Source organism: Martelella sp. FOR1707 (genome assembly GCF_053484265.1).
This window is the reverse complement of sequence record NZ_JBAKFP010000011.1, coordinates 1-48217: the sequence shown is the minus strand read 5'-3', so window position 1 is coordinate 48217 and position 48217 is coordinate 1. Positions and strand designations below refer to the sequence as shown.

Sequence of the window (48217 nt, the reverse complement as noted above, 5' to 3'; positions counted from 1 at the left end):
AACGATAAAAACGCATAACCGATATTTTTAAAATTATTGTGGGGTGGGTTTTTTTTTTTTTTTATGTGACTGGGACAAATGGGGGTAATTTTGGGGCGTTTGGGTTTTTGCGGGAACGGGCGGGGGGTTATCCGCCGCGCCGACGGAGCTTAGCTCCAGGGGATCACGGTCATCAGGTCATCGTCGTCCTGGCCGGGAAACTTGCCGAGGTTTGCACGGAAGGCCCGGCTCGGGGTCGCAGCAGTCAGCTGCAGATACTCTTCGCCGTTCTGGTTCGTCTGACGCCAGATGCCGCCAACCTCGATCTTCCGGCCCCGCGGGGATACGCCATACAAGCGGTAGACAGGTGCTTTCGGGTTCGTGCTGTTGAGCTCTTCACCGGTGATGTCGAAGTCAAAGTCCAGTGCGGCGATGTTGCCTTCCAGAGTGCCGTTGTCGTTGAAGCGGATGAAGTTGATCAGGTCTGCCATTGGTATGTCTCCGTTGTTTGATCGAATTGACGGGGACGCCAACAAGGACCGGGAAAAGGATGGCTGCACCCGTCAGGGCCGTAGCGAAGCGAAGGGCGGCGGAGAACACAAAAAGACGGAGGGTTTGCCGAAGGCGGAGACCGTCTTTTTTGGGCGGAGACGTTGCTGACAGACACCGGGCCTTACAGTCCCATCGTCAATTGATCCCGACAACAACGGCAAGACATTCCTCCGCCATGGCAGGTTGCATCAGCTTTGCGCAAAAAGGCGCCGCAACCGGAAAGAAAACAGTCCGGATGGACGACGAAGCACGCGGCGTGTCTATCAAAGCACAATCGAAAGCACTCTCTCAATGTGAGTTTCGCAGTGATCATCGAAAGTCGCGCGGCTTCACCTTGATCTCATCGATATGCCCATAGGGGTCGAACATATCACGTGGCTTCGGCATTCCGCGCGGATCAGGCGCCGGCGACCCATGATGAAACTCATCGCCCCGCCCATGCGGAAGCGGAAAGCCCGTATCCCGACTGCCCACACTTGAGAGCTCCGCCGACAGATCGATCAGCTCACGCGCCACGATATGGACGACCTCGCCCTCCCGCTGGACCCGTCCTTTGATGCCAAGCATGCCTGACCCGAGAACGGTGCGGCGGTACTTCTCGAACACCTTCGCCCAGACCACGAGATTGGCCACGGCAGTTTCGTCCTCAAGCGTGATGAACATGACACCTTTGGCCGAGCCTGGGCGCTGGCGCACGAAAACGAGGCCCGCGAGGTTGACCCAGCGGCCGTCGCGCAGTGAGATGGCTTCGGCGCAGGACCTGAACCGCTGTCGGGTGAGTTCCGACCGCAGAAACGAAACCGGATGCTTCCTGAGGGTTAGACCCAGATGGCCGTAATCTTCGACCACTTCCCGACCGGCCTCCATGGGTTTCAGGAGGGGCTCCGGTTCGGCCTGTTCTGGCACAATGCCGACCTCGCGTCTTGCAGCCGCGGCGAAGAGCGGTAGCGGTTCGTCCCGCAGGGCCTTGATTGCCCAGAGCGCCTCGCGGCGGGCAAGCCCGAGTGAGGGCCTGAACGCATCGGCCTCGGCGAGTTCCACCAGTGCGGCGGCAGGAATACCGGCGCGACGCCAGAGATCGTCGACCGAAGCAAAGGGCATGTCTTCGCGACAGGAGACCAGCCGGGCGGCCTCGGCGTTGGCCAACCCCTTCACTAGCCGGAGCCCAAGGCGGACGGCCAAACGCCCGTCGTCGCGATCGGTGGGTTCCAGCGTGCAATCCCATCGGCTTGCATTGACGCAGACCGGACGAACCTCGACGCCGTGGTCGCGGGCATCGCGCACGATCTGGGCCGGCGCATAGAACCCCATCGGCTGGGCATTGAGCAATGCGCAGCAAAAGGCATCCGGGTGCCAGCATTTCATCCAGGATGAGGCATAGGCGATCAGCGCGAAACTCGCCGCATGACTCTCCGGAAAACCATAGGAGCCGAAGCCTTCCAATTGCCTAAAGGTACGCTCCGCGAATTCACGCTCATAGCCATTGGCGACCATGCCATCGATCAGTTTGGCGCCGAACTTTGATACCCCGCCGGTGTGCTTGAAGGTTGCCATGGCGCGACGCAGCTGATCGGCCTCCCCGGCGGTGAAACCCGCACAGTCGATGGCAACCCGCATGGCCTGCTCCTGAAACAGCGGCACGCCCAGCGTCTTGCCGAGAACCGCTTCAAGCTCGGGCTTCGGATAGGTCACCTCTTCCTTGCCCTCGCGCCGACGCAGATAGGGATGGACCATGTCGCCCTGGATCGGCCCGGGCCGGACGATCGCGACCTCGATGACAAGATCATAGAAGGTCCGCGGCTTGATGCGCGGCAACATCGCCATCTGCGCGCGGCTTTCGATCTGGAACGTGCCGAGCGTGTCGGCCTTGCGGATCATTGCATAGGTGCGCGGATCCTCGGCCGGTATAGTGGCGAGATCCAGACGGATATCCTTGTGCTCTGCAAGAAGATCAAAGGCGCGGCGCATGCAGGAGAGCATACCGAGCGCCAGCACATCGACCTTCATGAATTTGAGAACGTCGATATCATCCTTGTCCCATTCGATGACCTGCCGGTCTTCCATGGCCGCCGGCTCGATCGGCACCAGTTCGTCGAGCCGGTCGCGGGTCAGGACAAAGCCGCCCGGATGCTGGGAGAGATGGCGTGGCGTGGCGACCAGTTGCCGGGCAAGCTCCAGAGCAAGCCGAAGCCGCCTGTCGCTCATATTAAGGTTCAGTTCCTGCGCGTGCTTCTCCTCGACACCCTCGGACCAGCCCCAGACCTGCGACGACAGCGTCCTGGTCAGGTCTTCGGTCAGCCCGAGCGCCTTGCCGACGTCACGGAGCGCGCCTTTGGCGCGGTAGCGGATGACGGTGGAACAGAGCGCAGATCGATCGCGGCCATAGGCCTGGTAGACCCATTGGATGACTTCCTCCCGCCGTTCGTGCTCGAAATCGACATCGATGTCCGGCGGCTCGCGCCGTTCTTCCGAAACGAAGCGCTCGAACAGGAGATCATTGCGATCCGGATCGACGGAGGTCACGCCGAGGACATAACAGACGGACGAATTGGCAGCGGATCCCCGACCCTGACAAAGAATGTCCCTCGAACGGGCAAAACGAACAATCGCATTCACCGTCAGGAAGTAGGGCGCATAGTCCAGCTTCTCGATCAGCGCCAGCTCATGGTTGAGATTGGAGCGCACCTTCTCTGGCAGACCCTCGGGATAGCGCTCGGCGGCACCTTCCCAGGTGAGCTTTTCCAGTGCCTGCTGCGGCGTCAGATGCGGAAAGAGCTTCTCCTCCGGATACTGATAGGCGAGTTCCGTGAGCGAGAACCTGCACCGGTCCATGATCTCGATCGTGCGGGCAAGCGCTTCCGGATAGCGGTCGAACAGCCGGTGCATCTCTTCTGGCGGCTTCAGATACCGATCGGCAAAACGCTCACGGCGATGACCGAGTTCGTCGATGGTGACATTGTGCCGGATCGCGGTGACGAGATCCTGCATCATCTGCCGGCCGACCGCGTGGAAGAGAACTTCATTCGTGACAGTAGTCGGGACCCGCGTTGCGGCGGCGAGGTTCGACAGCTGCCAGAGGCGGAACTGATCGTTCGGCCGCCGCCGTAACGTCAGCGCCAGATAGGCGCGATCCCCGAAAGCCTCCCGCAGCCGTCGCAGATGCATGGCGCAGTCATCATCGGCGCGATCCGGAACCAGGACGGCAATCAGCCCCTCGCCATAAGCCACGAGATCGGTCCATTCGAGATGGCACTTGCCTTTGCCGGCACGCTTCTTGCCGAGCGACAGCAGGCGGCAAAGCCGCGCATAGGCCGCCCGGTCGGTTGGATAGACGAGGACCGGCTGGCTGTCGGCAAGGTCGAGGCGGCAGCCGACAACCAGCCGGACGCCGGTCTGCCGTGAAGCTTCGTATGCCCGCACGACGCCAGCCAGCGAATTCCGGTCAACGACACCGAGGGCCTCGATGCCGAGGTCTGCGGCGCGAGCGAACAGTTCGTCGCAACTGCTCGCCCCGCGCAGAAACGAGAAATGGGTGGTGACCTGCAGTTCGGCGTAGCGCGGCCCGGTCATCCGAAGATCCCATGGATAAACCAGCGGTGCGAGCCGCTTTCCTCATGCTCGCCGTCGCCGGAGCGAAACAGCCAATAGCGCTCGCCGGTGTCGTCCTCTACCCGGAAATAATCCCGGACGGCGGTGAGTTCGGCATCCCGCTTCCACCATTCGCCGCGAACCCGCTCCGGTCCATCGGCATGACGGATGCGTCGACGTACACCGCGCCAGGTGAACCAGACAGGTGGATGATCCGGGAGAAGCGCCATGGTCTCGACCGGCTCCGGGCGGGGTAAAAGCCGCGGTGGTCGCGGCCAGTCGCCGTCCCATGTGAGGCCTGTTTCCGGTGCCAGCGGGGCAATACGGGCGACCGAGCGTTCAGGCACATCGCTTTGAACGGGCACGAAACGACAGAGCCGGTGATCGCCGACGCGATTGGCAAGGACATCGACCAGATCGGAGACATCGGCTTCGGGTTCCTCGATCAGGGAGGAAATCGTCTGCTTCTCCCGCAAAGGTTCGGCATGGATGGCGACCAGCTCCATGATCTCTATCCCGAAGCCTGGATCGACGGTCTCCAGCCTGTCGCGGAACAAGCGGACAAGGCGTCTGGGATCGCGTACCGGCTGCGCTGTGCCGACGCGGATGAACTGCATGGTGCTATCGACGCGGTGGAACAGAAGATCCAGCCGCCGGGCGCCAAGGCCGCGCTTTTCGAGTTCAAGACAGAGGGCGTCTGCGAGTTTCCCGATATAGCGGGCGATGGTTTCAGGCGCGCCGATCGGTTCGGCGAAGGCCTTGAGCACCTCGACCAGCTCCGGCGAGCGGATCGGATCGACCGGTTCGGCGATCCGGCCAAGCGCCTGGTCTAGCCGCCGGACGACTTCCGGGCCGAAGCGCAGGGTCAGCGGCGCGCGCGGCTGATCCAGCAGCTCGCCGATAGTCTCGAAACCGAGTGTGTGCAGGTCGGACACCGTACCGGGATCGAGCCTGAGTGCTGAAAGCGGCAAGGTTCGCAGCATCGCCTCGGTTTCTCCCGGTGGAATGACGATCGCGGGTCGTGCCAGAAACCGGGCAGCAGCATGCGCGGCGCCCCAAGTGTCTGCGACCGCAGCGCGCGCCTCGACGGCTGCCGCTGCGAAACGCCTGATCATGTCGGCAAGCATGGCGTCTTCTCCGCCATGCAGGTGGTCGGCGCCGGTCGTATCGATGACCAGGCCATCCGGCGGATCGGCCATCACCACCGGCGAAACCCGCTGAAGCGCCCAGAGCGCCAGCTTGTTCAATCCGTCGGTTTCGGCCCTGGGATCGGAATCGGCAATCACAAGCCCCGGCACAAGGGCTTGCGCCTTGGTGACGGCCATGCCGATACGCACGCCAAGCCGTTCGGCATTGGCATCGAGGGCCGTGATCAGCCGGCGGCGACCGATGCGGCCGGCCATGACGAGCGGCGCATCAGCGGGTGGCGATGCGTCGCCCGACTTCCTTCTGAGGCGATCCGTCGGCCACCTCGGAAGGAAGAGCGAGACGACCCGTGTCATCACATGCCTCCAGTTCAAAATCGGCACTTTCGCCGGCACGACATCGGATGAGTTCGACCAGCCAGCGTGCACGGCCAAGGCCGGGAACGGGCAGGGGCCGCGAGGGCAGAACGGAGACCCGCCAGCGGGTGACGCTCGCCGTCGGCTGCCCGAAGTCGCCGGCCTCGGTCTGCCGTCGCCAGCGGCGCAGCGCCAGGCCGATGGTGTTGGAGTTCTCGGCCGCCAGCTGAAGACGGCGGGAGGCCGTCATCGAGAGACGCGCGGTCTCTCCAATAACCGCACCGAGCCCGCCATGGCGAAGCCCTTCCTCGAAACAGGCAAGCAGCGCCTTCTCGTCGCCGGCCTCGACATGAATCACGCGATCGGGCAAAAGCCCGGCCTGGGCGATGGCTGGTGCAAAGAGATCGGGACGTGTGACCACCCACAACACCTTGCCTCGTGTGCGTGCGGCAATGCCCGCCACGAACAACGCAGCTGCCGCTCCATCGACCGCGCCATTGCCGCCGCCGGCTACCTCATGCAGACAGCCGAGCGCCAGTCCGCCGCCCGGCAGCCGGCGATCGATCTCCTTCAGACCGAAGGGCAGGACCGAGCGCGAACGTCCGCCCGGACCTTCAAGATGCGCGATGCGCTCACGAAGCTCTGCGATGGCTGGACTGGCGGCATTGTTCGGCATGATGTCGGACGGTCTCCTTCAGGACTTTGCAACGGCGGAATTCTCCGATATGTTCCTTATTTGTTCTTTCTCGGGTTTTGAGTCAATCGGCCTCATGGACGGGCCCTGTGGACGGCGACCGGGGAAGAACACCGATGCGCATGGCGTGCATCGTTGAATCACAAGGGGTTTAGGGCAGGGCGATATGAGCGCGGCGCATCTCGAAAAATTGAACGACAACCAGCGGGCCGCGGTTCTGCATGGCACGAATTTGCCCGATGGCGCCATCGCGGGACCGCTGCTGATCATTGCGGGCGCGGGATCCGGCAAGACCAACACGCTTGCCCATCGCGTGGCTCAGCTCGTTATCACCGGAGCCGATCCGCGCCGGATCCTGCTGATGACCTTTTCCCGGCGCGCCGCCGCCGAAATGGGAAAGCGTGTCGAGCGGATCTGCGCGAAGGCGCTTGGAGACAGGGCCGGGATCATGGCCGACGGGCTTGCCTGGTCCGGCACCTTTCACGGGATCGGCGCCCGGCTCTTGAGGGAATATGCAATCGAGCTTGGTCTCGATCCACAGTTCACCATCCATGACCGCGAGGATTCGGCCGATCTGATGAACCTCGCCCGCCATGAGCTCGGCTTCTCCAAGACCGAGAACCGGTTTCCGGCCAAGGGCACCTGCCTTTCGATCTATTCGCGCACCGTCAATGCCGAGGCGCCGCTCTCGGAAATCCTGAGGGCGAACTTTCCTTGGTGTGCCGCCTGGGAAAAGGAACTGAAGGAATTGTTCGCGGCCTATGTCGAGGCCAAGCAGGTCCAGAACGTCCTCGATTATGATGATCTTCTGCTCTATTGGGCGCAGACCATGGGCGATCCGGCGCTTTCCGCCGAGATCGGCGGGCGCTGGGATCATGTTCTCGTCGACGAATATCAGGACACCAATCGCCTGCAGTCCTCGATCCTGATGGCGCTCAAACTTGGCGGGCGCGGGCTGACGGTTGTCGGTGACGATGCGCAGTCAATCTATTCGTTCCGGGCGGCCACGGTTCGCAACATCCTCGACTTTCCGAATGAATTCTCGCCGAAGGCCGACGTGATCACGCTCGACCGCAATTACCGGTCGACGCAGCCGATCCTCGCCGCGGCCAATGGTGTCATCGGCCTAGCCCAGGAGCGCTACACAAAGGATCTCTGGACCGACCGCGTCTCAACCGAAAAGCCGCGGCTGATGACGGTTCTCGACGAGGGCGATCAGGCCCGGTTCATTGCCGACGAGGTGCTCGACAATCGCGAGGGTGGCATGCGGCTGAAGGATCAGGCCGTGCTGTTTCGGGCAAGCCATCACAGCGGCCCGCTGGAGGTGGAACTCACCCGCCGCAACATTCCCTTCGTGAAGTTCGGTGGCCTGAAATTCCTCGATTCCGCCCATGTGAAAGACATGCTCGCAGCACTCCGGTTTGCCCAGAACATGCGCGATCGCGTGGCGGGCTTCCGGCTGATGCAACTCTTGCCAGGTGTGGGGCCGGCCTCGGCGCAAACTGCGCTGGATGCGATTGCGGAAACCGCCGATCCGATAGAGACACTGGCGGCCCTTCCTGCGCCGGCACGAGCAGTAGCCGACTGGCCGGGTCTTGTGTCCTTGGTAACGGACCTCCGCCAGTCAAACATGGGCTGGCCCGCCGAACTCGGCCGGATCCGGGCATGGTATGAGCCGTATCTGGAGCGCATCCATGAAGACTTCGAGATGCGCCGTGCCGATCTGCTCCAGCTTGAAGACATTGCCGCTGGTTATCCGTCGCGGGAACGGTTCCTGACCGAGTTGACGCTCGACCCACCGGACGCCACCTCCGGCCAGGCCGGTGTGCCGCTGCTCGATGAGGACTATCTGATCCTCTCGACCATCCATTCGGCCAAAGGGCAGGAGTGGCGCTCGGTCTTTGTTCTCAATGCCGTCGACGGTTGCATTCCCTCCGATCTCGGCGTCGGCACGACCGACGATATCGAGGAAGAGCGGCGCCTGCTTTACGTGGCCATGACGCGGGCACGGGACAGCCTGAACCTTGTCGTTCCCCAGCGCTTCTTTACCCATGGACAGTCCTCGACCGGCGACAGGCATGTCTATGCCTCGCGAACCCGGTTCATTCCCGCTATGTTGTTGCAGCATTTTGAGAACAGGACATGGCCGGTAGCGAAACCGGGCCAACAGAACAACCCGGGTTCGCGCCAGGTGCGTCTCGATGTCGGCGCTCGCATGCGTGGGATGTGGCGCTGAGGGAGGACAAGGACTTGTGCAATCTCTATAATCTGACGACGACACGGGATGCCGTCGTCGAGTTTACGAAGGCGATGAGCGACAAGGCCGGATGGAACGAGCCGTCGCTCAATGTCTATCCCAACACGCTGGCGCCGATCGTTCGCGTCGATGGCGGTGGCAATCGGGAAATTGTCAGTGCCACCTGGGGCATGCCGACGCCGCCGGCCTTCGTCAAAGGCAAGGCCGATCGCGGGGTCACCAATATCCGCAATGTCGGCTCTCCGCATTGGCGGCGCTGGCTTGGGCCGACAAGCCGCTGTGTCGTGCCGTTCACCTCGTTTGCTGAACCTGACCCTGCGAGCAAGGTGGAGGGCCGACGCGTGCCGAATGCCTGGTTTGCTCAGGACCCGGACCGACCCCTGATGTTCTTCGCCGGTTTCTGGACGCCGTGGAAGGGCGTGCGGAAGGTCCGGGATGGTGAACAGGAATATGAACTGTTCGGATTCCTGACGACAACGCCGAACGAGATCGTCAAACCTATTCATGAGAAAGCAATGCCGGCGATCCTGACGACACCGGAGGAGGTCGATCTCTGGCTCACCGGGGAATGGGCCGATGTGAAACACCTTCAGCGGCCGCTGCCCGGCAACATGCTGGTCGTGGTCGCCCCTCCTGAAAACCCCGAAGACGATTGACGTCGTCACCGATCACACTCTTGAGATGGTCATGGCCGCGCCGGATGAACTGACAGCTTTGGAAAGAGACCACGAGGTCGAAACGGATGGCGCCGCCCCGGTCATCCGCAAGATCATCCATGTCGACATGGACGCCTTCTATGCCTCAGTCGAACAGCGCGACAATCCCGAACTGCGCGGCAAGCCGGTTGCCGTCGGCGGGTCGGCGGCCAGAGGTGTGGTGGCTGCTGCCAGCTATGAGGCGCGGGCGTTTGGCGTGCGATCGGCCTTGCCGTCGGTGACCGCGAAACGGCGGTGTCCCGATCTGGTCTTCGTGAAGCCGCGGTTTGATATCTACCGGACGGTCTCGGCGCAAATCCATCAGATATTTGCCGAGCATACAGACCTGATCGAGCCGCTTTCGCTCGATGAGGCCTATCTTGATGTGACCGAAAACAAGCAGGGTATCGCGTTTGCAACCGAGATCGCGACGATCGTCCGCGCCCGCATCAAGGAGGTGACCGGACTCAATGCGTCTGCCGGGATCTCCTACTGCAAGTTCCTCGCAAAGATAGCGAGCGACCTGAACAAACCGAACGGCCAGGCCGTGATCACACCGAAGATGGGACCGGCATTTGTTGCTGATCTCGCCGTCAAGAAATTCCACGGCGTCGGGCCAGCGACGGCCGAGAAGATGCAACGGCTCGGGATTGCGACCGGCTCCGACTTGCGCGAGAAATCGCTTGCCTTCCTGCGTGATAATTTCGGCAAGTCGGGGGGATGGTACTACCGGATCTCCCGCGGGATCGATGAGCGGCCGGTTCAGCCCGATCGGCCGCGCAAATCGATTGGTGCGGAAGACACATATGCTGCCGATATTTTCGAGCTGGAGGCTGCGAAAGCGGAGTTGATCCCACTTGCCGAGAAGGTCTGGCGCCATGCTGAGAACAAGTGGATCAGCGGGCGGACGGTGACGCTGAAGGTGAAGTACGCGGACTTCCAGCAGATTACGCGGAGCCGCACACTTGGGCAGAATATGCGAAGTGCAAGCGAGATTGGCGAGATTGCCGGCGTGATGCTGACCGAGTTGTTTCCAGTTCAGAAGGGTATCCGCCTGCTCGGGATTACCCTTTCCTCATTGGGAGAGAGCTCTAATGGGGTACGAGAGCCTCAGATGAGTCTGCTGTGATCCCCACGCCGATGGGAAAGACATATACTCGGCAGATCGACAGAAGTTGGAGAACACTTGGGACGATGTGAGCGGCAGTAAAGGGGCCGAAAGCCGAATGGCGGATTTGATATCAGATCATGAGCTAAGCGGAAATTCACGCCTCATGGTCTAGCAACCTTTTGGGCATTTGGCACTGTCGGGACGACGCCGGCGAGTTGCTAGGCACGCGCTACGACCGATGCCTGATCGCTTCCAAAAACTTAGCAAAGGCAGGCGATGCCAGCCGTCGGTGGGGGTAATAGAGGTGGTAACCTTGAATACTCGGACACCAATCGCTCAAGACTACTTGCAATCGACCTGCATAGATATAGGGCTGCGCGATGTCTTCTGGGACGTAGGCCAATCCTGTCCCATCGACAGCGGCATGAAGAATTGGAAAGATGCTGTCGAAAATGGCTTGTCCTGTGACACGCACTTCGATCTCGTGCCCGTTCTTTTCGAATTCCCAGGCATAAAGGCCACCCGCCGATGCCAGACGCAAGTTTATGCATTGGTGATTGGTCAAATCGCTGGGATGTTCTGGCGGCGACCTACGCGCGAAATATTCAGGCGTTCCAACGACTACAAAACGCCAATCCGGGCCAATACGGACTGCAATCATATCCTTGCTGATCGATTCACCCAGCCTGACGCCTGCGTCGAAATGTTCGCCGACTATGTCGATGAACCCGTCATTGATGGAAACTTCGACATGGATGTCAGGAAATTCAGATAGAAACTTTGCCAGTTTAGGCCGCAAAAGCATTTCCGTGGCATGGATTGCGGAACTGATTCGTATCATACCGGATGGCTTGTCGCGCAACTCGCTCAACGCTTCGATTTCAAATCTGATTTGATCGAAATGTCCCGCCACGGACTGATACAATCGGTCACCCGCCTCAGTTGTCGAAACGCTCCGTGTCGTGCGCGTGAGAAGCCGAAGGCCAAGTCTGTCTTCCAACCCGCGGATTGTGTGGCTGAGTGCGGACGGAGAGACGCCGAGCTTGGCGGCAGCCTTGGTGAAGCTGCTGTCCTTAGCAACTGCTATGAACGCTCTCAGTTCAGCGAACTCATCGCGCGCCATTATTGAATCTCACTCAATAGTTCATGCCATTTATAGCACCTAATCGAATAGCGCGTTCTTGCTTATCTTGCCAGCACACAAAGCAGTGAAGAAAGGACGCATCCAATGGAAATCATTCGTGCAAAGACCCGCACGACCGGTCCCGGCCCGAGCGATTGGTTCACTGGCTCGGTTCAGGTCGAAATGCTCTTCAACCCATACGACAAGGAACGTGTTCAAGGCGCAAGGGTGGCGTTTCAGCCTGGCGCGCGCACAGCCTGGCATACGCATCCGCTCGGACAGACGCTCATCGTGACCTCAGGCGTTGGCCGCGTTCAACGCTGGGGCGGACCGATCGAGGAAATCCAGGTTGGCGATGTGGTCTGGTTTGCGCCGGGCGAGAAGCACTGGCATGGCGCAGCGCCGGACACCGCTATGACCCACACGGCCATCCAGGAGGTTCAAAACGGCAAAGTCGTCGACTGGATGGAAAAGGTTACGGACGAGCAATACGCCGTCTGATCACAAAATGCATAAGAGAAAGAACTGACCATGATCAAAGGTAAAGTCGTCATTATCACCGGCGCGTCGTCCGGCATTGGAGAAGCCACCGCAAAGCTGGTCGCCAGCCGAGGCGCGAAGGTCGTCCTGGGCGCGCGGCGCGAAGACAAGCTTAAAGTCATTGCCGAAGAAATCGTCAAGGCTGGCGGTGAGGCCGTCTATCAGGCACTGGACGTGACCAGCGAAGCGGACAACGGCGCAATCGTCAAGCTGGCCAAGGATACGTTTGGCCGTGTCGACGCCATATTTCTGAATGCTGGCCTGATGCCGAGCAGTCCTGTTTCGGCACTGAAGACCGGTGAATGGAACCAGATGGTCGACGTGAATATCAAGGGAGTGCTAAACGGCGTAGCCGCCGTCATGCCGACCTTCCTCGAGCAGAAGGCAGGCCATGTGCTGGCCACCTCCTCAGTTGCCGGGCTAAAATCATATCCCGGAAGCGCGGTCTATGGCGGCACCAAGTGGTTCGTGCGTGACTTCATGGAAGTCTTGCGCATGGAATCTGCCATGGAAGGCACAAACATCCGGACCGCCACGATCTACCCAGCCGCCATTAATACCGAGCTTCTGGGCACGATCACCGACGAAAAGACAGCCGAAGGCATGAAGGGTCTTTATGCTGCCTTCGGAATATCGCCGGCCCGCATCGCCGAAGTCGTCGCCTTCGCGCTCGACATGTCCGAAGACACCACGGTCAACGAATTCACCGTGGGGCCGGCAAAGCAGCCTTGGTAAGCACCAGCCTGTCCGGCAGCTCTGCTACCGGACGGACCAAGCTTCGAAGCACGTTCAAAGGAATAAGGACATGCCGCATGTCATCGTCAAGCTCTGGCCCGGCAAAACAAAAGCTCAAAAGCACGAACTCGCCGACGCCATCACAAAGGACGTGATGGCGGTTCTCAACTACGGAGAAGCGTCCGTATCCGTCTCTTTCGAAGAGGTCGAGGCCTCACGCTGGCGGGAAGATGTCTATGAAAAGGACATCATCACCCATCCTGAAAGGCTTATTAAGAAGCCGGGCTATGCGATGTGAAGGTTATATGGCGGATCTTAAGCGAGAGGTTCAGCATGATCATTTGAAATGGCACAAATGAACGGTTTCGCCCCTTTCCTGCCATTCGTTCGCCCCGATAGACGGCGGCTTTTGGAATGCTCTGTCGGCGGATCGACCGGCAGAAATGGGGGCGCAAAGCTGCCGTCCGAACCTTCGGCCGAGTATGGGCGCGACACGGCCCGTGCTGATGGACAGCATCAAGTCTTGAAAGGATATGAACCACCGCGGTCATTTGACATGACATCTAAGAGAGTCATCCCAGCGCAGTTGAGGCTTTTCTTCAGGATATCCGGTAGTGTTTTTTCGGTTGCAGGGGTGTGATCAAATGTTCGATCTCCGTGAGTTCCTGAAGCAATTTTGTCGGTGATTTGCAGCTTGTCACCACGCGGACTAAAGAAGCTCGCCCAAGTCTAATGAAGATGTTCGCCGAATGTGGCGCGACGTTTATCTCTCTTGCCGCGACACGCCAACGATCCCGGTCTACAGCGACCTGACCTATTTCCCGATCGAAAATTCGCGCTTTTCCTATGAGATTTTTATGTCTTGGCCTCTCCCCCTCTCTCGAACCCTTATGCGGTTCCGCGCCATATTCTTGCCATCATCGGTAATCGGCCGGAATGCGACTGGCGCTAGCCCCTGGTTCGCCTAGCGCCTCCGATCTTGTGGCGATGACCTGCATTGCAAATGCGTGGCGCAAATAAAGGTCCCGCATAGGAGAAGAGGTGAGAAATGATCGTCGAGTATGCTCTGAGCGGGGCGGTAACGCTGTTCGTCGCTGCCTATCTGATTTACGCGCTGCTTCGGCCGGAACGCTTCTGAGTTCCCGAAGGTCCAGTCCGGTGAAATCGGCACGGACCATAGGAACGCCGCTTCGCCAGATCCGCAAGACCCTCGATCCGAAGCAGCCCCCAAGGCAGGAAAGCCGCTGCGGGCATCGGACATCATCCTCGCCTTGACCGTGGCGACGGTGCTGATCGCGCTTATCGCCCGGCTTGCCGCCGCGCTTTTCGGGTGCGGCTGAACGGACCGAACCGTCATTCATTAACATGCTGGAGTCACATATGAGCCAGTCGCAATCCGCGAGCCTGTTTGATGCTCGCATTCTTATTCCCGCGCTTTTTGGCGCGTTCCGCAAACTCGATCCGCGCACGCTGTCAAAGAACCCAGTGATGTTCGTCGTCGGGGTTGTTTCTGTCCTGACGACGGTCCTGTTTATCAAGGACGTCGCGACCGGCGCGGGCGACCTCGGTTTCTCCTTCCAGATCATCCTCTGGCTCTGGTTCACGATCCTGTTCGCGAACTTCGCCGAGGCGGTCGCGGAGGGGCGCGGCAAGGCGCAGGCCGACTCACTTCGTCGTTCGCGCACCGAGACCCAGGCCAGGCTCCTCGCAAATCCGGACAGCAACGAGACCAAGCTCGTGCCCGGCACAAGCCTGAAGGCGGGCGACATCGTCCTGGTCGAGGCTGGCGACATCATTCCGTCCGATGGCGAGATCGTCGAGGGAATCGCCTCGGTCAACGAGGCGGCGATCACGGGCGAGTCCGCGCCGGTCATCCGTGAATCCGGCGGCGACCGTTCGGCGGTGACCGGCGGCACGCAAGTGCTGTCGGACTGGATCAAGGTCAGGATCACCGCCGAGGCGGGATCGACCTTCATCGACCGCATGATCGCCCTGGTCGAAGGCGCCGAGCGCCAGAAGACGCCGAACGAGATCGCCCTGAACGTGATGCTCGCCGGCCTGACGCTGATCTTCGTCATGGCGACGGCGACGATCCCCGCCTTCGCCGCCTATGCCGGCGGTTCCATTCCGATCATCGTGCTGGTGGCGCTGTTCGTGACCCTGATCCCGACCACGATCGGCGCGCTGCTTTCGGCCATCGGCATCGCCGGCATGGACCGCCTGGTGCGCTTCAACGTTCTCGCCATGTCCGGCCGCGCCGTCGAGGCGGCCGGCGACGTCGACACGCTGCTGCTCGACAAGACCGGAACGATCACGCTCGGCAACCGTCAGGCGACCGAGTTCCGGCCCGTCAAGGGTGTCGCCGCGCAGGAACTAGCCGATGCCGCTCAATTGGGCTCGCTCGCCGACGAGACGCCGGAAGGCCGCTCCATCGTCGTGCTCGCCAAGGAGAAATACGGCATTCGCGGGCGGGACATGCAATCACTTCACACGACCTTCGTGCCGTTCACGGCGCAGAGCCGCATGTCGGGCGTCGACTTCGATGGGTCATCGATCCGCAAGGGCGCCGTCGATGCCATTCTCAAATACCTCGATCAGGCATCGGTTACGGCTGGAGCGGTGCGCGCCAGCGCCGAGAGCAAACGTGAACTCGAGACGATCGCAAACGACATCGCCAAGACAGGCGGCACACCGCTTGCCGTGGTCCAGGACGGCAAACTGCTCGGCGTCGTCCATCTCAAGGATATCGTGAAGGGCGGCATTCGCGAGCGTTTTAACGAACTGCGCCACATGGGCATCCGCACGGTGATGATCACCGGCGACAATCCGATGACGGCGGCGGCGATCGCGGCGGAAGCCGGCGTCGACGACTTCCTCGCCGAGGCCACGCCGGAAAACAAGCTGACGCTGATCCGCGAGGAACAGGCCAAGGGCAAGCTCGTTGCCATGTGCGGCGACGGCACCAACGACGCTCCTGCCCTTGCCCAGGCCGATGTCGGCGTCGCCATGAACACCGGCACTGTCGCAGCCCGCGAGGCGGGCAACATGGTGGATCTGGATTCCGATCCGACCAAGCTGATCGAGATCGTCGAGATCGGCAAGCAGCTGCTGATGACGCGCGGGGCGCTGACGTCGTTCTCGATAGCCAACGACGTCGCGAAGTATTTCGCGATTGTGCCGGCCATGTTCATCGCGCTCTATCCGCAACTCGGCGTGCTCAACATCATGGAGCTCGCAACGCCGCAAAGCGCGATCCTGTCGGCGATCATCTTCAACGCGCTGATCATCATCGCCCTCATCCCGCTTTCGCTCAAAGGCGTTGCCTACAAGGCCATCGGCGCGGACGGGCTCCTGAGGCGCAATCTTCTCATCTACGGGCTTGGCGGCCTGATCGTGCCGTTTATCGGCATCAAGGCGATCGACCTCGTCATCACCGCGATCGGCCTCGCCTGACCACAAGGAGTTCGACACATGACCATCCTCTATCTCGTTCTCGGACTGGCGGTCTTCGGGCTTCTGCTCGTCATGACCGACGCCGTCGACCGCGCCTGATCTTCCAACGAAGTCGGAGACTTCTCGATGTTCATTCAATCCATAATCTTCGTCGTCCTCGTCGTTGGCGGCACGGCGCTCATCTCCTGGCCGCTCGGCCGCTACATGAAATGGGCCATGGACCCGAACAGGGGCGAGGCCGGCGGCTTCACCCGCCTGTTCCAGTCGATCGGCGGCGCCACATGCATGCAGGACCAGAACTGGAAGCGCTACATGGTCGCCATGCTGGCCTTCAACATCGTCATGTTCGTGGTCACCTTCGGGTTTCTCGCCCTGCAACAGGCCCTGCCGCTCAATCCCGACGGCAAGGGCGCATTGGAGGGCAGCCTGATCTTCAACACGGCTGCCTCGTTCACCTCCAACACCAATCTGCAGCATTATTCGGGTGAGGTATCGCTCAGCTACCTGTCGCAGCTCGGCGGGCTGATGTGGTTGCAGTTCGTGTCTGCGGCCACAGGGATCGCGGCGCTTGCCGCGCTCGCCCGCGGTCTTGCCGGCAAGCCGCTCGGCAATTTCTTCGTTGACCTGCAGCGCGCGTCCTTTCTCGTCCTGCTGCCGGTTGCTGTCGTATTCGCCATCCTGCTCGTTCTCGGCGGCGTGCCGATGACGTTCGATGGGGCGGCGATCGCGACCACGCTGGAAGGCGTGCAGCAAACCATCGCGCGCGGTCCGGTCGCAGCCTTCGTGTCGATCAAGCAGCTCGGGACCAATGGCGGCGGTTTCTTCGGTCCCAACGCGACCCATCCGCTGGAGAACCCGAATTTCTGGACCAATATCATCGAGATGGTCGCCATCATCCTGATCCCGATGGCCTGCGTATGGATGTTCGGCCGGATCATCGAGCGCAAGCGCCACGCCATGGTGATCTTCGCGGTGATGCTGGGCTTCATCGCGGTCAAGATCGCAGGCGCGGTCTATTTCGAATCCGCGCCGACAGAAGCCTTCGCCAACCTGCCGATCGAGCAGACCGTCGGCAATCTCGAGGGCAAGGAACTGCGCTTCGGCGCGACCGGCGGCCCGCTCTGGTCGGTGCTGACGACCTCGACCTCGAACGGTTCGGTCGGGGCCATGCATGACAGCCTCAACCCGATGACAGGCCTGATGCCAATGGTCGGCATGTGGCTCAATTCCACCTTCGGCGGCGTCGGCGTCGGCATGATCAACATGTTCCTCTATATCGTCGTCGGGGTCTTCATTGCCGGGATGATGATCGGCAGGACCCCGGAATATCTCGGCTGGCGCGTGGAAGCGCGGGAGGTGAAGTTCGCGCTGTTCGCCCTGCTGGCGCATGGCCTCTTCATCCTGGGCGGGACGGCGGTCTTCGCGGCAACGCCATGGGGCGCTGACACGCTCAACAATGTCGGACCGCACGGCTTTTCCGAAATGCTCTACGAGTTTACGTCGGCCAGCGCCAACAACGGGTCCGGCTTCGAGGGGCTCGGCGATGGCACCGTTCCGTGGAACGTCGCGACCGGGATCGTGATGCTGCTCGCGCGGTTCATTCCGATCATCCTGCCGCTCGCGATCGTCGGTTCGCTGTCGGCCAAACGTCGGAGTGTCGAATCGAGCGGAACGCTCAGCGTCGAAAGCGGCGTCTTCGCGACCATGCTCGCCTCGACGATCTTCGTCATCGGCGCGCTCACCTTCTTCCCGGCGGCGACGCTCGGCCCGATTGCCGAACACGTCATGTTCATGAACTGATCCGGAGAACCGAAACATGCAACTTTTTCTCTCGAGTATTCGCATTGCCGCGGCGACCATGGTGATATGCGTCGCGGGTTATACAACAGCCGTCTGGGCCGTGGCCCAGGCGATCGCCCCCGACACGGCCAATGGTTCGCTGATCATCGGCGAAAGCGGCGCGGTCATCGGCAGCCGCCAGGTGGCGCAGGCCTTCACCGAACCCCGCTACTTCTGGCCGCGGCCCTCAGCCGTCGATTATAACGGCGCGGGCGCCGGCGGCAGCAACAAGTCGCCGACAAGCACCGATGTCGCCGACCGTGGCCGCGAACTGGCGGAACTTTACGGCGCGACCCCGGACAACCCGCTGCCCGCCGATCTCGCAGCCGCATCCGGAGCGGGTCTCGATCCGCACATCTCCGAGGACGGCGCGCTCTATCAGGCCGGACGCGTAGCTACCGCGCGTGGACTGGAGAGGGCACGGATCGAGGAACTCGTCCGCCAGGCGGCGTTCTCGCCCGGCGGCTTCCTCAGCACGGACCGGATCGTCAACGTCCTTGAACTCAACATCGCGCTCGATGCGATGAACTGAGAGTGATTGTCCGCAGACCAAAAGCGCCATACCTATGCGATGGCATGTCCATCGAAGCCGTCTCCGGGATCGACGGTTTGCAGAGCCGGAGGCGGCATCATCGAAAGTGGAACGGCGGCCGGCTCGACAAGCGACCGCACGATCGTGTGGTTGCATTTGATGGCCTCAACGTGGCGGGAATAACAAGATGGGATCGGAAGAGTCAGCGCGCGAAACACGGCCTTCTCCTGACGCGCTGCTGGAAAAGGCGGAGCAGGAAACACGCGGTCGCCTGAAGATCTTTCTGGGCGCCGCGCCCGGCGTCGGCAAGACCTACGAAATGTTGCTCTCCGGCCGGGCCCGCAAGTCCGATGGCGACGATGTCGTCATCGGCGTGGTCGAAACCCATGGCCGGAAGGAAACGGAAGCCCTGATTCGCGGTTTCGAGATCGTTCCAAGGACAAAGATCGAATACAAGGGCCGGGTCCTTGAAGAAATGGATCTGGATGCGGTGCTGGAACGCGGTCCGGCGCTGGTGCTTGTCGATGAACTGGCCCACACGAACGCGCCGGGCAGCCGTCATCCCAAGCGGTATCTCGATGTTCTCGAACTCCTCGATCATGGCATCGACGTCTATACGACGCTCAATATCCAGCATCTGGAGAGCCTGAATGACGTGGTCGCGCAGATCACGCGCATTCGGGTCCGAGAGACGCTTCCCGATTCCATTCTCCAAAAGGCCGATGACGTCGAGATCATCGACATAACGCCCGACGACCTGATCAAGCGGCTGAATGAAGGCAAGGTCTATGTTCCGAGGACGGCCAAGCGCGCGATCGAGAACTATTTCTCGCCGCGGAACCTGACGGCGCTGCGCGAACTGGCCTTGCGCCAGACGGCCCAGCGCGTCGACCAGCAGCTCCTATCGCAGATGCGCCAGAGCGCGATCGAAGGGCCATGGCCAGCCGGCGAGCGGATCCTCGTTTGCGTCAACGAGGACCCATGTTCGTCAGGACTTGTGCGTTACGCCAAAAGGCTCGCGGACCGACTGCACGCGCCATGGGTCGCACTCCATGTCGAGGGGCGGCGCACGCAGAGCCTGGACGATGATGGTCGGGATCGGATCGCCGCGGCGCTGCGTCTGGCCCAGAGCCTCGAAGGTGATGCGGTGACCGTTCCCGGCGGAGGCGGTCGTGTCGCTGCCGATATCATCGCCTATGCGCGCGCCAACAACATCACCCATATCGTCATCGGCAAGAGCGAGCGGTCTCGATGGTTCGAGATCCTGCACGGTTCCGTCGTTCACGAACTTGTCCGTCATGCCGGCGACATCAGCGTCGACGTGGTGGCCGGAAGCAAGCCTGGCGGCGCGCCGGCGTCCAGAGCCTCCGTCGCGGTCGCGGAACCACGTTCGCGGCCGGACTGGAAGGCCTATCTGAAAGCGACGATGGTCGTTGCGATGGCAGTCGGCTTCGGCCTGGCGCTCTGGCCCTGGCTCGGCGTCGAACACATCGCGCTGATATTCCTGACCGGCGTGGTCACCGTCGCCGTCTGGTTCGGCCTGTTGCCATCGCTTTACGCCAGCGTGTTGTCGGCCGCCTGCTACAATTTCTTCTTCACCAATCCCTATCATACATTCCTGATTTCGCGGCCGCGCGAAATCATATCCGTCGTGTTCTTCACGATCGTGGCCGTGATCGTGTCGAATGTCGCCGCGCGCGCCAGAGCGCAGACGATCGCCGCCAAGGCGCGGGCCCGAACGACGGAAGCGCTCTATTCGTTCAGCCGGAAACTGGCCGGAGCAAGTACGCTGGATGACGTGCTGTGGGCATCGGCCCATCAGATGGCTTCCATGCTCAAGGCGCGCATCATCATCCTTCTGCCGGAAAACGGCACTGTGGCGGTCAGGGCGGGCGTGCCTCCGGACGATACGCTTGTCGATGCCGACATCGCGGCGGCGCGCTGGGCGTTGGAACATAACCGACCGGCCGGACGGGGGGCGGACACCTTGCCGGGCGCCGCCCGCCTCTATGTCCCCCTTACCACAGGCGAGACGCCGGTGGGCGTTGTCGGCCTGGACAGTGACAGGCAAGGACCGCTGCTCACGCCTGAAGAACAGCGGCTGCTGGATGCGCTGGCCGACCAGGCAGCGGTTGCCATCGAGCGCATCCAGTTGGTCGCGGACGTCGACAAGGCAAGGCTGGCCGCGGAAGCCGACAAACTGCGCTCCGCATTGCTGGCATCGATATCCCACGACCTCAAGACCCCGCTGGCGGCCATTCTGGGTGCTGCCGGAAACCTCCGCGACTATTCGGCGGCACTGAGCGAACACGATCGCAATGACATGCTTTCCACGATCGTCGACGAGTCGGAACGGTTGAACAGGTTCATTGCCAATCTCCTCGACATGTCGCGGATCGAAACCGGCGCGATGGAGCCGAACGCCTCGCTGCAATATCTTGACGACATGGTGGGATCGGCGCTCCGCCGGGCGCAAAAGATGCTGTCGCGGCATTATGTCCGCACCGAGCTGCCGGCGGATCTTCCCATGCTCAAGGTTGATCCCGTCCTGTTCGAGCAGGTGATCTTCAATCTTCTGGACAATGCGGCGAAATACGCGCCACCGCAGACCACGATCCGGATGCGAGCGTGGAAGGACGGAAAGTGGGTGATGATCCAGATACTGGACGAGGGACCGGGTATTCCGCCGGCCGACCTGGAAAGGGTCTTCGACAGCTTCCACCGCGCGCGCAAGCGCGACCACGTTCTCGCCGGCACGGGCCTCGGTCTCTCGATATGCAGAGGATTTGTCGAGGCGATGGGGGGCACGATCACATCCGCAAACAGGACGGATCGCAGCGGCGCCGTCTTCACGATCCGGATGCCGACGCCGACGAACCCGCCGAGATTGGGAGATGCATCATGACCAATCCAACCATCCGGATACTGATTGTCGACGATGAAGTGCCGATCCGCAAACTGCTGCGCGTCGGTCTGTCGGTCGAAGGCTACAAGGTCGTCGAAGCGATGAATGCCAGGGAGGCGATGGAGAGCGTCGCGACAGACGCGCCCGACCTGATCATCCTGGACCTCGGCCTTCCCGACATGCCCGGTCATGACCTCCTGGCCAGGTGGCGCAGCGAAGGCGTCGAACTGCCGATCATCATTCTATCGAGCCGGACGGACGAAGCCGGCATCGTCAGGGCGCTGGAGCTCGGCGCCGACGACTATGTCACCAAGCCCTTCGGCACCAAGGAACTGGCGGCGCGCATCCGCGTCGCCTTGCGTCACAAGCTCCAGCAACAGGGCGAGCGTCCGGTCTTCCAAACCGGCGCGCTCTCCGTCGATCTCGTCAAGCGGATCGTCAGGGTCGGCGACAAGGAGGTTAAACTGTCGCCCAAGGAATACGACATCCTGCGCGTTCTCGTGCAACACGCCGGCAAGGTCATCACCCATCGGCACTTGCTCGAGGCGGTCTGGGGCGGTTCCGCCGACGTCCAGTATCTCCGCGTCTATGTCCGGCAGCTTCGCCAGAAGATCGAGCTGAGCCCGGACGAGCCGCAATACATCACGACGGAAACAGGCGTCGGTTACCGGCTGCGCGAAGCAGACTGATATCGACTTGGAAGCGCCCGCGAGCGCAGCTCACGGGTCAAGCACTGGAAGTGAGTAGCATATGAAAATCTCCGAAGTCATGCGGCCGGACGATGTCCTGATCGATGTATCTGCCGCCTCCAAAGCCAACCTGCTGCAGCTGATGTCCAATCGGGCGGCGCAGGTCCTGGGCGTCGATCGATCGGACATTGTTGGCGCGTTGGAGCATCGCGAGAAGCTGGGATAAACAGGCTTCGGCGCAGGGATCGCCATTCCTCACGCGCAGGTTGAAGGCGTGGTCGCGCCGTTTGCGCTCCTGATCCGGCTTGCGAGTCCGATCGCGTTTGAGGCGATCGACGATCGACCCGTGGATGTTATTTGTCTGCTCCTCACGCCGCCCGGCGACCAGGCAGAGCACCTGAGGCTTCTATCCGCGATATCCCGCAAATTGCGGTCTTCCGAAACACTCAAGACCATCAGATCCGCCACCGACCCCGGGCAGATCTACGCCACGATCACGATGTGCGAAAACTGAAAGATGTCGCTCGACTTGCCGGAGCAATTGATCTTGCCATTGCTCGATCTGTTTGGCGTGGTGGTTGAACCGTCAAGAAGGCCCGGCGATCGTCTTCCTGCCGCTGATCGCGGCCGCGAAAATGCCGCGGAAGTCTCCAGAACTAAACCATCCAGCTTTCAGGGCAGAGCACTCCCTTTCGGGTCTTTGCCCGGATATTGGAATGAGATAGCCCTTAGCGACGGACAGCATCAAGGTCTTGATGGGATTTGAACCCGCGACCCCGTCGTTTAGCAGTTGCAGCGCCCTTAAATGACTAGTTTCTGCGACAAGTTTTCCATGGAATGGGTCGGACGCGGCATGACTGTCATTCGGCGTAGCACCGGGACGCCACATACTTGTAATTTTCCAAAGACCTATCGCCGATTGGCATCGCACGCCTATGCCGACCTACACTTCAGGTGCTCTCACCTGCATGCAGTTGCAGATCCAGACATTCTGCCAGAGCCGCCTTACCATTGCCATTGGAAAGCCGCTCTATGATCAGCGCTGCAGAGCGCGTGCCAAGTTTCTCGACGTCGAAGCAAATCGCCGAAAGGCGGGGACTAAGCTCTTCCGCTAGATCGTTGTGACCAAACGTGAGAATGGCGAGCTCCTCGGGAATTCTGATGCGGCGCTGACGCGCCTCAAGCAGTACGCCGGCGCCGAGCAGATCATTGGCGCAGAAAACGGCATCGAATTTTCGTGGCGCATCGAAAATTCGATGGCAGGCCTGCCGCCCGGCATGGAGCGTGGTGATGTCGTCGATCAGGAATGTATCAACAATCTCTACGCCGAGCTCCGCTGCACGGGCTTGAAATCCCTTGAGGCGCAAAGAACCGCGTCCACCGCTGCGTCCAAGATAGGCGAGTTGGCGATACCCCCTTTCAACGAGGTGCTCAGCCGCCAGACGGCCGGCATCCGTATTGGAAATCCCGACAAGCATGTCGATGGGATCGCGCGGATAGGCCCAGCTCTCCACAACCGGAATGTCGAGTTCTTTCAGTTGCCTGCGGTGCTCTTCAAGCTCGATCACCCCTGTAAAGAAGACGGCCGCAGGCCTAAGGGCAATCAGCGAGTTGATGGCCGTGCGTTCCTGGGCATAGGAATAGGACGTCTGGCCGACCATGAGCTGATAGCCATGCTCTTCCAGCCGACGTGCGCAGGCGCGTACCGCCTGGCTATATTGTTGGCTCAGCAGATTCGAGACAAACGCCGCAACGATCGTCGAACGCCCCGATCGCAATGCAACCGCATGCGGATTCGATGCGTATCCGGTATCTCGAACAACCTGGAGGATGCGCTCGCGGGTCTTGGCGGAGACAATATCCGGTTGCCTGAGCGCGCGTGAAACCGTTACCGGGGAAACACCGGCAAGCCGGGCGACCTCCTTGATATCAGGAGGACGCCCGTTTTTTGCGCCTGAATATGCGGTGACAGCTTCGGTCTGAACCCGAACGACTTGATCGAAACTATGTTTATTCAGGTCCGTCTGATCCATCTAGTCCGCTCCCGCGAGCCCAAAAGGCTGTCATGCATTCAGTGCGACCTGGATCAGGCAATCCCCGGCCTGACTGTCGGTGTGAAGCCGGCGCGATAGAACCACGCCGGTTTCCTGGAAGTACAGGGGTTCTTCCGGCTGTTCAAGGCGCTCGAAATCGTGATACCAGCCGGCAAGGTCGCCCGCCTGAACATTATCCCCAAGCGCGACTGCCGGTTCATACCAGCCGCGCCGCGTGGCGTAGATTGCCTGACGGTGGGTCTTCAGTGCCAGCAGTTTCGTCGGTTCGGCGTCGGGCAGGCTTTCGTTCAGGACCGGTTTCTCGATAATACCCAGTTTGAGAAGAATACGGTCGATCGCGAGCGACGTCATCTTGATGGAGGTCACGGTGGCCGTCGCGCAGCCGCCGAATTCGCCGGAAATACCGATGGCCCCCGCCCGCGCGGCGGCGGCCATGGATGTCGGTGCGTCCGCGCCGTTTTCGGCGACGAATCCGTAAGGCAACCCCATCGTCGTCATCAGTTCCAGCGCATGCGCGTGACGGGCGGGATCGGCGATGTGCTCGATCAGGGCGCATCCCAGATGTTCCATCGAGGTGCCGCCCGCGTGGATGTCGAAAACGACATCGTGTGCCGGAAACAGCGTGTGCTCGAGGACATGGGCAATCCGCTGCGTCGGTGTGCCGGCGTTGTCGCCGGGAAAGGCCCGGTTGAGATTGCCGCCGTCCAGCGGCGAGCAGCGCCTGGCGGCCATGACGGCGGGTGCATTGGCAAAGGGGATAATGGTGACCGATCCGCGGATCATGTCCGGTTCCAGCAGACGCGACAGACGCGACAGCGTAATTTCACCCTCATATTCGTCGCCGTGGTTTCCGGCCATCAGCAGGAGGCTAGGGCCATCGCCGTTGCGCAGCCTGACGATCGGCACCTTGACCTGGAAATAGGGCGAGCGGTCGACCGACATCGGGACCGAAATGTAGGAGACCGATTTTCCCTCGGCCCGGAAGTCGAGATCGTGAAAGACACCAGTATGCATTTTGTGATTGTTCCTGAATTGGCCCGCCGCGATCAAAGGGCCGCGATCGCGGTCATCTCGACACGTAGGTCAGGGTCGGCGAGACGCGCCTCGTAGCAGGCGCGGGCCGGCGGGTTTTCCGGGTCGATCCAGGCATCGTAGACAGCGTTCAGGACATCGAAATCGGAGATATGCGGCAGCAGAACGGTGACGGAGACGAGTTTCGACTTGTCCGTTCCGGCGTCGGCCATCAGCTTGTCGAGCTTGGCCAGCACTTCGCGGGTCTGCTGCTCGAGCGGGGCTTTGCGATTGTCCGGGACCTGTCCGGCGATGTGAACATGCCCGCCCGAAACAACGGCCTGGCTCATGCGGGAACCGGCGTCAAAGCGCTTGATCATGGATTCATTCCTTTGCTGATTTGTCTCGAATGGGTGGAGCCGCCCTGAAACCGGGCGGCTCCGGTCACGACCTCACATCCACGGCAGGGCCGTCGCTTCGTTGAACCACTTGCTCTGAAGCGCCTGCAACTTGCCGTTCATGCGGTTGTAGAAAAGATCGGTGTTGAGCCACTGCAGCAGGTCGTGCTCGCCCTGGGCGACGGCGGCGTGGGCGGGCGACTGGCGGATCAGAAACTTCAGCGCGACGTCGCGGCCATCGGCAGCGCCGAGCGCGATTGCGCTGTTTTCGGCGAAGAAGTCGGCCTGGCCGGCAAAATAAGCCGCCATGGCGGCGGCAGTGTCGTCGAAACGGACAATGTTCGCCTCGGGTGCGTTGTCGGTCAGCCAGACATCGAGCGTGGAACCGCGCGCGACGGAAATCGACTGGCCCGCCAGGTCCTCCGCCGTCTCGAATGCAGGTGCGTCGGCCTTGCCATAGACGCCGAGCTTAACGGCGACATAGGGTGTCGTGAACATGACCTGCTGCGCGCGCTCCGGGGTGGCGCCGGCAGCGGCGATCAGAATGTCGATCTGGTCGGAAAGAAGGCTCGGAATACGGGCCGGGCCGGTGACCTCGACGAGATCGAGGTCGACGCCGAGATCGGCGGCAACCTGCTTGGCAAGTTCGATATCGAAGCCGGCCAGGTCGCCGTTCTCATCGTGGAAACCCCACGGCGCGGCATCGCCGAGAACGCCGATACGGACTTCGCCGCTGTCGAGAATGTCGTCAAGTTTGCCGGCAAATGCGCTGGTCGCCGTGGTCAGCGAGGCCGCGGCAATGGCCGCTGCGGCCATGATAGTCTTGAAATGCTTCATTATGTTCCCCTTTTTCGGGTTTGGTTGGAATGCTCAGCGGACCGAGCTGATAAAGTTCGCCAATTCCGGGGTTTGCGGATTGGCGAACAATTCTGAAGGCCGGCCCTGCTCGTGGACGCGACCGGCATGCATGAAGATGAGCTTCGAGGCGACGTTGCGCGCAAAGTTCATTTCATGGGTAACGAGGATCATGGTCATGCCCTGACTGGCCAGGTCTTCCATGACCTTCAGGACCTCGCCGACCAGCTCGGGATCGAGCGCCGAGGTCACCTCGTCGAAGAGCATCAGGTAGGGCGACATGGCCAGGCAGCGGGCAATCGCCACGCGCTGCTGCTGCCCGCCGGAAAGCTGTCCCGGATAGGCGTCGATCTTCTGTTCGAGCCCCACCTGCGCGAGCACCTTTTCCGCCAGGGCACGCGCTTCAGCCCCCTTCGCGATTTTCTTCGTCAAAATAGGAGCCAGCGTGATGTTGCGTTCCACGGTCATATGCGGAAACAGATTGAACTGCTGGAAGACGATGCCGACGTGCTCGCGCATCTTGCGCAGATCGGTCTTGTTGTGATGGACCTGCTCGCCGCCGATCCGGATGTCACCCTGGTTGATGGTCTCCAGACCGTTAATGCAACGCAGCAGTGTGGACTTCCCGGATCCTGAACGTCCGATAATGGTGACGATCTCACCCTTCTCGATGGAAAGGTCGATCCCCTTGAGGACCTCGACGTGACCGAAATTCTTGTGAACATTGGAAATGTCAACGAGCGCCATTGAGCTTGACCTCCAGAGAGCGGGACCACTGCGTGAGCGGGAAACAGACGATGAAATAGATGGCCGCGACCAGGGCGTAGCAGAGCAGCGGTTTGAAGGTGGCCGCGCTGGCGAGCTGGCCGGTGCGCGATAGTTCAACGAAGCCGACGATCGAGGCGAGCGAAGTGTTCTTGATCAGCTGCACGACGAAGCCGATCGTTGCCGGAAGCGATGTGCGAAAGGCCTGCGGGGCGACGACATGGCGGAACGTCTGCCAGCCGGTGAGGCCGAGACAGGCGCCCGCCTCGCTTTGCGCGACATGCACGGACTGGATGCCGCCGCGCCAGATCTCGCCGAGAAAGGCCGCGGTAAAAATCGTGTAGGCGACGCCGACCGATACGAGGGCCGGTACCTTGATGCCGAGAAAGACCGGCATGCCAAAATAAAAGAACACCAGAAGTCCCAGAACCGGCACGCCCTGAACGACCTGAAGCAGGCCGGTCGCGGCCAGCCGCGCGAAAGGGTTTCGGCTGGTGCACATGCGGGCGATGACCAGCGCCAGCGGCGCGCCGAAGAACAGGGCGACGGCAACCAGGATCGCGGTCCATTGCAGGCCGGACAGCATGGTATAGAAGTCGGAGATGGTAAATCCGCGCATGGGGCTCTCCTATCGTCCGTTCGGCCAGCGGAAGGCCAGGCGGCCTATCACGGCGAAAATGATGCGGAAGACGATGACCAGTGCGAAATAGATGCCGCACATCACCAGATAGGTCTCGAACGACCGGTAAGTGCGGCTGTCGACGAAGGAGGCGACGTGGAACAGCTCGGGAGCTGAAACCTGAGACGCAACGGAGGTCCCGAGAAACAAAAGCACGATCTGGCTGGTGAGCGAAGGATAGATGTTGCGCAACGCCGGCGGCAGGATGACATGGTAGAAAACCTGCCATCCGGTGAGGCCGAGACATTGACCTGCCTCACGCTGGCTTTTCGGGATCGATGCCAGCCCACCGCGGATAATCTCGGTGGAATAGGCTCCCATGTTGAGCGACAGCGCAATGCTGGCCGCGTAAAAGGGTGGAAACTTCAGACCCGCATAGGGCAGAACGAAGAAGATCAGAAACAGCTGGATAAGAACCGGCGTGTTGCGGATGGCTTCGACGTAGGATCGCACCACCAAGCGAACCGCAGTGTGCCGGTTGGACGAGAGCACGGCACAGACAAGGCCGATGATGAGTCCCGCGGCAACTGCGACAAGGGTCAAAAGCAGGGTGACCTGGACGCCACGGATGAAATCATCCTCATATCGCCACAGCTGACGGAAATTCAAGTTGGGCATAGGTTCACTCGGTTATCCGAAATAGGTCGGGTAGACGGAGGAGAGCACGCCGTCCGCCCGGTGGCCGAAAACCAGCCTCCAGCGATCAAAACAGGTGCAAGGGTGAGAAATGCCGAAGGCGACGATGTCGCCAACATCGAGTTTGCTATGCGGATCGAGTGTCACGAAAGCGTGCTGATCGTTGAGCTTCGTCACCCGCATATCTTGCGGAGCGATATAAAGGCTCTGGTCATTCCGCCAGACCGAAAGCGGTACGGGCAGGTCCTGATCATAGGAGACATCTCTCATGCCCATACCGCAGATGGCAAGGCCAGGTTCGGGTCGCGAGAGAACTTCGGCCCAGACCGTCAATGCCGGCGAAAAGCTCTCGCCTGCGGGCTTGCCGGTGACGCGGGCAAAGCCGCCGCGCTCGTCGAGTGCCTTCAAGGCTCGCTGATAGACGCCGTGATCGTGGAAGTAGATCGCGCCGGAGCGAAGCAGAATTCGCGCATTGCCGTCGCGATCGGCGGCGGGCTTCAGGGCATCGACCACCATGTCAAAATAGGACGAACCACCGGCGGAAAGGATAAGCGGTTGATCGGGAAGCGCTTCGCGCAGGCGGACAAAAGCAGCAAGCGCAAGCTCAAATAGAGAAGCGAAGGATGCTCGCGTTTCGGCGACGGTCGCCTTCGCGGCAGCGCCTTCATAGGTCGCGATGCCGACAATGGAGACCGACGGTAACCCAATTGCTGCCAAGAGAATCGAATTGACGGCTTCCATATCGCGGGCCCCTGCACGCGCCGACCCTACTTCAATCAGGATCTCAACGGGCCGCGCCTGCGCCTTGCCGACCTCGGAGACAGCCTCAAGGCTCGCGACGGAATCGACAAAAAAGCAGAACTCAGTTTGCGGATATTCACCGGCCAAGGCTGCAAAACGCTTGCCAGCCGCCAGCCCTCCGATTTCATTGGCGACCAGAATGCGCCTGACGCCATGGGCGGCAAGGACGGCTGCCTGCTGGTAACTTGCAACCGAAAGGCCCCAAGCGCCCAGGGAAACCAAGCGTCGGGCGAGATCCGGTGACATCGGAGTTTTTGCGTGGGGAGCCAGAAGCACGTCCGCCTTGTCGGCATAGTCGAACATTGCCCTGCAATTGCCGTCGAAGGCATCTTCATCGAGGGTCATTGTTGGCAAAGGCATGGTGCCGGATTGGGGGCGAAGACGGGGAGCTTCAATGGCGTCCTGTCTCACGGAGACAGGGGCGGCAAGGCCCCTGAAATAACTGATAGACATCGCTGTTCCTTGTTTATGACAACGTTTTCATAAAGGATTACATCCGATGAAAACGTTGTCAATGGTGTTTGGTTGAGCATTAAGAGTTTCCATGCCACGAAGCCTGGGGCCCTTCAAAGGGCCCTTGGGCATTTTGCTACCGAGTTCGGATATTGTCGTCATTCCTGGGGAAGGTATGCCAGGGGATAACTGGGGCGGCGCCGACTGTACCTTTTACCATGGCGACAAAACCATCGCGAACGCGACGAAGGTTGTTATCGATCAGCCTAAGTATTCCGGCTCCGGCCCAAACCATAATTGGACAATGCGCGCAACGGATAGGGGACGGCTTTGGCTCATCATAGCGCGCGTAAAGGACGTGACGATGAGACAGAAATACGGTCAGAAGAAACCGACGGCAGACAAGGCGATCAACGGTATCCGTCGGGCCACCCGCAAAACCTATTCTGCGGAAAAAAGAGCCGCATTGTGCTCGAAGGCCTGCGCGGCGAGGACAATGCGGCGTTCGAGGAAGACCGCAAACAGATCGACTGAAGGCCCGGAGGCTCCCGCGGGATTTTTCGATGCCTGATCTGTTTTGGCGCAGTGTCGCCGACGTCGGTTAGCGCCACCGCCTGCTAAAGCCGTGCAAACCATGTCGCAATCGACGGAAAGGCGACAATCAGGGCGAGCGAGACCAGCATGGCGCCGACGAAGGGCATGGTGCCCCTGAAGATATCCGAGACCTTCAGCGATCGGTCCTCGACGGCGGTCTTGATGATGTAGACCGACAGGCCGAAGGGCGGCGTCAGCAGCCCGACCTCCACGGCCACCACCGTCAGCACCCCGAACCAGATCAGATCGAACCCGGCGGCCTCTGCGACCGGCAGCGCAATCGGCAGCAGGATCAGCATGATCGAGATAGAATCGATCAGACAGCCAAGCGCGATGATCAGCAGCAGATAGAGCAGCAGCCATTCGCGAGATCTTCCGCGATCGGCACATCAAGACCGGTCGCAACCATCTTGTTACGAGCAAGAACAGATGACTGCCGGCGGGACGATCGGTCTCACTCAAAGCCGACGGCAAAACGCCCGACCATGCCAGAGGCCGCAGCCCCGCCCCTCACGGATCGGGCGCGGCCGTAATGTTCATTTCCAGATAATCCTTCGACCAGAGCTCCAGCTCATCGAGGATCGGCTTGAGCGCACGGCCGTGAACGCTTAGCGAATATTCGACCTTGGGCGGCACCTGGGGATAGACCTTGCGGTCCACGATCCGAAAGTCCTCAAGATCACGCAGCTGTTTGGTCAGCATGCGCTGGGTGATGCCGGGCATGGCGCGGTGCAGTTCGCCGAACCGCATGGTGCGTCGGCACAGACACCACAGTATCATCCCCTTCCACTTGCCGCCAATGATGCCCAGCGCCGTTTCGGTCGGGCAGAACAGCTGCTTTTCGTCAAAAGGTGCCGCCATGCCGCGCTCCTTACTTACATTTTTGTCTATATAGGCCATTTCTGTGCATTCTTGCAGCTTTTGCATGCAAGGGCTAGCCAGTCTTCATTCACAACAGAAGGCCGGAAAAACCATGACCACTCATCTTCCCGTTCACCCTGCGCTGCTGCCGGGCGTGCTTCAGCATCTCCAGCTTGCCAATCGCTATGTCGTTGCTCCCATGTCGCGGGCCAGCGCTACCGACGACGGTGTTCCGACCGAAGCGATGGCGCTCTACTATGCCGGTTTCGCAAAAGGCGGCTTCGGCCTCGTCATCGCCGAGGGGGCCTATACCGATTTCCGGTTCGCCCAGGCCTACGGCAACCAGCCCGGCCTGTGCAGCGATGCCCATCAAGCCGGATGGCGGCGGATCGTGGAGGCGGTGCATAACGAAGGCGGCAAGATCATTCTTCAGTTGATCCATGCCGGCGCCGTGTCGCAGGCCGTCGATGCGCCGCATGCGCCGTCGGCCGTGCGTCCCATGGGCAACATGCTTGAAGGCTATGGTCCCAACCGAGGGCCTTATGGCACGCCCGAAGAACTGAGCACGCAGGACATAAGTGACATCAAGGCCGGTTTTGTTCAGGCTGCCGAGCGGGCGCAATCCGCCGGCTTCGACGGCGTGGAGGTGCACTGCGCAAACGGCTATCTTCTCGACCAGTTCCTGACGCCGGAAACCAATCTGCGCGAGAGCCCCTATGGCGGAACAATCCAGAACCGGATCCGCCTCACCACAGAGATCATCACCGAGATCCGCGCCGCGACCGGAGAGCATTTCCTGACCGGCGTCCGCCTGTCGCAGGCAAAGGCCACCCATCCCGATTACTTCTGGCATGGCGGACTGGATGACGCGACGCAGATATTCCGGGCCGTCGCAGAAGCCGGCGCGGAGTTCATCCACCTCGCCAGCGAAATAAAGGGCTACGCATATCACAGCTTCACGCCCGACGGGGAAAGCCTGACGCGGCTTGCCCGTGACCTGACCGGACTCCCTGTCATCGCCAATGGCGGCCTGCACGACCCGGCGCTGGCCCGCGATGTGCTACAAAAAGGCGAGGCCGACTTCCTGGCCATTGGCAAGGCGGCGATGATGAACCCGGACCTTCCCGATCGCATTGCCAGCGGCAGACCGGCGGATGCCTTTACCTACGCGCTGTTCTCACATGGCGTGTCGATCGAAGGTCAGGCCCGGTGGCAAGCAAGCCTGAACGACACCGGCGGCGTTAACGCGTGAGATCACAGGCGGGGCGCGCTGCGCCCCGTCCAGGCGCCTCACCTGCCGCCGGAGACCGCCAGCAAATAGGCCTCGATGGCGGTCACCACCCGCTCGGAAAGCCCCTCTTCCGGCAGGACGCCCTCGCCGGCGGCATTCACCAGCCCACGCCCGATGATGACGGCGGTGAGAAGGTCCGCGCGGGCGAGCGTGCCGAAGCGACGCGCGAGCAGACCGGCGGAGATCATCGCGATGTCCTCCGCCATCTCGGCCGCCTCCGCGCCGAGCGGAAACGACTGCTCGATGTGTTCCAGCGCCGAGGCCAGCTTCGGACGCGCAAACTGGTGGCGGATGGAGGCCGCGACCATCGCCCTGAGGGCGCCCTCGCCGACATCCTCGACAGCACGCAGCTCCGCCAGCAGCATCTCGCGCTCGCGGCGGATGAGGGCCACCAGGATCGCATGCTTGTCGGGAAAGTATTGATACAGCGTCCCGATGCTGACCCCGGCCCGTTCGGCGATCCGGTTGGTGTTGAGCGCATCCGGATTCTCACTCTCCAGAATGCGAGCCGCGGCTTCGACGATCGCTGCGCAGGTTTCTTTCGCGCGGCGCTGCGTCGGCGTTTTCCTGGGCTGCGGCGCGGAGGATGTCATGAAAACCCGATGCGAGTTGAGAAGCTGAGCAATTGCTTGGATATTACAGCCATCCCTCGTTGTGGCAACCCGAAAGACCAAAACCATGACTGAAGATGACCAACGCTACAGACCCCTCACCCTGTTCCTGCTGGTGCGCGCCCTGCCCGCCTGGCTCGCCCTGCCCAGGCAGCAGCGCCGGGAGATTGCCGCGACCGCAGAACCCTCATCCGGCATCCGTTTGCGCCAGTTCGATTGCGAAGCGTTCTCCGCGATGTGTTCCGACATCTGGATGCTGACGGCCGCCTCCGCCGGGGCCCTGAACACCGCCATGGAACGGCTGCGCGACACCGTGCTGTTCGCGCACCCGTATTTCGAGTTCGTCGCCATTCTTCCTGCCATCGAAGATGGCTGGCAAGCGTTCGAGGCCAGGGAGGTGCTCAATGACTAGCCTCCGCCCCGTCATATTCACCAACGCAAGTCGCGGTATCGACCTTGATCTGGCACGCCAAGGTGAGCCCGTCCCCGCGAACCAAAGCCCTATCTGCAAATTTTCCATATCATTCAAAACACTAGATGATTTATTGCTCGCTGAAATACGCGCTATCGCAATGATACGTGTGGGTTTGGATCCACGCCTCCGCTTAGGAGACGACATCAAAGCGGTCGCGACCGCTAAGGCAGTAACTCAGTTTCGATCCACGCCCCCGCATAGGAGGCGACCTCATCAACCCCGCACCGAATGAGCCCGCCAAGGCGTTTCGATCCACGTCTCCGCACGGGAGGCGACGATGGCGCAAGCCGAGGAGCGGCGGCAGCTTGAGTTTCGATCCACGCCTCCGCGTGGGAGGCGACTTGCGCGGATCGAACGTCACGCCCCAATCGTTGATGTTTCGATCCACGCCTCCGCGTGGGAAGCGACGCTGCGCTCGGCTCGTCAGCAACGGCGAGCACATGGTTTCGATCCACGCCTCCGCGTGGGAGGCGACTAGACGAAGGGCCAGACGCGGGAAGCCTGTCACATGTTTCGATCCACGCCTCCGCGTGGGAGGCGACGCGCCGACACGCCGCATGCGGCCGTCACCTTCATGTTTCGATCCACGCCTCCGCGTGGGAGGCGACATCCACCAGATCAGCGCCGCCGCGATCCGTTCAATGTTTCGATCCACGCCTCCGCGTGGGAGGCGACTCCACAGCTTCACGAAATTCGGTTCTTCGTCAAAGTTTCGATCCAGGCCTCCGCGTGGGAGGCGACATCGCTGCGATACAGACCGCCATTCGCGAATTGGAGTTTCGATCCACGCCTCCGCGTGGGAGGCGACCAAGCAAGGCCCAAGCGAGTACATCAAGGCGATGGTTTCGATCCACGCCTCCGCGTGGGAGGCGACGCGAAATCTCTGTGAAGTCGCGCCGGGCATCGATGTTTCGATCCACGCCTCCGCGTGGGAGGCGACCCGACCGCGCCGACGATCGGGTCGACCCCGATGCCGTTTCGATCCACGCCTCCGCGTGGGAGGCGACTCGCGAAGATCACTGACGGCCGCCCCTGCACCATGGTTTCGATCCACGCCTCCGCGTGGGAGGCGACACACCCGCCACACGGCGGCGACCCGCGTCTTGAGTTTCGATCCACGCCTCCGCGTGGGAGGCGACTGGTCGAGCACGATCAGCGGAGTCTTTCCGTTTTTGTTTCGATCCACGCCTCCGCGTGGGAGGCGACCAGCCGCAGTCGATATCATCGGATATCCATGCCTGTTTCGATCCACGCCTCCGCGTGGGAGGCGACGACGACGTCGAGGCCGCGCGCAAGGCGTATCTGGAGTTTCGATCCACGCCTCCGCGTGGGAGGCGACCAGAACCCGGCGCGCGGCATCGAAAAGACTTACAAGTTTCGATCCACGCCTCCGCGTGGGAGGCGACTGGGTGATGATAAGCGGTTCATATGTCTGAGGAAAGCAGGGGATTCGCGCGAAGCTTTGCTTACCGAAAAGCCGGTGGATACCGCTTTTTAGTAGAGGTGAGAACAACATCAACAAATCCAAATAGCTGACGGAAGTGCGAAACCTCCGGCGTTTTTCGGCACGCTTGCGGTTCGCACAGCCCGCAACCTGCCCGGATGAATGCGGAATTCTCAGATCATCAAGGGGCCGTTGAGATCGACCGCCGGCTTGGCGCCGACATGCTCCACGCGCCTTTGCCAGTTGGCGCCAAGATAGTAGTAGCGCAGACTGTCCATCTCGGGCTTGATGATGCCTTCAAGCCGCGCCTTGAGCTTTGTCCACTGGGCCGGATCAACCTCGATCTCGAAGACGGAATATTGCACTCTCTGGCCAAAATCCCGGCAGGCCTTTGCAACGGCGCGCAAGCGTGCGGCGCCGTTTTCCTCGCTCACACGCACATCATAGGTCACCAGAACCAGCATGTCGCCTCCTCATTTCCAGAACCAGGGCGGATAGGCATCGAGATCGCCGCGCAGGTGGCGCGACAGCAGTTGCGCCTGGAGATGGGCAACGAGCCCGAGCGGCGCTTTTTCGCCAAGAAAGGCATGTTCGCGTTCCACCTTCTTGCGCTCCTGCCACGCGGCGATCACCGTTTTTCGGGCATCATCCTTCATCACGACCGCACCGCCATCGCGCGTTTCAAAATCGGCAGCGCGCAACTGGCGCCGGTTGAACAGGGAAAGCGCCAGCCTGTCAGCAAGAACCGGCCGCAACTCCTCCATCAGATCGAGCGCAAGACTCGGCCGGCCGGGGCGTTCGCGGTGCAGAAACCCGACGGCGGGATCGAGCCCGACCGTCTCCAGCGCTGACCGGCAGTCATGCACCAGCAGCGTGTACAGAAAGGACAGGAGCGCGTTGACGGGATCAAGCGGTGGCCGGCGTGACCGACCGCGCCAACAGATTTCAGGATCCGGCGCGCGTATCAGATGATCGAACACGGAAAAATAGAGGTTGGCCGCCTCGCCTTCCAAGCCGCGCAGCCCGTCCACCGTGTGATCGGAAAGCTCGACGCGCCGGGCGATCCGCGAAAGCCTAGCCGCGGTTTCCTCAAGTGCTGCACGGATTTCCGGCGGATACTCGCCGCCATAATCGCGCAACGAGCGCATCAGCACCGCGCGCTGGTTTGCCACCTTGCCAACAACGATGGAGCGCACGACCTCCAGCGGTTGATCGCTGGCGCGATATTGCGCCCGGCGCAACAGCACGTTGCCGCTGACCGGCCCTTCCAGCCGCGCCTGAAGCTTGCCGCTACGGGACAGAAAGGTGAGCGTGATGCCGGCCTCCGCCAATGCTCCCATCAGCGGCGGCGAGCAATAGACTGCGCCGAAGGCGACGACGCCGGAGAGCATATGCAACGGAACGCGGCCCCGCTCCTCGCCCTCGATCGTCGCCACCAGGTTCTCCCCGTCCTTGGAAAGCGCGGCGCCTTCGGTCAGGGCATAGAACGTGTTCAGCAGCTTTCTCATGGCCCGGCCCCGTCTTCAGCCACAAGCGCTGCAACCTGCCGGCTGCGCCACGCGCGCACGGGACGACCGAAAGCATCCGGCCGACAGATTTCGACAAGCGAGCAGGCCCGGCAGCGCGTTCGCCTGTCGGTCGGCGGCGGCGTCTGCCCGGACGCAAGCATGGCCGCGAATGCGGCAATCGTTTCCTCCGTGAGGGCCCGCAACTCATCATCAAAAGGCACCACAACGCGCCGCCTGGTCTCGCCGTAAAACAACGCCCCTTCGGGTACCTGCCGCCCGGTCATTTCCTCAAGGCACAGCGCCTGGGCGCACAGCTGCACTTCATCGGCGCGGTGCAGCTTGGCCTTGCCGCGCTTGTATTCCACAGGAAAGGCGGTTTCGCCGCCGTCAGCGGAAAGCTGGAACTCCACCATATCGGCAATGCCGGCAATATTGAGCCGGGCTGATGCAACCGGCAGCGCCATGAGACGGCGGAGCCCGCGCGCTTTACGCTTTCCGCCCTTGTCCGCAACGGCGTGGAGCACATCGCCCTCCGCCGTGAACCGATTGTCCGCCCAGACCCGCTCCAGATGGATGAGCGCCGCCTGACGTAGACAATAGACCGCATGCTGGAGCGCGGAGATGGGCATCGGCTCGCCCGCGGCCGCCGGCTCCGCCGCCATGGCTCAGAGCCTCTCGATGATTTCGACACCGTCCGGCAGGTTTTCGCGGTCGATCTCGATGATGTAATCGCCAAAGGCGCGGGCGGGCGGATAGTTGTCGAGGCGATCATCCAGCGGCTTGAACCCGCCGCCGATATTGCGGCCGATCCTGACGCGCTCGAACAGAGCATGGGCGGGCGCGTTGCCAAGCGCATTCTCATGCCTGAACACGATCAGCTTGCGAGTTGCCATCTCGCCCCGCGCGGCCGAGCGGTCATGCTCGAACATATTGGCGATCGCTTCGAACAGAAGCTCCAGATCGTTCTCGGAAAAGCCGGTGCGTTCGGCGAATTTCGCCGAGATGAAGCCGTGGGCAACGTAGAGCCCGTAGGGAACGATATATTTGCGGCCCATGGTGCGGTTGTCGGTGCGATCCGGGCTGTCATCGCCCTCCGCCTTCTGTTTCAACTCCGCCGCATTGGTCGCCGCCATGCGGGTGATGGAGATCTCCAGCGGCATGATCGGCTCGACGGAGGAAGCAAAGCTCATCTGCACCGGGCCCTTCACCTGGCCGCAATTGATGCCCGTCGACATGACCGCGCCGAAGCAGCGCACATCGAAGAAGTTAGCGCACATGAATCCCGTCAGCGCCCTGGCCTCGGCATCGTCCTTCGGGTTCAGCTTTGCCGCCTTGTCCACCTTCGGATCATCGGTGTAGATCGACTTGTAGGCTTGGCGATGCTTCTCGTTCAGGATCGCCCCCTCCTCCACATAGATGTGGAAGCCGTCCTCGCCATGACGGGCGAGATCGACATAGTTGCGGATCTTGCGCTTCAGCGAGACATCGGTGACAAGCCCCCTGTTGGTTTCTGGGTCAAGACGGGGCAGGTTGCCGGCATCCGGATCGCCGTTGGGATTGCCGTTCCTGACCTCGAAGATCACGGTAAAATCATGGCGGTTGGCAAGGACGGTCATTCTTCAGTCTCCCCCTGGGTCACGGTGTGCTCGGTCTTGGGTTTGAAAAAATCGCTGTGCTGATGATGGTAGCCGAGGCCGAAAAGCGCCTGCTCGCGCGCGGAAAGCGATGGCGGATAAGGATCGGCATTCGGGTCCATTCGGTCCATGATTTCCTCCTGAAGTTTCTTCAGATTGTATTCGCGTCCCGGATTTGCCTTGCGCGCCTTGGCAAGGTGATTTGCGGAATTGCTTTCCAAAAGGGCAAAGACCTTGCGCGGCTGGGCGGAAGCCGAGCCATAGAACTTGTCACGGATGGTGGCATTGACCCTGCCGCCAAGCGCTGCGCGCTGCATCTCCTCGTAGACGGCAAACAGCCGCCCCAGCAGATACCCCCTGTCTGCATTTTCCGGATCAAGCGCCACCGGAACCTCCTTCATGTTGAAATTGCGGACGAGAAGCGCTTTCAGAATGCCGACGCGCAACGCGTTGACATCGCCATCGGCGCGGATGCGCGTCAAAACCGCCGCCATGAGCGACAGCGGGTAGTGGGTGCCGGACAGAATGGCGCGCATCCATTCGCCGGCCAGATTGGGCTGGACATTCTCGCTCTTGCCGAGAACCGCTGTTTCCCGGAGATAGCGCCACAGCGGCGGGAAACCGCCGCGCGGCGGCGGCTCCACCCGCATATCGGCAAGGTAGCGCTGATAATTCTCCGTCAGCGCGCCGAACGTATCGGAAAAGAAGAAGCGCACGGAAAGCCGGGCGGCGTTCGGCGAGAGCCCCAGCACAAAGAACCTGACGCCATCGGCCAGTTCCGGATCGGCGGCGGTAAGGCTCTGTCCGCTGCGGATGCGCTTCAAGGTGATCCCGATCTTGCGGGTTTCCGCCCGGTCGTCGTCCGCACCCGCCTCCTCTTCGGCAGGCGGGTCGACAAACATCGTGAACAGACTTTCCGCCGCCTCCGCCCGGCTCAAATCCGCGCAATCGGCCCAGAACACGGTCGAGGCATCGCCGATCTGGACGCGGTGGCCGTTATCACGTTCTAGGAAATGGTTGAGGACGGCGGTGTATTTGAATGCAGCCGCATCCGAAACGGGAGCGTTATCTCCCTGCTCATGGCCATAGGAGGTAAACGCATCGAGATTGAAGGACACGATGGCCGCGCCGGAAGACTGCGCACCCCATACCCCCTTGATGGAGGGATGAAGCCGCGCCGGCGGCAGGTTCTCACCGGTGACGAGGCAAATCTGGTTCGCGGCATCCGCCGCTGCCGAAAGCCGCGCCCAGAGCGACTTCGCCTCAGGTCTGTCATGAAGGTAGACATTTCCCCGCCGCTCGCTTTCCAGCGCGAAAATCACATTCTGGTCCTTCATATCCTCCGGCCAGCCCAGCGCGGCGAATTGCTCCGGCGACCAGCCTTGCAGAAACGATCGCAGGGCTTTCAGCCCGACATCGTCCGTCGCGCCGAAATCCGTCAGATGCCGTGCGACAAATGCGGCATGCTCTTCTGCGGTGCGCCTGCCCTCGCCGGCGGTCACGCCCAGAACATAGGAAGTCTTGTCCCAGAGAAAATTGGGCGCGATGCCGGCCGTCCGCTTGACCGGTTGCGGGACGAGCATCGACCGGGGTTGCAGCTTTCGGCCCTCGCCGGTTCTCAGGTCGCTGACATTGGCGACAGAACCATCCTCGTTCAGTGAAATCACGAACCCGATCTTCTGATACGAATAGCCGATCGGCGGGGCATCCGGCAGCCGGTCATAGGCGGTTACCAGCGAGCTCAAGATCGTCATCGCCTGACCTCCGGCGAGCCGGGCGGCGGCACCTTCACAACGCCGTCCTTCAGCACGGCGCGGAAGAACAGCGACGGTCGTCCCGGCGCCTGATGATCGATATCGTAGAGCATGAAGCCGAGGTCACGCGCGGTTCCGAAACCGAGGCTTTCGGTCTGGGACTCTGCAGCGGCTTGCGGCGTCGGGCTGTCCGGTTCGATCAAGGCGAAGGCGGCAGAGAATTCGCGCGTGCCGAGGCACGGCTGGTTGAAGCATTGTCCGCGCCGGGCACGGCGATTGAAGGTATCGAGATGCTTGGCGTCATTGTCATCCGGCCCTGCCCGTCTGGTCAGCTCGAAATGGGCTTCGATCACATAGGCGGGCCGCACCAGAACGGTGGCCGCGCGCTGCTGCCGGTCCTCGTCAACCAGAAGGCTGAGGCCTTCCAGATCGCCACGCCGCATCGCCGACCTGATCTTTCCGGCGGGCGCCTTGTGGCCAACCTCATTGCGGCGGATCGACTGGAACCGGATCGGCTCAAGCACGTGAATGGCATCGATGACCCAACGGATCGCTGGCTTCCAGTGGATCGCCTCCAGAATGCCGCGCGCCGCCGATGGCGTCATCACATCGTAGGAAACCCGCTCCACCTTCATCTCCGGGCGGGTGAAGCAGCCATACTCCCCCCAAACCTTCAATCGAACTCCGTATGCCATGCGCCCCCACAGTCCGTTACTCCGCGCCTTGCAGCGCAATCACACCATCATATCTTCCGTCGCCAGGTCGTCCGCAGCCTCCCAAAGCAGCCCGGCCTCCGGCGTATAAAGCGACTCCTTCTTCAACACCGCGAACTGGTCGCCCCGCAGATCGGGCCGCTCGAACCCGGCATGGCCATTCGCAATCAGCAAGTTTCGCACGTTGGGCGGCACCTGGACAATGTATGATTGCAACAAACGCGCAATTCGGCCAGAGGAAATATCCGCGACGCCGAGATTCCCGATCGCCTCTCGCGCCTTGTCATCATAGGGGATCACCACCGGCGCCATGCCGCTCTCGATCATCCGGAATTTGTCCGCGACCGTGCGATAGGCGAAATCGGAGCCCGAGCGAGTGACGCTGAAATCGTCGAGAATGCTTTCGCCATCCAGACCACCCTCGCCCGCCCGCCAATAGACCTCGCCGAAATAGTCCTCGATCGCGGCGAGCGACAGCAGGTCGTCATGTCTGTCGATCATCCGCTTCATATCGCCGATCAACCCCTTTATCTCCGCCGGCGGCTTGTGGCCGGCCGGCGTGAACACCGTGACGATGCTGTCTTCGCGCGGCTGGCCGCCCTCACGATTGCAACGGCCCGCCGCCTGCACGATCTGGTCCAGCCCCGCCTCGGCCCGCAAGACGCGCGGAAAATCGATATCGACGCCCGCCTCCACCAGGCAAGTGGCAATGACGCGGCAGGGCTTTTGGTCCTCCAGCCGTGCCTTGACCTCCGCAAGAATCACGCGACGGTGGGCCGCGCATTGCCGTGTCGTCAGGTGAATGAGATCGGAAATTCCGGCAGCCTCGGCCGCGCGAAACAGTTCCAGCGCATGGCGGCGGCTGTTCACGATGACAAGAACCCGTTGGCCGGTGCGAAGCTCGTTGATCAGCGCCGCATCATCCATCACGCCCGCATGGCGGATCGTGGCGCGGGCAAGCGTTTCGGCCAGACCGTGCGGGTTCGGCGCAAGCTCGCGACCCTCCAGCGCCAGCCCCTGCGGAAATTCCGGGCGGCGCGCCAAAGCCGGCTGGGTGGCGGTGCAGAGCACGATGGAGCAGCCATATTGCTCTGCCAGCGCCTCCAGCACGCGCATGACCGGCAGCAGGTACTTGCGCGGCAGCGTCTGCGCCTCGTCAAGTATGATGATCGAGCCGGCGATATTGTGCAGCTTGCGGGCACGCGACGTCCTGGCTGCAAACAGGCTTTCGAACAATTGCACATTTGTGGTGACGATGACGGGCGCTGCCCAGTCCTCCATGGCAAGCTTCAGCTTGTCCGCCTGTTCACGCCCCTCGCCGCCTCGGCCCCGCGCCTTCTCCTCCTCGATGGAGGCGTGATGTTCCAGAATGAATGCCTCGCCGTCCCGCTCCAGAACCTGTGAGAAAATGCTTGCCGTCTGCTCGATGATCGATGTGTAGGGAATGGCGTAGATGATGCGCCGGTGGCCGTGAGCGAGCGCGTGCTCAAGAGCGAAACCAAGGGAAGCCAGCGTCTTGCCGCCGCCGGTCGGCACGGTCAGCGTGAACAGGCCCGGTTTCTCTGTTGCCTGCCCGACCACATGCCGCAGCACCTTGTGACGCAGCCGGTTGAGATCACTTTCCCGTCCATCTGAAAGCTTCGCCATATGGGCTTCGTGGCGCGCCTTCAGTTCTGGTAGCAGAGCCTGAAGCGCCGGCCAGTCGCGATCGGCGCTCTTGCCCTCGACCTGATGATAGAAGGCCTCGGTATCCCTGGAATCCGCATCCACAAGACAGGAGAAGATCATCCGCCCCATCAGCGCCCAGGCAAAGGCGAACTTCTGTTTGCTGTGCGGATCCTGACCTTTCGGGAAGCGGCTCATTAAATCAAGCGGCGCCAGATCCGCAGGGAGTGGCCCCAGTTCCTTCCGCCACGCGAGATCGATCTCTGGTGCATTGCCGATACGCCAGTCATAGCAGGCATCGGTTTCGTTGCGGCGATCGGGCAGGCCGGCATGATGTCCCAGAATGGCATAGGCGATGAATTCAGCCATCTGTTGGTCCATTCCACCCGTGACATCCAGAAGCGCCTTTCCGCCGGCCGTCGAATGGTCCACCCTCACATCGACGCCCGCAAGCCTTCGCTGGAAAGCCGCGCTGTATTTGCCGAGGTCGTGAAACAGGCCGGCCGCGAAGCAGGCGCGCTCCAGCCCGAGAGGCGCGCCCATCTTGCCCGCCAGCAGCGCCACGGCGTGGAGGTGCTCCGCCAGCCCCTGCCACTCCTCAATCCCCCGTTCTGGCACGGAATGGGCATAATACGCCTTGGTCATGCTCGCTCGCTCCCCTCCGCTCGCTTCCGCCGGCGCTGCGAACGCCATAGTCGTCCGCAGCGAAGATACCGTTGACAGAGCTTGAGCGAAAGGCAGACCTGCAACCAGAATCCGGATGAGACTTGATCCGACCATGGTGAGGGATCTGGCGCTGGCGAGCGGCTGATGTGCTTGGTGTTCTCTTGAAACCCCACGAAACGAACGGCCAGCAAAGCGCCTTCAGGGAATATCTACCGCTTGGAATGCAAGCCGGTTCCTAACCCATGTGACCGAAGTACGATTTTCGAGCGACGAACATACGCAACCTCATTCCTCCTCGCCCTCGACCACGGCCGCCATTGCCTCCTCCTGCACGGCAGCCCTGCTGAGCAACCCGGCATCCTCGAGCGCCTCGATATCAGGCAGATCGCGAAGCGTTTCCATGCCGAAGGCGGAGAGGAAGTGTTTCGTCGTGACATAGGTATAGGGCGCGCCGGGCGTCGGGCTGCGGGGGCCGGAGGCGATGAGGGCGGCGTTGCGCAGCGACGCGATCGTGTCGCGGCTGACCTCCTTGCCGAAGATCTTTGAGAGTTCAGCGCGGGTGATGGGCTGGAAATAGCCGACGGCCATCAGCACCATGGATTCGAACTCGGAGAGCGCTGACACACCGCCCCGGGTTGGCGCGGCCGAGGCACGGATGGCGTCGGCATAGGCGGGGCGGCTGCGGTGCTGCCAGCCGCCGGCGACGGGGACAATCTCGTAGGGGCGGCCGGTGAGCTCGTCGCGGAGATCGTCGATCAGCAGGTCGATGCTGCAGTCCTTGCCGACGACGCGGGAAAGCGTCTCGCGGGTGACCGGTTCGGCGGCGGCGAAAATCACGGCCTCGACGCGCAGCATCCATTCGCGCCAGCGCAGATCGGGCGGGAACTGATCCAGTTCACGATCAAAGAGCCGTTCGCCTCCCGCCTTTTCGTCTTCGGCATTCGCTTTCTTGCGGCGGGACGGCCTGTTATTTGCTGCTCCCGCCATCGTCACAACCCATAAATCCGGAACGACGACCGACCCGACAATTCGCGCACGGCGCCTAAACCTTCGAGCCGTTCGAACAGGCGGGAGGCGGCCCAACGTGAGAGATTGCTGCCGGGTGCACTCGCCGGCATGGCGTCCTCCTCCAGCAGTTTCTGGATCACAGGCGCCGCGCCCTTGGTCCGCACCTTCGGCGCGACGGCCACAAGAACATCGGCCCGGCGCGCAATCGCATCCGCCGCGCGCAATGCGGCCCCTGCCCCGTCAGAGAGTGCCAGGCAGACCGCACGAGCGAAAGCCGGCTCGCTCGACCGCACGCGTTTCCTGCCGCCGATAGATCTAAACGCCGGGCCATAACGTTCAGCCATCAGCAGCGGCACGGAGCGGTCCCACTTCAGCAAAGCTGCGATCATCATGTCGGCCATGGCCCGGGCCAGCGGCTCGGCATCCGGGCGGATGGCGAGGACCGCGGTCACAAAGTCGGCCACAACGAAGGGAACGGCGCGGCCGGACTGAAGCGCTGTATCCGCGCGTACCGGGATAGAAGCAAGCTGGTCGTCAAAGGCGATCCCCATCAGCTCGGCGAGATCGGCAACCTGTTTTGGAGAAAAGCCGGGTTTTCGGGCGGCGAGCCTTTTGTAGGCCAAAAACATCTTTCCGGCGGGGCCTGGATCGTCGCCGGCGGCGGTGAGCAGAACGGCATCGCGCAGCGCCGCGTCATCCTCGGTACGGCCGGTCAGGCGGACGGCGGCGGCGGCGCATTTCAGGGCCTGCCGCTCACGCCAGCAACCGGCCCATGCCGGTTCGGCGCGGACGAGATCATCCAGCGATTTCAGAGCGATACCGGCGGAGAAGGCGGCATCGGCTTCGCTCAATTCGGGGCTGCGCGGGCGGGCCCAAGCTGGCAAGGGCGCGGTGGTCGCGGCGGTTCTGGCGGATGGTGTGGCGAGCGAATCCATGGCGTCAACGCTAACCGAAACGAGCGGTTTATACCAGCCTGAAAGAATTAAACTGCACAGCTTGTCTTATGTATATTATGATTGATAATCTTGCATTATCGTTCATAATGCTCATTATAGAGAAAACCACCATTTTGAGGCCCTCAATGCCCGAAAAAGACGACGATCCGCACGACAGCCCGTCTCTCGGCACGAGCGCCGCTTATGAAGTGCAGCCGGCGGGGACGTCGGGCGCGCTGACGGGCCATCTCGCGCCGCTGGTCGAACGCGCCCGCGGTTACGTCGACCCTCGCGTTCGGCCAATACAAGGCGCGCCTATGCCGCCGACTGGGCGCATTTTTCGAGCTGGTGCCGGCGCAAGGGGCTTGCGCCCCTTCCCCCCGATCCGCAAACCGTCGGGCTCTACATCACGGCGCTTGCCGCAGGCGAAGCCGCGCCACGGGCCAAGCCGAACGCGGTCTCCACCATCGAGCGGCGGCTGTCGGCGATCGCGTGGAATTATGCGCAGCGCGGCCTCACAATCGATCGCCGCGACCGCCATATCGCCACCGTGCTTGCCGGCATCCGCAATCGCCATGCCGCGCCCCCGCGTCAGAAGGAGGCGATCCTGCCCGAGGAGCTGATCGCCATGGTGGAAACGCTTGACCGCGGTACGCTCCGGGGCCTGCGCGATCGCGCCATGCTGCTGGTGGGGTTTGCCGGCGGGTTGCGACGCTCGGAAATCGTCGCGCTCGATTGCGGCCGCGACCAGACGGAAGACGGCAACGGCTGGATCGAAATCCTCGACAAGGGGATGCTGGTAACGCTGCGCGGCAAGACTGGTTGGCGTGAGGTGGAAATTGGCCGCGGCTCCTCCGATCTCACCTGCCGGTCGCAGCCGTCGAAACCTGGCTGAAACTTGGCAGGATCGGTCACGGCCCCCTCTTCCGCCGGGTCACCGGCAAGGGCAAGGCCGTCGGCCCCGAACGGCTGAAGGATCAGGAGATCGCCCGCCTCATCAAGAAGACCGTGCTTGCCGCCGGCATTCGCGGCGAACTGTCCGAGGCCGAACGGAAAAAACTGTTCTCCGGACACTCCTTGAGAGCGGGCCTCGCCTCCTCGGCCGAGGTCGACGAGCGCTATGTCCAGAAACAGCTCGGCCATGCGTCGGCCGAAATGACTCGCCGCTATCAGCGCAGGCGTGACCGGTTCAGGGTTAATCTCACCAAGGCTGCGGGGTTGTAGGCTGCTCTGTTCAAGAGTTCCATAACGAGATCATATCCAGCGTAGGCGGCACTCCGAACATATTGAGGTTTGGAGGTACCGCGGAAGAAGCGCGTTGATTTCACTGCTTGACCAGCCGTCATCGTGCGCGCTGGGACCATCAATCCGGAACCGCTGATCAGCGCGCATCGGCCTGGACAATGGTCGCCTTCTGCTCACGCCTGCAACAAAGGCATTTCAACCCGGCACAGACTGAAACGGATCGTGCACCGGAACACCAAGCGGCGCGAAATGGCGGATATTGCGGGTGAGGATCGTCAGCCCGTGGGCTTTTGCCGTCGCCGCGATGGCTATATCGGCGAAGCCGGGCTGGTGGGCGCGGGCCGCGTCCATGATCTCGCCGGCTGCATGGGCGCAGCGAAGATCGAAGGGCAGAATCTTTTGTCCGTAGAGATATTCGATGCTCTGCCACCACGCCTGCAAACTTTCAGCCTTCGTTTTCGATTGCTCCCGTTCGGCCTTTGTAATGCCGGCATGAACCTCGGCAGCCGTAACGGCCGACAGGAAAAGAGAGTCGCTTGCGCGATCAAGCCAGTCGATCAATGCTGTCTCACGACGATGTTTCGAGGGCGCGAGCGCTGACATGACATTGGTATCGACAAGATACATTAGAACGCCACGGTCCTGCCTGGCTTGTCACTGCGCTCGGTAAGCGTGTCTTCATCGCTAGGATAGGCAGCCAGAAGCCGGCCGAAACTGGGTACATGCGCGAGTTTTTCGTATTCCTCATAGGACAAGACGACCACTTCCCTGCGCCCGCGCCGCGTGATCACCGACGGCGTGCCATGCACGGCCTGATCGACAACAGCAGAAAACGTTGCCTTGGCATCTCTGAGCTGAATTTCCCTCATCATCGCAATCCTGTTTTCGTAACCACTGTAGTCATATATAGTTCGTCATCAGCGTTCTCACAAGCGACGCTCCCGTTGATCATCACCGGGGCCTCTTCAATGATCGGGCCAGCGCCGGCGAGACGGAGAGCCCGTCATCGTGATCGCCCTTGCCTGTCGTGTCGTCAGCAGAACTTGGCGTCTGCGTGGCCTTTCCGGCCTCGATCCTTGCCCTGAGCAGCGCCATGACCATCGGCCAGACCGAGAATTGCCCGTCGCGGGCCCTTTCCGTCAGGTTGCGCAGATAACCGCCGGGGCTGACGACGGCTTCGCCGCGCTGATAGATCGCGGCAAGGGTGATTGCGGCCTGTTTGTCGCCCATGACCTCGGCCGCCTCGCGCCAGGCGCTGGGGCTGACCCCCAGCATCGGCCGCGCGATTTCGGTGACGCTCAAGAAGTCCCGCCAGTTGCGGATAGCCCCTCCCTTGGCCAGGTCCCGCCAGCCCTCGCAGGCATCCAGCACCAGTGCCAGCGGCAATTCGCGCTTCGGCAGACTGTGCAGGTTGTCGGTTTCGTCGGCGCTGCCGCGCGCTTCTGATTTATTTCTGGAGCCATATTCAGATTCAAATTGAGAGTCTGGGTTTGAATTCTGTTTGTGGCGCTCAGCATGAGACTCATTGGCGTTCTTATTTTGTGAATTCACGTGCAATTCCAATGTGTCACGCACCTCCTCATGCAGGAGCGAAAGCGCGTCGCAGATATCCTCTGCCGTTGCCAGATCCGGCGTGCGCGGCAATCGGTCGATGATCCCGCGATAGACCTGGCTGATCCGTGACCAGTCGCCGGCAACGCCCTCTTCCAGCCCGGCCTCGATCATCTTGACGATATCCCGGCGCAGCAGCGTCAGCCGTTCACGCGCGCATTTGAGCGCGCGGCGCTCTTCGGCGATTCTCTCGGCCATCACCGCAAACTCGGCCGCCCGCGCAACGAGCGGCGACAGGTCGAAGCCATAGGCCTGCTCCACCTGCCCTCCCCTACCCTTCCTTGCGAAGCGCTTGCCGTTCGGGCTGTCGCGACGGATGATCAGGCCGCATTCGACCAGGACCGCCAGATGACGGC

General features: G+C 61.6%; 46 protein-coding genes, 1 pseudogene and 1 CRISPR repeat array. Of the genes and pseudogenes, 19 read left to right on the top strand and 28 right to left on the bottom strand.

Annotated features, from left to right (window positions below):
* Window positions 1–149 precede the first annotated feature (149 nt).
* The 4 genes from V6765_RS23375 to V6765_RS23360 form a co-directional block, all read right to left on the bottom strand.
* Entirely contained in the window at window positions 150–470 is a 321-nt protein-coding gene (locus tag V6765_RS23375) for a DUF736 domain-containing protein (RefSeq protein WP_106312870.1), read from the bottom strand.
* A 370-nt stretch (window positions 471–840) separates the two neighbouring features.
* Entirely contained in the window at window positions 841–4101 is a 3261-nt protein-coding gene (locus V6765_RS23370) for an error-prone DNA polymerase (RefSeq protein WP_448433009.1), read from the bottom strand.
* Window positions 4098–5621 carry a Y-family DNA polymerase gene (locus V6765_RS23365; RefSeq protein WP_448433008.1) on the bottom strand — a complete coding sequence of 508 codons (1524 nt, stop codon included), beginning with the start codon at window positions 5619–5621 and terminating at the stop codon, window positions 4098–4100. The genes V6765_RS23370 and V6765_RS23365 overlap by 4 nt, the downstream gene beginning before the upstream one ends.
* Entirely contained in the window at window positions 5536–6297 is a 762-nt protein-coding gene (locus tag V6765_RS23360) for an ImuA family protein (protein WP_448433007.1), read from the bottom strand. Before V6765_RS23360 ends, V6765_RS23365 begins: the two co-directional genes overlap by 86 nt.
* A 184-nt stretch (window positions 6298–6481) precedes the next feature.
* Here V6765_RS23360 and V6765_RS23355 point away from each other — a divergent pair, with 184 nt between their 5' ends.
* The 3 genes from V6765_RS23355 (at window position 6482) to dinB (ending at window position 10396) form a co-directional block, all read left to right on the top strand.
* Window positions 6482–8551: an ATP-dependent helicase gene (locus V6765_RS23355; protein WP_448433006.1), complete on the top strand. Its 2070-nt coding sequence runs from the start codon at window positions 6482–6484 to the stop codon at window positions 8549–8551.
* A 14-nt stretch (window positions 8552–8565) separates the two neighbouring features.
* Window positions 8566–9228 carry an SOS response-associated peptidase gene (locus V6765_RS23350; protein WP_448433005.1) on the top strand — a complete coding sequence of 221 codons (663 nt, stop codon included), beginning with the start codon at window positions 8566–8568 and terminating at the stop codon, window positions 9226–9228.
* A 127-nt stretch (window positions 9229–9355) separates the two neighbouring features.
* Window positions 9356–10396: a DNA polymerase IV gene (gene dinB / locus V6765_RS23345; protein ID WP_448433023.1), complete on the top strand. Its 1041-nt coding sequence runs from the start codon at window positions 9356–9358 to the stop codon at window positions 10394–10396.
* Window positions 10397–10607: 211 nt separating this feature from the next.
* Here dinB and V6765_RS23340 read toward each other — a convergent pair whose 3' ends face one another.
* Complete coding sequence (locus V6765_RS23340; protein WP_448433004.1) at window positions 10608–11501, bottom strand: LysR family transcriptional regulator; 894 nt, start codon at window positions 11499–11501, stop codon at window positions 10608–10610.
* Window positions 11502–11606: 105 nt separating this feature from the next.
* On the opposite strand from V6765_RS23340, the gene V6765_RS23335 reads away from it, so the two are divergent.
* The 12 genes from V6765_RS23335 to V6765_RS23280 all read left to right on the top strand — a co-directional run bounded on the left by V6765_RS23335 (window position 11607) and on the right by V6765_RS23280 (window position 22960).
* Complete coding sequence (locus tag V6765_RS23335; protein WP_448433003.1) at window positions 11607–12002, top strand: (R)-mandelonitrile lyase; 396 nt, start codon at window positions 11607–11609, stop codon at window positions 12000–12002.
* A 30-nt stretch (window positions 12003–12032) separates the two neighbouring features.
* Window positions 12033–12776, top strand: a complete 744-nt coding sequence (locus V6765_RS23330) for an SDR family oxidoreductase (protein ID WP_448433002.1) — start codon at window positions 12033–12035, stop codon at window positions 12774–12776.
* A gap of 70 nt (window positions 12777–12846) precedes the next feature.
* Window positions 12847–13074 (top strand): tautomerase family protein, encoded by a 228-nt coding sequence (locus V6765_RS23325; protein WP_448433001.1) that lies wholly within the window; start codon window positions 12847–12849, stop codon window positions 13072–13074.
* 750 nt (window positions 13075–13824) lie between these two features.
* Window positions 13825–13914: a K(+)-transporting ATPase subunit F gene (gene kdpF, locus V6765_RS23320; RefSeq protein WP_045679702.1), complete on the top strand. Its 90-nt coding sequence runs from the start codon at window positions 13825–13827 to the stop codon at window positions 13912–13914.
* 242 nt (window positions 13915–14156) lie between these two features.
* Window positions 14157–16229 carry a potassium-transporting ATPase subunit KdpB gene (gene kdpB / locus V6765_RS23315; RefSeq protein ID WP_448433000.1) on the top strand — a complete coding sequence of 691 codons (2073 nt, stop codon included), beginning with the start codon at window positions 14157–14159 and terminating at the stop codon, window positions 16227–16229.
* Between the two features lie 126 nt (window positions 16230–16355).
* Window positions 16356–18029 (top strand): potassium-transporting ATPase subunit KdpA, encoded by a 1674-nt coding sequence (kdpA, locus tag V6765_RS23310; RefSeq protein ID WP_448432999.1) that lies wholly within the window; start codon window positions 16356–16358, stop codon window positions 18027–18029.
* Between the two features lie 16 nt (window positions 18030–18045).
* Window positions 18046–18600, top strand: a complete 555-nt coding sequence (locus V6765_RS23305) for a potassium-transporting ATPase subunit C (RefSeq protein ID WP_448432998.1) — start codon at window positions 18046–18048, stop codon at window positions 18598–18600.
* Between the two features lie 187 nt (window positions 18601–18787).
* Window positions 18788–21505, top strand: a complete 2718-nt coding sequence (locus V6765_RS23300; protein ID WP_448432997.1) for a DUF4118 domain-containing protein — start codon at window positions 18788–18790, stop codon at window positions 21503–21505.
* A complete protein-coding gene (locus V6765_RS23295; RefSeq protein WP_448432996.1) occupies window positions 21502–22194 on the top strand; it encodes a response regulator transcription factor in 693 nt (230 codons plus the stop codon). Before V6765_RS23300 ends, V6765_RS23295 begins: the two co-directional genes overlap by 4 nt.
* Window positions 22195–22255: 61 nt before the next feature.
* Window positions 22256–22420 carry a hypothetical protein gene (locus V6765_RS23290; protein ID WP_448432995.1) on the top strand — a complete coding sequence of 55 codons (165 nt, stop codon included), beginning with the start codon at window positions 22256–22258 and terminating at the stop codon, window positions 22418–22420.
* Window positions 22421–22468: 48 nt separating this feature from the next.
* Entirely contained in the window at window positions 22469–22708 is a 240-nt protein-coding gene (locus V6765_RS23285) for a PTS sugar transporter subunit IIA (RefSeq protein ID WP_448432994.1), read from the top strand.
* A 3-nt stretch (window positions 22709–22711) separates the two neighbouring features.
* On the top strand, window positions 22712–22960 hold the full coding sequence (locus tag V6765_RS23280; protein WP_448432993.1) for a hypothetical protein: 249 nt from the start codon (window positions 22712–22714) through the stop codon (window positions 22958–22960).
* Between the two features lie 184 nt (window positions 22961–23144).
* On the opposite strand, the gene V6765_RS23275 is transcribed toward V6765_RS23280, so the two are convergent.
* The 8 genes from V6765_RS23275 to V6765_RS23240 all read right to left on the bottom strand — a co-directional run bounded on the left by V6765_RS23275 (window position 23145) and on the right by V6765_RS23240 (window position 29738).
* Window positions 23145–24227, bottom strand: a complete 1083-nt coding sequence (locus V6765_RS23275) for a LacI family DNA-binding transcriptional regulator (protein WP_448432992.1) — start codon at window positions 24225–24227, stop codon at window positions 23145–23147.
* Window positions 24228–24257: 30 nt separating this feature from the next.
* The gene (locus tag V6765_RS23270) at window positions 24258–25262 is read right to left on the bottom strand and encodes a succinylglutamate desuccinylase/aspartoacylase family protein (protein WP_448432991.1); all 1005 of its coding nucleotides are present in this window, start codon (window positions 25260–25262) and stop codon (window positions 24258–24260) included.
* A gap of 32 nt (window positions 25263–25294) precedes the next feature.
* Window positions 25295–25639 carry a RidA family protein gene (locus V6765_RS23265; RefSeq protein WP_448432990.1) on the bottom strand — a complete coding sequence of 115 codons (345 nt, stop codon included), beginning with the start codon at window positions 25637–25639 and terminating at the stop codon, window positions 25295–25297.
* A 72-nt stretch (window positions 25640–25711) separates the two neighbouring features.
* Window positions 25712–26494, bottom strand: a complete 783-nt coding sequence (locus V6765_RS23260; protein ID WP_448432989.1) for a transporter substrate-binding domain-containing protein — start codon at window positions 26492–26494, stop codon at window positions 25712–25714.
* Between the two features lie 33 nt (window positions 26495–26527).
* Window positions 26528–27259 carry an amino acid ABC transporter ATP-binding protein gene (locus tag V6765_RS23255; protein ID WP_448432988.1) on the bottom strand — a complete coding sequence of 244 codons (732 nt, stop codon included), beginning with the start codon at window positions 27257–27259 and terminating at the stop codon, window positions 26528–26530.
* Entirely contained in the window at window positions 27246–27896 is a 651-nt protein-coding gene (locus V6765_RS23250) for an amino acid ABC transporter permease (protein ID WP_448432987.1), read from the bottom strand. Before V6765_RS23250 ends, V6765_RS23255 begins: the two co-directional genes overlap by 14 nt.
* Before the next feature lie 9 nt (window positions 27897–27905).
* Window positions 27906–28574, bottom strand: coding sequence for an amino acid ABC transporter permease (locus tag V6765_RS23245; protein ID WP_448432986.1), 669 nt, complete (start codon window positions 28572–28574; stop codon window positions 27906–27908).
* Between the two features lie 12 nt (window positions 28575–28586).
* On the bottom strand, window positions 28587–29738 hold the full coding sequence (locus V6765_RS23240; RefSeq protein WP_448432985.1) for an alanine racemase: 1152 nt from the start codon (window positions 29736–29738) through the stop codon (window positions 28587–28589).
* A gap of 438 nt (window positions 29739–30176) precedes the next feature.
* Here V6765_RS23240 and V6765_RS23235 point away from each other — a divergent pair, with 438 nt between their 5' ends.
* Window positions 30177–30380 carry a hypothetical protein gene (locus tag V6765_RS23235; protein WP_448432984.1) on the top strand — a complete coding sequence of 68 codons (204 nt, stop codon included), beginning with the start codon at window positions 30177–30179 and terminating at the stop codon, window positions 30378–30380.
* An 83-nt stretch (window positions 30381–30463) separates the two neighbouring features.
* On the opposite strand, the gene V6765_RS23230 is transcribed toward V6765_RS23235, so the two are convergent.
* On the bottom strand, window positions 30464–30796 hold the full coding sequence (locus V6765_RS23230; RefSeq protein ID WP_448433022.1) for a TRAP transporter large permease subunit: 333 nt from the start codon (window positions 30794–30796) through the stop codon (window positions 30464–30466).
* A gap of 154 nt (window positions 30797–30950) precedes the next feature.
* On the bottom strand, window positions 30951–31301 hold the full coding sequence (locus V6765_RS23225; RefSeq protein WP_448432983.1) for a winged helix-turn-helix transcriptional regulator: 351 nt from the start codon (window positions 31299–31301) through the stop codon (window positions 30951–30953).
* Between the two features lie 112 nt (window positions 31302–31413).
* On the opposite strand from V6765_RS23225, the gene V6765_RS23220 reads away from it, so the two are divergent.
* A complete protein-coding gene (locus V6765_RS23220) occupies window positions 31414–32553 on the top strand; it encodes an oxidoreductase (protein ID WP_448432982.1) in 1140 nt (379 codons plus the stop codon).
* 38 nt (window positions 32554–32591) lie between these two features.
* Here V6765_RS23220 and V6765_RS23215 read toward each other — a convergent pair whose 3' ends face one another.
* Window positions 32592–33185 (bottom strand): TetR/AcrR family transcriptional regulator, encoded by a 594-nt coding sequence (locus V6765_RS23215; protein WP_448432981.1) that lies wholly within the window; start codon window positions 33183–33185, stop codon window positions 32592–32594.
* Between the two features lie 85 nt (window positions 33186–33270).
* Here V6765_RS23215 and V6765_RS23210 point away from each other — a divergent pair, with 85 nt between their 5' ends.
* Window positions 33271–33615, top strand: a complete 345-nt coding sequence (locus V6765_RS23210; protein ID WP_448432980.1) for a darcynin family protein — start codon at window positions 33271–33273, stop codon at window positions 33613–33615.
* Between the two features lie 173 nt (window positions 33616–33788).
* Window positions 33789–35084: a CRISPR direct-repeat array (repeat unit 32 nt; unit sequence GTTTCGATCCACGCCTCCGCGTGGGAGGCGAC).
* Between the two features lie 211 nt (window positions 35085–35295).
* Here V6765_RS23210 and cas2 read toward each other — a convergent pair.
* From cas2 to V6765_RS23165, 9 genes are all read right to left on the bottom strand, one after another.
* Window positions 35296–35586, bottom strand: coding sequence for a CRISPR-associated endonuclease Cas2 (gene cas2 / locus V6765_RS23205; protein WP_448432979.1), 291 nt, complete (start codon window positions 35584–35586; stop codon window positions 35296–35298).
* A gap of 9 nt (window positions 35587–35595) precedes the next feature.
* Entirely contained in the window at window positions 35596–36630 is a 1035-nt protein-coding gene (cas1c, locus tag V6765_RS23200) for a type I-C CRISPR-associated endonuclease Cas1c (protein ID WP_448432978.1), read from the bottom strand.
* Entirely contained in the window at window positions 36627–37292 is a 666-nt protein-coding gene (gene cas4 / locus V6765_RS23195) for a CRISPR-associated protein Cas4 (RefSeq protein WP_448432977.1), read from the bottom strand. The genes cas1c and cas4 overlap by 4 nt, the downstream gene beginning before the upstream one ends.
* 3 nt (window positions 37293–37295) lie before the next feature.
* Entirely contained in the window at window positions 37296–38246 is a 951-nt protein-coding gene (gene cas7c / locus V6765_RS23190; protein ID WP_448432976.1) for a type I-C CRISPR-associated protein Cas7/Csd2, read from the bottom strand.
* The gene (gene cas8c / locus V6765_RS23185) at window positions 38243–40018 is read right to left on the bottom strand and encodes a type I-C CRISPR-associated protein Cas8c/Csd1 (RefSeq protein ID WP_448432975.1); all 1776 of its coding nucleotides are present in this window, start codon (window positions 40016–40018) and stop codon (window positions 38243–38245) included. Before cas8c ends, cas7c begins: the two co-directional genes overlap by 4 nt.
* Window positions 40015–40695, bottom strand: a complete 681-nt coding sequence (gene cas5c, locus V6765_RS23180) for a type I-C CRISPR-associated protein Cas5c (RefSeq protein WP_448432974.1) — start codon at window positions 40693–40695, stop codon at window positions 40015–40017. The genes cas8c and cas5c overlap by 4 nt, the downstream gene beginning before the upstream one ends.
* A gap of 57 nt (window positions 40696–40752) precedes the next feature.
* Window positions 40753–43041, bottom strand: a complete 2289-nt coding sequence (gene cas3 / locus V6765_RS23175) for a CRISPR-associated helicase Cas3' (protein WP_448432973.1) — start codon at window positions 43039–43041, stop codon at window positions 40753–40755.
* A 306-nt stretch (window positions 43042–43347) separates the two neighbouring features.
* Window positions 43348–44049 (bottom strand): SMC-Scp complex subunit ScpB, encoded by a 702-nt coding sequence (gene scpB / locus V6765_RS23170; protein WP_448432972.1) that lies wholly within the window; start codon window positions 44047–44049, stop codon window positions 43348–43350.
* 2 nt (window positions 44050–44051) lie between these two features.
* The gene (locus tag V6765_RS23165; protein WP_448432971.1) at window positions 44052–45005 is read right to left on the bottom strand and encodes a DUF1403 family protein; all 954 of its coding nucleotides are present in this window, start codon (window positions 45003–45005) and stop codon (window positions 44052–44054) included.
* 146 nt (window positions 45006–45151) lie between these two features.
* Between V6765_RS23165 and V6765_RS23160 the strand changes: the two are divergent.
* A pseudogene (locus V6765_RS23160) lies at window positions 45152–46229 on the top strand (tyrosine-type recombinase/integrase).
* Between the two features lie 216 nt (window positions 46230–46445).
* Here the strand turns inward: V6765_RS23160 and V6765_RS23155 are convergent.
* From V6765_RS23155 to repC, 3 genes are all read right to left on the bottom strand, one after another.
* Complete coding sequence (locus V6765_RS23155) at window positions 46446–46877, bottom strand: PIN domain-containing protein (RefSeq protein ID WP_448432970.1); 432 nt, start codon at window positions 46875–46877, stop codon at window positions 46446–46448.
* Window positions 46877–47119 carry a type II toxin-antitoxin system Phd/YefM family antitoxin gene (locus V6765_RS23150; RefSeq protein ID WP_448432969.1) on the bottom strand — a complete coding sequence of 81 codons (243 nt, stop codon included), beginning with the start codon at window positions 47117–47119 and terminating at the stop codon, window positions 46877–46879. Before V6765_RS23150 ends, V6765_RS23155 begins: the two co-directional genes overlap by 1 nt.
* A gap of 82 nt (window positions 47120–47201) precedes the next feature.
* The coding region (repC, locus tag V6765_RS23145; RefSeq protein ID WP_448432968.1) for a plasmid replication protein RepC at window positions 47202–48217 on the bottom strand (1016 nt) is incomplete at its 5' end.

Excerpts from the sequence above, each read along its gene's own strand:
- kdpA (WP_448432999.1), top strand. The coding sequence starts at position 16,356 with ATGTTCATTCAATCCATAATCTTCGTCGTCCTCGTCGTTGGCGGCACG.
- V6765_RS23290 (WP_448432995.1), top strand. The coding sequence starts at position 22,256 with ATGAAAATCTCCGAAGTCATGCGGCCGGACGATGTCCTGATCGATGTA.
- V6765_RS23360 (WP_448433007.1), bottom strand. The coding sequence starts at position 6,297 with ATGCCGAACAATGCCGCCAGTCCAGCCATCGCAGAGCTTCGTGAGCGC.
- V6765_RS23210 (WP_448432980.1), top strand. The coding sequence starts at position 33,271 with ATGACTGAAGATGACCAACGCTACAGACCCCTCACCCTGTTCCTGCTG.
- V6765_RS23215 (WP_448432981.1), bottom strand. The coding sequence starts at position 33,185 with ATGACATCCTCCGCGCCGCAGCCCAGGAAAACGCCGACGCAGCGCCGC.
- cas3 (WP_448432973.1), bottom strand. The coding sequence starts at position 43,041 with ATGACCAAGGCGTATTATGCCCATTCCGTGCCAGAACGGGGGATTGAG.
- kdpB (WP_448433000.1), top strand. The coding sequence starts at position 14,157 with ATGAGCCAGTCGCAATCCGCGAGCCTGTTTGATGCTCGCATTCTTATT.
- cas8c (WP_448432975.1), bottom strand. The coding sequence starts at position 40,018 with ATGACGATCTTGAGCTCGCTGGTAACCGCCTATGACCGGCTGCCGGAT.
- V6765_RS23275 (WP_448432992.1), bottom strand. The coding sequence starts at position 24,227 with ATGGATCAGACGGACCTGAATAAACATAGTTTCGATCAAGTCGTTCGG.
- V6765_RS23340 (WP_448433004.1), bottom strand. The coding sequence starts at position 11,501 with ATGGCGCGCGATGAGTTCGCTGAACTGAGAGCGTTCATAGCAGTTGCT.
- kdpF (WP_045679702.1), top strand. The coding sequence starts at position 13,825 with ATGATCGTCGAGTATGCTCTGAGCGGGGCGGTAACGCTGTTCGTCGCT.
- V6765_RS23155 (WP_448432970.1), bottom strand. The coding sequence starts at position 46,877 with ATGTATCTTGTCGATACCAATGTCATGTCAGCGCTCGCGCCCTCGAAA.
- V6765_RS23240 (WP_448432985.1), bottom strand. The coding sequence starts at position 29,738 with ATGACCCTCGATGAAGATGCCTTCGACGGCAATTGCAGGGCAATGTTC.
- V6765_RS23225 (WP_448432983.1), bottom strand. The coding sequence starts at position 31,301 with ATGGCGGCACCTTTTGACGAAAAGCAGCTGTTCTGCCCGACCGAAACG.
- V6765_RS23365 (WP_448433008.1), bottom strand. The coding sequence starts at position 5,621 with ATGACACGGGTCGTCTCGCTCTTCCTTCCGAGGTGGCCGACGGATCGC.
- V6765_RS23270 (WP_448432991.1), bottom strand. The coding sequence starts at position 25,262 with ATGCATACTGGTGTCTTTCACGATCTCGACTTCCGGGCCGAGGGAAAA.
- V6765_RS23260 (WP_448432989.1), bottom strand. The coding sequence starts at position 26,494 with ATGAAGCATTTCAAGACTATCATGGCCGCAGCGGCCATTGCCGCGGCC.
- V6765_RS23355 (WP_448433006.1), top strand. The coding sequence starts at position 6,482 with ATGAGCGCGGCGCATCTCGAAAAATTGAACGACAACCAGCGGGCCGCG.
- V6765_RS23330 (WP_448433002.1), top strand. The coding sequence starts at position 12,033 with ATGATCAAAGGTAAAGTCGTCATTATCACCGGCGCGTCGTCCGGCATT.
- V6765_RS23280 (WP_448432993.1), top strand. The coding sequence starts at position 22,712 with ATGTCGCTCGACTTGCCGGAGCAATTGATCTTGCCATTGCTCGATCTG.
- cas4 (WP_448432977.1), bottom strand. The coding sequence starts at position 37,292 with ATGGCGGCGGAGCCGGCGGCCGCGGGCGAGCCGATGCCCATCTCCGCG.
- V6765_RS23325 (WP_448433001.1), top strand. The coding sequence starts at position 12,847 with ATGCCGCATGTCATCGTCAAGCTCTGGCCCGGCAAAACAAAAGCTCAA.
- cas7c (WP_448432976.1), bottom strand. The coding sequence starts at position 38,246 with ATGACCGTCCTTGCCAACCGCCATGATTTTACCGTGATCTTCGAGGTC.
- V6765_RS23375 (WP_106312870.1), bottom strand. The coding sequence starts at position 470 with ATGGCAGACCTGATCAACTTCATCCGCTTCAACGACAACGGCACTCTG.
- V6765_RS23265 (WP_448432990.1), bottom strand. The coding sequence starts at position 25,639 with ATGATCAAGCGCTTTGACGCCGGTTCCCGCATGAGCCAGGCCGTTGTT.
- V6765_RS23300 (WP_448432997.1), top strand. The coding sequence starts at position 18,788 with ATGGGATCGGAAGAGTCAGCGCGCGAAACACGGCCTTCTCCTGACGCG.
- V6765_RS23250 (WP_448432987.1), bottom strand. The coding sequence starts at position 27,896 with ATGCGCGGATTTACCATCTCCGACTTCTATACCATGCTGTCCGGCCTG.
- V6765_RS23220 (WP_448432982.1), top strand. The coding sequence starts at position 31,414 with ATGACCACTCATCTTCCCGTTCACCCTGCGCTGCTGCCGGGCGTGCTT.
- cas2 (WP_448432979.1), bottom strand. The coding sequence starts at position 35,586 with ATGCTGGTTCTGGTGACCTATGATGTGCGTGTGAGCGAGGAAAACGGC.
- V6765_RS23150 (WP_448432969.1), bottom strand. The coding sequence starts at position 47,119 with ATGAGGGAAATTCAGCTCAGAGATGCCAAGGCAACGTTTTCTGCTGTT.
- V6765_RS23255 (WP_448432988.1), bottom strand. The coding sequence starts at position 27,259 with ATGGCGCTCGTTGACATTTCCAATGTTCACAAGAATTTCGGTCACGTC.
- cas1c (WP_448432978.1), bottom strand. The coding sequence starts at position 36,630 with ATGAGAAAGCTGCTGAACACGTTCTATGCCCTGACCGAAGGCGCCGCG.
- V6765_RS23370 (WP_448433009.1), bottom strand. The coding sequence starts at position 4,101 with ATGACCGGGCCGCGCTACGCCGAACTGCAGGTCACCACCCATTTCTCG.
- V6765_RS23245 (WP_448432986.1), bottom strand. The coding sequence starts at position 28,574 with ATGCCCAACTTGAATTTCCGTCAGCTGTGGCGATATGAGGATGATTTC.
- V6765_RS23165 (WP_448432971.1), bottom strand. The coding sequence starts at position 45,005 with ATGGATTCGCTCGCCACACCATCCGCCAGAACCGCCGCGACCACCGCG.
- V6765_RS23295 (WP_448432996.1), top strand. The coding sequence starts at position 21,502 with ATGACCAATCCAACCATCCGGATACTGATTGTCGACGATGAAGTGCCG.
- V6765_RS23335 (WP_448433003.1), top strand. The coding sequence starts at position 11,607 with ATGGAAATCATTCGTGCAAAGACCCGCACGACCGGTCCCGGCCCGAGC.
- V6765_RS23305 (WP_448432998.1), top strand. The coding sequence starts at position 18,046 with ATGCAACTTTTTCTCTCGAGTATTCGCATTGCCGCGGCGACCATGGTG.
- dinB (WP_448433023.1), top strand. The coding sequence starts at position 9,356 with ATGGACGCCTTCTATGCCTCAGTCGAACAGCGCGACAATCCCGAACTG.
- scpB (WP_448432972.1), bottom strand. The coding sequence starts at position 44,049 with ATGGCGGGAGCAGCAAATAACAGGCCGTCCCGCCGCAAGAAAGCGAAT.